Origin of the sequence: Pseudoalteromonas sp. APC 3691 (assembly GCF_030408135.1) — a bacterium.
Classification (GTDB): Bacteria; Pseudomonadota; Gammaproteobacteria; order Enterobacterales; family Alteromonadaceae; genus Pseudoalteromonas.
Genome location: NZ_JASDCB010000031.1, coordinates 1 through 47,519, shown reverse-complemented (window position 1 = coordinate 47,519; position 47,519 = coordinate 1). Strand labels below are relative to the sequence as shown.

33 protein-coding genes and 2 pseudogenes are annotated in these 47,519 nt (G+C 39.6%); 10 read left to right on the top strand and 25 right to left on the bottom strand.

Going from position 1 to position 47,519, the window contains the following annotated elements; translation table 11 throughout:
• Nucleotides 1-233: pseudogene (locus QL998_RS11595) on the top strand (IS4 family transposase); the annotation flags it as partial.
• Between the two features lie 44 nt (nucleotides 234-277).
• On the opposite strand, the gene QL998_RS11590 reads toward QL998_RS11595, so the two are convergent.
• Nucleotides 278-2,185 carry a beta-ketoacyl synthase gene (locus QL998_RS11590; RefSeq protein ID WP_182195531.1) on the bottom strand — a complete coding sequence of 636 codons (1,908 nt, stop codon included), beginning with the start codon at nucleotides 2,183-2,185 and terminating at the stop codon, nucleotides 278-280.
• Between the two features lie 125 nt (nucleotides 2,186-2,310).
• Between QL998_RS11590 and QL998_RS11585 the strand changes: the two genes are divergently transcribed.
• Nucleotides 2,311-3,321, top strand: coding sequence for a helix-turn-helix domain-containing protein (locus QL998_RS11585; RefSeq protein WP_101217300.1), 1,011 nt, complete (start codon nucleotides 2,311-2,313; stop codon nucleotides 3,319-3,321).
• 88 nt (nucleotides 3,322-3,409) lie between these two features.
• Entirely contained in the window at nucleotides 3,410-4,636 is a 1,227-nt protein-coding gene (locus QL998_RS11580) for an EAL domain-containing protein (RefSeq protein WP_290192723.1), read from the top strand.
• Between the two features lie 15 nt (nucleotides 4,637-4,651).
• Here the strand turns inward: QL998_RS11580 and QL998_RS11575 are convergent, their stop codons facing one another.
• Genes QL998_RS11575 through QL998_RS11565 form a run of 3 tightly spaced genes read right to left on the bottom strand, consistent with a single transcriptional unit; the run spans nucleotide 4,652 to nucleotide 7,684 of the window.
• Nucleotides 4,652-5,164 (bottom strand): MgtC/SapB family protein, encoded by a 513-nt coding sequence (locus tag QL998_RS11575; protein ID WP_024600291.1) that lies wholly within the window; start codon nucleotides 5,162-5,164, stop codon nucleotides 4,652-4,654.
• Nucleotides 5,165-5,172: 8 nt separating this feature from the next.
• Complete coding sequence (locus QL998_RS11570) at nucleotides 5,173-6,285, bottom strand: GNAT family N-acetyltransferase/peptidase C39 family protein (RefSeq protein WP_290192722.1); 1,113 nt, start codon at nucleotides 6,283-6,285, stop codon at nucleotides 5,173-5,175.
• A 4-nt stretch (nucleotides 6,286-6,289) separates the two neighbouring features.
• Nucleotides 6,290-7,684: a RimK family protein gene (locus QL998_RS11565; RefSeq protein ID WP_290192721.1), complete on the bottom strand. Its 1,395-nt coding sequence runs from the start codon at nucleotides 7,682-7,684 to the stop codon at nucleotides 6,290-6,292.
• A 303-nt stretch (nucleotides 7,685-7,987) separates the two neighbouring features.
• On the opposite strand from QL998_RS11565, the gene QL998_RS11560 reads away from it, so the two are divergent.
• Nucleotides 7,988-8,326 (top strand): zinc ribbon domain-containing protein YjdM, encoded by a 339-nt coding sequence (locus QL998_RS11560; RefSeq protein ID WP_290192720.1) that lies wholly within the window; start codon nucleotides 7,988-7,990, stop codon nucleotides 8,324-8,326.
• A gap of 273 nt (nucleotides 8,327-8,599) precedes the next feature.
• Here the strand turns inward: QL998_RS11560 and QL998_RS11555 are convergent, their stop codons facing one another.
• The 7 genes from QL998_RS11555 to QL998_RS11525 all read right to left on the bottom strand — a co-directional run bounded on the left by QL998_RS11555 (nucleotide 8,600) and on the right by QL998_RS11525 (nucleotide 13,892).
• Nucleotides 8,600-8,809: a zinc ribbon domain-containing protein gene (locus QL998_RS11555; RefSeq protein ID WP_024600295.1), complete on the bottom strand. Its 210-nt coding sequence runs from the start codon at nucleotides 8,807-8,809 to the stop codon at nucleotides 8,600-8,602.
• A 198-nt stretch (nucleotides 8,810-9,007) separates the two neighbouring features.
• A complete protein-coding gene (locus tag QL998_RS11550) occupies nucleotides 9,008-9,325 on the bottom strand; it encodes a type II toxin-antitoxin system RelE/ParE family toxin (protein WP_290192719.1) in 318 nt (105 codons plus the stop codon).
• Nucleotides 9,313-9,570, bottom strand: coding sequence for a type II toxin-antitoxin system Phd/YefM family antitoxin (locus tag QL998_RS11545; protein ID WP_010555056.1), 258 nt, complete (start codon nucleotides 9,568-9,570; stop codon nucleotides 9,313-9,315). Before QL998_RS11545 ends, QL998_RS11550 begins: the two co-directional genes overlap by 13 nt.
• 324 nt (nucleotides 9,571-9,894) lie before the next feature.
• Nucleotides 9,895-10,371, bottom strand: coding sequence for a GreA/GreB family elongation factor (locus QL998_RS11540; protein WP_007582643.1), 477 nt, complete (start codon nucleotides 10,369-10,371; stop codon nucleotides 9,895-9,897).
• 181 nt (nucleotides 10,372-10,552) lie between these two features.
• A complete protein-coding gene (gene secF / locus QL998_RS11535; protein WP_290192718.1) occupies nucleotides 10,553-11,488 on the bottom strand; it encodes a protein translocase subunit SecF in 936 nt (311 codons plus the stop codon).
• Complete coding sequence (gene secD, locus QL998_RS11530) at nucleotides 11,481-13,319, bottom strand: protein translocase subunit SecD (RefSeq protein WP_290192717.1); 1,839 nt, start codon at nucleotides 13,317-13,319, stop codon at nucleotides 11,481-11,483. Before secD ends, secF begins: the two co-directional genes overlap by 8 nt.
• 108 nt (nucleotides 13,320-13,427) lie before the next feature.
• A complete protein-coding gene (locus QL998_RS11525) occupies nucleotides 13,428-13,892 on the bottom strand; it encodes a hypothetical protein (protein ID WP_290192716.1) in 465 nt (154 codons plus the stop codon).
• A gap of 101 nt (nucleotides 13,893-13,993) precedes the next feature.
• Here QL998_RS11525 and QL998_RS11520 point away from each other — a divergent pair, with 101 nt between their 5' ends.
• The 4 genes from QL998_RS11520 (at nucleotide 13,994) to QL998_RS11505 (ending at nucleotide 20,440) form a co-directional block, all read left to right on the top strand.
• Nucleotides 13,994-15,772 carry an ABC transporter ATP-binding protein/permease gene (locus QL998_RS11520; protein WP_290192715.1) on the top strand — a complete coding sequence of 593 codons (1,779 nt, stop codon included), beginning with the start codon at nucleotides 13,994-13,996 and terminating at the stop codon, nucleotides 15,770-15,772.
• A 235-nt stretch (nucleotides 15,773-16,007) separates the two neighbouring features.
• Nucleotides 16,008-18,086: a M13 family metallopeptidase gene (locus QL998_RS11515; protein ID WP_290192714.1), complete on the top strand. Its 2,079-nt coding sequence runs from the start codon at nucleotides 16,008-16,010 to the stop codon at nucleotides 18,084-18,086.
• Between the two features lie 258 nt (nucleotides 18,087-18,344).
• The gene (locus QL998_RS11510; protein WP_165742957.1) at nucleotides 18,345-19,058 is read left to right on the top strand and encodes a YebC/PmpR family DNA-binding transcriptional regulator; all 714 of its coding nucleotides are present in this window, start codon (nucleotides 18,345-18,347) and stop codon (nucleotides 19,056-19,058) included.
• Nucleotides 19,059-19,135: 77 nt separating this feature from the next.
• Nucleotides 19,136-20,440, top strand: coding sequence for a leucine-rich repeat-containing protein kinase family protein (locus QL998_RS11505; RefSeq protein WP_033011265.1), 1,305 nt, complete (start codon nucleotides 19,136-19,138; stop codon nucleotides 20,438-20,440).
• A 79-nt stretch (nucleotides 20,441-20,519) separates the two neighbouring features.
• Here the strand turns inward: QL998_RS11505 and QL998_RS11500 are convergent, their stop codons facing one another.
• From QL998_RS11500 to glk, 6 genes are all read right to left on the bottom strand, one after another.
• Nucleotides 20,520-21,644, bottom strand: coding sequence for a sterol desaturase family protein (locus QL998_RS11500; protein ID WP_024597617.1), 1,125 nt, complete (start codon nucleotides 21,642-21,644; stop codon nucleotides 20,520-20,522).
• Between the two features lie 205 nt (nucleotides 21,645-21,849).
• On the bottom strand, nucleotides 21,850-22,854 hold the full coding sequence (gene gap / locus QL998_RS11495) for a type I glyceraldehyde-3-phosphate dehydrogenase (protein ID WP_002959757.1): 1,005 nt from the start codon (nucleotides 22,852-22,854) through the stop codon (nucleotides 21,850-21,852).
• A 9-nt stretch (nucleotides 22,855-22,863) separates the two neighbouring features.
• Nucleotides 22,864-23,484, bottom strand: a complete 621-nt coding sequence (gene eda, locus QL998_RS11490; protein ID WP_002959756.1) for a bifunctional 4-hydroxy-2-oxoglutarate aldolase/2-dehydro-3-deoxy-phosphogluconate aldolase — start codon at nucleotides 23,482-23,484, stop codon at nucleotides 22,864-22,866.
• 33 nt (nucleotides 23,485-23,517) lie between these two features.
• Nucleotides 23,518-25,368 (bottom strand): phosphogluconate dehydratase, encoded by a 1,851-nt coding sequence (gene edd, locus QL998_RS11485; protein WP_002959754.1) that lies wholly within the window; start codon nucleotides 25,366-25,368, stop codon nucleotides 23,518-23,520.
• 336 nt (nucleotides 25,369-25,704) lie between these two features.
• Entirely contained in the window at nucleotides 25,705-26,718 is a 1,014-nt protein-coding gene (locus tag QL998_RS11480) for a LacI family DNA-binding transcriptional regulator (RefSeq protein ID WP_002959752.1), read from the bottom strand.
• Between the two features lie 38 nt (nucleotides 26,719-26,756).
• Nucleotides 26,757-27,749, bottom strand: a complete 993-nt coding sequence (glk, locus tag QL998_RS11475) for a glucokinase (protein WP_002959751.1) — start codon at nucleotides 27,747-27,749, stop codon at nucleotides 26,757-26,759.
• A 290-nt stretch (nucleotides 27,750-28,039) separates the two neighbouring features.
• On the opposite strand from glk, the gene QL998_RS11470 reads away from it, so the two are divergent.
• Complete coding sequence (locus QL998_RS11470) at nucleotides 28,040-29,056, top strand: LacI family DNA-binding transcriptional regulator (protein ID WP_197098408.1); 1,017 nt, start codon at nucleotides 28,040-28,042, stop codon at nucleotides 29,054-29,056.
• Nucleotides 29,057-29,260: 204 nt separating this feature from the next.
• Here QL998_RS11470 and QL998_RS11465 read toward each other — a convergent pair whose 3' ends face one another.
• The 7 genes from QL998_RS11465 to QL998_RS11435 all read right to left on the bottom strand — a co-directional run bounded on the left by QL998_RS11465 (nucleotide 29,261) and on the right by QL998_RS11435 (nucleotide 44,863).
• The gene (locus tag QL998_RS11465) at nucleotides 29,261-32,188 is read right to left on the bottom strand and encodes a TonB-dependent receptor (RefSeq protein ID WP_290192713.1); all 2,928 of its coding nucleotides are present in this window, start codon (nucleotides 32,186-32,188) and stop codon (nucleotides 29,261-29,263) included.
• Between the two features lie 530 nt (nucleotides 32,189-32,718).
• Nucleotides 32,719-35,124 (bottom strand): glucan 1,4-alpha-glucosidase, encoded by a 2,406-nt coding sequence (locus QL998_RS11460; RefSeq protein WP_290192712.1) that lies wholly within the window; start codon nucleotides 35,122-35,124, stop codon nucleotides 32,719-32,721.
• 10 nt (nucleotides 35,125-35,134) lie between these two features.
• Nucleotides 35,135-36,640, bottom strand: coding sequence for an MFS transporter (locus QL998_RS11455; RefSeq protein ID WP_165742951.1), 1,506 nt, complete (start codon nucleotides 36,638-36,640; stop codon nucleotides 35,135-35,137).
• The gene (locus tag QL998_RS11450; protein ID WP_290192711.1) at nucleotides 36,633-38,492 is read right to left on the bottom strand and encodes an alpha-amylase family glycosyl hydrolase; all 1,860 of its coding nucleotides are present in this window, start codon (nucleotides 38,490-38,492) and stop codon (nucleotides 36,633-36,635) included. The genes QL998_RS11455 and QL998_RS11450 overlap by 8 nt, the downstream gene beginning before the upstream one ends.
• 90 nt (nucleotides 38,493-38,582) lie before the next feature.
• The gene (locus QL998_RS11445; RefSeq protein ID WP_290192710.1) at nucleotides 38,583-40,433 is read right to left on the bottom strand and encodes a glycoside hydrolase family 13 protein; all 1,851 of its coding nucleotides are present in this window, start codon (nucleotides 40,431-40,433) and stop codon (nucleotides 38,583-38,585) included.
• Nucleotides 40,434-40,435: 2 nt separating this feature from the next.
• The gene (locus QL998_RS11440; RefSeq protein WP_182197035.1) at nucleotides 40,436-41,926 is read right to left on the bottom strand and encodes a tryptophan halogenase family protein; all 1,491 of its coding nucleotides are present in this window, start codon (nucleotides 41,924-41,926) and stop codon (nucleotides 40,436-40,438) included.
• A gap of 132 nt (nucleotides 41,927-42,058) precedes the next feature.
• Nucleotides 42,059-44,863: a TonB-dependent receptor gene (locus QL998_RS11435; protein WP_165742947.1), complete on the bottom strand. Its 2,805-nt coding sequence runs from the start codon at nucleotides 44,861-44,863 to the stop codon at nucleotides 42,059-42,061.
• Nucleotides 44,864-45,525: 662 nt separating this feature from the next.
• Between QL998_RS11435 and QL998_RS11430 the strand changes: the two genes are divergently transcribed.
• The gene (locus QL998_RS11430; RefSeq protein ID WP_290192709.1) at nucleotides 45,526-47,148 is read left to right on the top strand and encodes an alpha-glucosidase family protein; all 1,623 of its coding nucleotides are present in this window, start codon (nucleotides 45,526-45,528) and stop codon (nucleotides 47,146-47,148) included.
• A gap of 274 nt (nucleotides 47,149-47,422) precedes the next feature.
• On the opposite strand, the pseudogene QL998_RS11425 reads toward QL998_RS11430, so the two are convergent.
• A pseudogene (locus QL998_RS11425) lies at nucleotides 47,423-47,519 on the bottom strand (IS5/IS1182 family transposase); the annotation flags it as partial.

Below are 47,519 nucleotides of genomic sequence, written 5' to 3'. Positions count from 1 at the left end.
TGTTATCTCCCAAAGCATGGAAGTTATTGTGGTTAAAGAGAATAAAAACACCATTGCCTGAAACTGCTCCAAATATGTCATGGGCGTATCAGGAACTGGCAAAGTTAGGAGGCTGGAAAGATACCAAGCGCACAGGGCGTGCATCTGTGAAAGTGTTATGGCAAGGATGGCTTAAGTTACAAGCCATCCTGGAAGGCTACGATTTAGCAAAATCTCTTGAGTCAGACTTGTGATCAAGAGACAGCTTAAAAAGCGCCTTGCTAACAAGTATGTGTGCTTAAAACATATCTTGATAGGAATTTGTTGTGCTAAACGTAATTGCTTTTTTAAAGCCCGGTAACTGAATACTTTGCTCGTCTATTACAATGTCGTTGTCGTCAATAAGTCCGTCGCCAAAGCGGTAAATAAGCTCATATTGGCCTAAATCAGCTTGAGCTTGATACATTTGTTGCGCGGCTTTAATTGCCATGTTTTTCTGCGCGTAACTACTCATAACTTCATCGCCATGGCGCTTAGCGAGCATTTGCATTGTTACTTTTGGTGAAAGTACGGTAGCTGTTGCATTATTACCGCCAAAGCCTTTTGAATTTATAAAAGCAATATCCATATCAGCGCATTCGTAATGGCTATTACGAATATCAAGATGATCGGTGTAAACATCATCAGCCACTTTATCAATTGTGGTAATACCCGGCATAATATTATGGCTAAATACACCTAAAGCTATCGCTAATTGGTCGCCACTTGCAGGAGCTATAGTATGACCAACATAGGCTTTTGGCGCTGTCACTTTCCAATTATCAATAGCGAACGTTTGTGCCACTTTGTGATATATCAGCGACTCTGTTACGCGGTTTAGTGGTGTACTTGAGCCATGCGCTAAAATAAAGCTACGTTCTTGCAAAGCTTCTTTGCCTAAAAGGCTCGTTGCTAAAGCAGCCGATTTAGCCATGGTAATATAGTTACCAGGACCAGGTGACGTGATTGATTTTTTTATGCCATCTGCATTTACAAATACATCCGGTACGCAGCCCATAATGTCAGCGCCTAGTTCAAGGGCTAAGGCATCGTCCATTAAAATAGCAACTTGTGCGCCTTCACCTAATGTAAAGCCGCAGTTGTCGCCAAATGGGCGGCTACTTTTGCGATAATCTGGTTCTTCATCACTTGATAAGTTATCTAAACGGCGCAAACCTTCAACATTTGCAAGTGCGCTCATGTTACCAAAGCCTTCAATCACTTCTGGTGTAATAGCACATTCAACACTTGCGACAACCGCAACACGTGTACGCCCTGCCTGTATGTCGTTAACCGCTGCACGTAAGTTGTATAAAAACGTAGCACAGGCGCCCGAAGTCGAAAACGTAGTCCCTACATTGCCCGTAACATACGCGTTAATAAAGTCGGTCGACATTGTATTTAAACCCAGTGCTAACTGCTTAGTGCTAACACGGTCGCCTTGTTGGCGCGCCTTTACTAAACCGCCTAAGCCTTTGTCGTCCATTTGGCCAATTACTGATGCTGAATAGGTACCAATTTTATCTGGCTCTACGCTATTCATAATATGCTGCCAATCAAGCCCTGTTGATTTAATAGCATCGGTAGCTGCAAAAATAGTAGCTTGCAAACCACGAGGCTGATAGCGGCTGTTATACATAACAGATGGATCAAACCCAGTCGGGAATTGCCCTGCAGATTTAATTGGATTATCACGTGTTGAGTCATGCTTAACATCTAAGTCGGCTGCAATAGTTACTTTTACTTTTTTGCCTTCAAGTTCTTCAACTTGCCAGCTAGCTGGAACAGGTGTAGGTAAGTCGCGAGCACGCGTTTCAAACACAATTGCGTTATCGCTTGATGCGTTTAGTGTCATTTTTTGCTGCCACGGTGTGGCATCTGCATCAAAGTGTTCTTTTTCAATTTTACGAATAAGCGTACCAGCAATAATTTGCTCACCAAAGCGTGCTTCTATGTCGCTTTGCTCAACATTATTACCTTGTGTATCTTGTAATTGGCCGTTTACAACGCTTACTAGATTCATCAGTGTGGCGAGGCCTAAGAATGTTTCACTGCGATCTTGAGCATTTAAACTATCTAACACGATACGGCGATAACCTTGATGAAAAGAAGTACGGCCAGCGGCGTTAATGCCACCCATGCCTACTATAACGGGTAATGCTGTCATAATTTACCTTTAAAAACGTGTTATTAGAAGAACAGGCAGTTTAAATGGATTATGCACTATGCATTGTGCTTTAATAGCCAAATATTCAGCACAAAAGGCCAAAATATACTGGTCGGAGCATTTATATGACTGAAAAAAACACTAATCCACCACTAAACATTGCTATAGCGGTATATCCGCATTTATTAGTTACCAGTTTAACGCTGCCTATTGAGATGTTAAGAGCCGGCGAGGCCTTTGCTAAAGGCCATCTTGATAAGCAAAGCTTTAGACCGCTTGCTATAAATTTAGTGGCTAAAAATGCTGAATTTATACCCACTCGCGCAGGCCTTGCGATAATTCCTGATTGCATAACAACTAACGCCCCCTACAGTGATTTAATTATAGTGCCCGGAATTTGGCGAAACCCGCGCCCTGTAGTGCGTACAAATCAAGGCGTAGTTGATTGGCTAAGCGAGAGCTTTAGCGCAGGCAGCCATATAATTGGTGTAGGCACTGGCAACTGCTTAGTAGCTGAGGCTGGCTTACTTGATGGGCACCCTGCTACAACCCATTGGCACTACGCCAATCAATTTAGCCACGACTACCCGTTAGTGCGTTTAAAACCCGACTTTTTTATAACCCAATCAGAACGCATGTACACCGTAGCAAGCCTTAATGCCCTTGCAGATGTGATCGTACATATTATTAGTCAGTACTATGGAAAAGCCGCCGCTCAACATGTAGAGCGAAACTTTTCGCACGAAATACGTAAACCCTATGAAGATCAACGCTACTTAGAAGGTGCAGTTGACCGTCATCCCGACGAGCTAATTGCGCAAATTCAGTTTTGGCTAAAAACCAATTTAGCCACCGAGTTAAACCTGCAAGAAGTCGCTGCCCAATTTAGCTTGAGCTACCGTACTTTTACCCGCCGTTTTAGAGCAGCCACTAATCAAAGCCCTATTGAGTATTGGCAACAATTACGCGTAGAAGGTGCGAAGGAGTTATTAGCATCATCAAATTTATCAATTCAAGAAGTGGCTTTAGAAGTGGGATATAACGACCAAGGGCATTTAACACGCGTGTTTAAAAAAGTATTAAGCCAAACACCCAGTGGTTACAGAAAAGTAGTTAGACGAAAGTTATTTGGATAACCAGCGACGGCACTCTAAATTGGCATTTTTTTATACATAAATTATACTCTTATCAATAATATAATTTATGCCATACCAAGGTAACTGCATGAAAGATAAACTTAGTAAGCACCTTTTTGATCCACAAAGCGATGCTTCTATTGAATCAAAGTTATTAAAGTTACTTTCACTCGTACGAAAACATTTGAGTATGGAAGTCGCGTTTATTTCAGAATTCACCAATACTGATCGCGTTTTTAAAGTGGTAGATAACCAAACTACAAATACCTGCGTATCCGTGGGTGATTCAGATCCAATTTGCGAAACTTACTGTAAAAAAATATCCGATAACGAGCTAGAACAAATAATCCCAAATACTCTTGAGCACCCTATAACCCGTAACATGCCAGTTACAGAAAAGCTAAATATTGGCTCTTATATAGGTGTACCTATTGTGTTATCTACAGGAAAAGTTTATGGCACTTTTTGCTGTTATAAAACCATATTAGATAATACCTTGAACGACAAAGATTTGTCATTTCTTAGGTTAATTTCTGAAATAGCTACAGAGTTAATCGAAAAAAATGTCCAATCTAACATTTTAAATAATGAGTCAAAATCGCTTATTGAAAATATTATAAAAACAAACGATATTACGATTTATTTTCAGCCCATATTTAATTTATCAACCAATCAACTTTCGGGTTATGAGTCTCTGTCACGCTTTTTTATTGAACCCTATAAAACACCTGACATTTGGTTTAAAGATGCTGAAAAGCTAGGTCTAGGAGAAGCATTAGAGATACTTGCTATACAAAATACATTACATTGCTTGGATAAATTTGATGAAAAAGCTTATATCACTATCAACACTTCACCTCAGCATATTTTATCAGGCTCAATAGACAAAGTATTACAAAGCATCGATTGTAATAGAATAATTTTAGAAGTGACTGAACATTCACCTATTTTAGACTACCAAGCGATGCGAACCGCACTTCAACCATTAAGAAACCGAGGTGTAAAACTCGCTATCGATGATGTAGGTGCTGGATTTTCATCTTTTCAGCATATTTTAGAATTAGAGGCAGATATCATTAAGTTAGACATAAGCCTTACTCAAAATATAAATACAGATCGTAGAAAATTTTTATTAGCTAAGGCACTATGCGGATTTGCCAAAGCAATTAATTGCTCAATAGTTGCAGAGGGAATAGAAAATCAAGAAGAATTAAGTACGCTGAGAAAGCTGGGCGTTGATAACGTGCAAGGTTACTTTATAGGCCGCCCTGCCCCGCTTGAAGACGCTATTCATTTTCAAACAGTCAGGCTTTAATAAAAAACGCCACTTTTAGTGGCGTTCTGAGTCGTTAAATTCTTTTCGATAATAGCGTTTTTGATAGTTTTTTACTTTAGTGTGTACGCCTTTGCTTAAGCTTTTAAATTTAGCCTCGAGTACGTCTACACCGTATAAAATACCGACCACCAGCACCGAGAGCTTTATTGCAGCGCCAAGGTTTTCGGTCGCTATCATAACGCCTATTGATGCAAGCACCCAGATGGTTGCAGCAGAGGTTACACCAACTACCGCACCATCTTTTGCGAGCATAACGCCAGCCCCTAAAAAGCCAATACCTGTAATTATTTGCCCAACTACACGAGAATGATCTATCACATCCCCTTGTAAATTAAACGCGGTCGATAAAAACAAATACGTACCCAAGGTTATTAACGCAGAGGTGCGAATACCTACAGGTTTGCCGCGCAATTGGCGCTCTATACCAATAATGGCACCGCAAAAAGCTGCAGTACCAATAGCTGCCCACGAATACGGGGCTACATCAATTAAATCTAAAAAAGTCACTGTTAACCTTATATTTTATTAGCTATAGCCACCGCCGTTCGTAAACGTTGGCTACCAAACGCTGACATTTTACTAAAATCACTTCGCGCAATAGGTACATATTGGCAATCTATTGCGAGCTGTTTATCACTACCCGGCTCACAAAACGGATCGTGAACATACACGCAGTGCTCATCAAGGTGCGTAACACACACCCAATGTGGCGATTTTTTACCATCAAAACTGTATGTACTAATTAATAACAGCACACTAAAGCCTTTACTTAACCACTGCTCAATATGCTCAAGCTCTACATCTTTATACGTAAGCGGTATATTTGCCTGTGCAATACCATCTACAAATTGTTGATGCACGGTGGCAAGTACCACTTTTTTGTTTTCGTTGCGTACGCCATCTAAAAACAAAGGCTCTGTGGTATTAACCATTACCTCGCTTTTAAAACCACGCTTATTAGCGGCAAGTGCCAAACCAAACGGATGACAACCACCATGACCCGATGTCATAAAAATGGTGGTACCTTCACGCCAAAGTGCTAACTCATGTGATTGGCTAAGCTCAGTTGTTGGCTCAAGTGCCCCCATTGCCATTAATAGTGCAGCAGGTCCGCATGTAAACTCGGTAGTTTGCTGATACCACGGCGTTAAACGCGCCACTTTTAACTCACTCGTTTGTCGAATGTTTTTTTGCATTCGTAGTGCATCACTGTGGTCATCGTAATAATCGCTATATTGGCCAAACACTCTGTAACCTAAACTTTTATAAAGCCCTATCGCACCTTCGTTATTTACAGCCACTTCTAAACGCAGGTAAATACGCCCGTGCTCACACGTTTCTTTTTCAAGGCTAGTAAGCAATGCCTTTGCAATCCCCTTACCTTGCATTGTGGGTTTTACAGCAAGCGAATACAAACGCCCTAAACGTGTGCCTTTATGGCACCACACTAGCCCATAGCCGCATATTTGCTCGCCATTTTCTGCAACGAGTAAAATACCATGCTTAGCACTTAGCCAGCGCTTTAAACTGCGCGGGCTCAATTTATCGTTATTAAAGCAAGCATTTTCAACGTCAATCAGTGCATTTAAATCACTGCTAAGCGCTTTTCGAATAACAAGGTTGCTCATGTTATTACCCACGGCCTCGTGCTTCTAAGCGTTGTTTAAATTCATCCATAATGATCATGTATAGCTCGTCACCCAAATAGCCGTCTTCTACTTTGTGATCAATACTTGGGTTGTCGTTTACTTCAAGCACGTATGCTTTGCCTTGATGCTCTTTAACATCAACGCCATATAAACCCCTACCCACTGTTTTACATGCTTTTAATGCGGCATCTAACACCGCTTTTGGTAGCTCAAAGGTTGGCAATGTTTCAAAGCCACCAGAGAAAAACCGTTTAGCATCGTGGTTATAAATTTGCCAATGGTTACGCGCCATTAAATAACGACATGCATAAATTGCACGACCATTTAACACACCCACTCGCCAATCGTATTCGGTATACATGTATTCTTGTGCAAGCACTAATGCGCTAAATTCAAACAGCTCTGTAAGCTTAGCTTCAAGCTCATCACGGTTTGATACTTTATAAACACCTTTTGAGAAAGACCCTTCAGGCATTTTTAAAACAAGCGGATACGTAAACGCTTCTTCTAATTGCTCAAGCGTTTCACTTGCTTGATCTGCCACTACAACCGTTTTTAAACTTGGCACTTTTTGATAATTAAACGCATCGTGTAAATACACTTTATTACAACAACGTAAAATAGACTCAGCATCGTCAATAACCACTAAACCCAGGCTTTGCGCTTTGCTTGCAAGGCGGTACGTTGGATGGTCAATCGCTGTAGTTTGGCGAATAAATAACGCATCAAACTGGGCTATGTTATCAATTTCGTCAAAGCTTAATGCTTGTGCATTAATGCCGTGTTTAGCGGCGGCTTTAATAAAACGTGCAATAGCGTCTTTATCACTCGGTGGTACTTTTTCGTTATGATCAACAAGTATTGCCATGTCCCATCTAAAACGACGTTGCACTGAGCCAATACGCCACTGCGTTTTAGTAAAGTTATCTAGCTTGGCTACAAATTCGCTGTACTGCTGCTCGCTTAAAGACGACATCGAGCCTTGTTGCAATAAGCCCTGTTCATCAACAAATAAAATAGGCGTTGGGTATTGCTTAAATACCGACTTAGCCGCTTTTGATTGTAAATCGTTCTGGGCATTACCAAAGTAAAGTGTGCCATCTATTTGGCCCACATTTAACATAGGGGCTTGACCACTACGCAATGCGTTTATGGTTTTTACACTTGGCAAAACTTGGTGCTTGCGCGCCTCAGCAAGTAACGAGCAATAGTAACCTTTGCTCAAGTATTGGCTTGAGTCGCACAGATTAATAATGCGTGTTTTTGGTTCATTTTGTTTTGGGTAATCACGTAAGTAGGTATTAAACGTAATTACATTTTCGAACGATTGAGCAAGCGTTTGCTCGTTGTTATCAACCACAATTAAGGTTTTAAACACGACTTTTCCTAGTTAAGTCAAAATATAAAAAGCATGCTTAGTAAAATACTAAGCATTATAAATAGAAACACCCATCGTACTAAGTGGGCATTGCGCGAATCACTTAATATGATGGGTGCTTTAACAGGTACCTACTGTACGAGTTAGCGCTTAAATTGCTTAAGCGACATGTGCTTTATATGCCCTTTTTTAAAAACGCACAAACGAGATATTTTTAGCGTGAAGATGAAAAATATTGATTAACTATATTTTCCAACTAATGCCGATTAAAATACGCAAAACAATACCTTAAGAGAGTTAAAAATGTCGCTGCCTGCTTGCCCAAAATGCCAATGTGAATATGTTTACGAGGACCAACAACTGCTTGTTTGCCCCGAGTGCGCCCATGAGTGGAACCCAAATAATATAAACGATGAAGCCGCCATTTTAGTTAAAGATGCCAACGGCACATTACTTAATGATGGCGATAAAGTGACTGTAGCCAAAGATTTAAAAATTAAAGGCAGCTCGCAAGTAATTAAAATTGGCACCAAAGCGGTAGTTAGAAGAGTGCTTGATAAAAAAGATCACGAACTTGATTGTAAAGTAGATGGTATTGGCGAAATGATGGTAACAGCGAAGTTTGTGAAAAAAGCTACCTAAAATTGGATATTTAAAATATAGGATGTTAGATGAAAAATCATAAAAATAAATTCATCCAAGCCTTATGCTCTGTCATTGAAGCTTATTATTAGTGCGTGTAATTGATTTTGTTTAACTGCTATTAGTTATTGCATATCTAAAGGTCCACCATACATTTAATAAGGCAAATTATCGCTTAGGTATGTTTAAGCATTTAACCTCCTCACCTTAATGAGGAGGTATCTCATGAACTGATCAGTTTACATTTCAGTTAAGGTGCTTTTTAAGCTTTGATTACCCAGTAAAGAAATCAAATACGTTACCAAGTGTTGATGATGAACCTTTATAAAATTCAGTAAAACTACATCGACTGCATGTCACAGCGGTGTACTTTTTATTTTGAACATCAAAAATTCTTGACCAAAAGCCACCCGAAACTCTTATTTCACCGGTATCAAATTCGTTATTATTACACTTAGGGCAAGACCAATTGTTATGTCTCATCTTTCAACCTCCATATTATTTATGTACGGTATATTAGACACTTAACGAACACGTGTAGCAATTTTTTTAATAAACAAACCATAATTTAGTTTTTATATTGGTTAAGTTGGAATTTTGATAAATGTTTGAATGGCTTTTTAATAATTGCTTTTTATAATAATTAGTATGGGGGTCATACTAATTTCACTCAGGGATTACCTACTTGTTAGCTGTATATTGAGTTAGCAACAAAAATTTTCGTAAGTCCCGCTCTTGTCTCATTACGTGCAAAATATATACTTTATCGTTATCTTTTTTGTAAAATATACGACAAGGATTCACGACCAGTTCAAGATAATTTAGGTTAGATAACTCAATTGGTTTTTTACCTGATTCAGGAAAGAGTTCGAGACGTTCAACTTTTTCAAATATTTTGGAAACCAATTTTTTCGCTGACTGCAAATTGCTTAATGCGATATATTCAGCAATATCGTTAAGATCATCCAAAGCTGGATTAGTCCAAATTATTTCAGCCATTTATTCATTTTATCTTTAGCTTCAACATTCGACATGGTTTCACCACGACTTATTGCCTGCTCTCCTTTTGCAAGAGACTCAAGAATTTGCATACGCTTTTGCATAAATTCATAATCATCAACATCTACTAAGTATGCAGATGGTTGCCCATGTTCAGTTATCAACACAGGTTCTTTAGAGGAATGAAGTTCAGATAATATCTTCGTTGCTTGACGCTTCAATGTTGTTACTAGTTCTACTCTCATAATAATCCCCAAACAAGTGTATCATTATAGTAGCACCGAGTGGCCAACTTGGGAAATACAACTAACGAGGCTGTAAAGCACTAAAATCAATTAAAAAGGGAGCACCTAACGTCAACCCTGCTCATTTTAAAACTATTAGGTACTTCTCATTATATGCCTTTGTACAAATTGAAATACACACCACGTTACGCTATAAAAGCATAGCTGTAGGTTGGATAAATGGCGAAGCCATACCATACGACAATTAATTTATGAATAAAAATAAGCGTTTATTGTGTCGATATGGCTCTGCCAGTAAACGTTTCTCTCTTAAAAACCAAAGCTTTATAAAATCTCTACCACCACATATTCGTGGGCTTTACCTGCAATTGTTAACGTAATTTCATCATCAATCTGTTTATTTAGTAACTGCTTACCCATTGGTGCGCCGGGTGTTACAACAGCAATTGCATGTTGTTTAACATTTACGGTTAAACCACCTGCTGCAGGGCCTAAATAAAACCATTTTTGCGCTGCGTTATCATCTTCTAAACATACCAGCGAACCGATAGCTATTTTGTCGGTTGGTTTTTCATTAAAGGCAGGTTCGAACAATTCTATGCTTTTATAGCAATCGTTTACGCGCTGGGCTTGGCCTTGTGCTAAATAAGCGGCTTCGAGCCCTAGGGTATCGTATTTATTTTCGGCTATGTTTTCTTCATGTGTGGCGGTGTCGTGCGCAGTTTTTGCCGCTACTTTTGCTGTTGTAAGCTGCGCTTCTAGCGCAAAGCGAAGATGTTCGATAACGTGGGTTTTATTCATGGGGATTAGTACAATACAGGCTGTAAAAATAAGGCAGCTAGTTTAACATTTTTGCTAGGCTTAAAACCATTGTTTTAAACCCCGCAAGTTTGGTGGGAATACTAGCGGGGCTTAAATTAGCATTAAACAAGCAAATTGCGGTTGGTTGGTACAGCTCTTTGCTTATGCTTTAGTAAAAACCTTATGGCATATCTAATAATGTTTGCGTGTGGGCATCTACTTTAACTTCGTAGTTTTTAGCGCTTAAGCCCAATAGCTCCGGCAAGGTTGCCGCTATACAAATAGACGAGAACGTACCCACTACAATGCCGGTAAATAAAGCAATAGCAAAGCCTTGCAGTGGTGCGCCTGCAAGTAACCAAACGCTCGCAACCGTTGCAAGTGTGGTACCCGACGTTATTAAGGTGCGCGTTAGTGTACTTTTAATCGCATTATTAATAATAGTCGCTGGGCTAAGTACATTGTTTGATTGAACACTTAAAAGCTCGCGTACTCTATCCCCTACTATTATTGAGTCGTTAAGTGAGTAACCAATAATAGCCAGTAAACTTGCCAGTACGGTTAGGTTAAATTCAATTTGTAATAGTGAAAATAACCCAAGTACGAGTATTAAATCGTGCACTAGCGCTACTACAGAGCCGAGTGCTAATCGCCATTCAAAGCGCACTGCTAGGTAAATCATTACTGCAACCATTGCAGCAAACATGGCTAAGCAGCCTTGATCAAATAACTCATCGCCCACTTGTGAGCCAATATAGGCCGACGATAAAACCTGTGCGTTTATATCATCATTTTGTGTAACGGCGCTTTGCCAATCAAGGTTATTAGCTGTTTTTGATGCACTTGGCGCTTCTCTTAATTGAAAATGGCTATTACCTTGCGCGGTTAGCTCAAACTCACCATTGTGATTTTTAGCAATAAACGATTGAAGCTCTTTTAGTTCAACGCTTTGGCTGGTTGTAAACTCTGTTAAATAGCCACCAGTAAAGTCTAGGCCAAAATTTAAACCTTTTTGCGCAAGCGTAACTACGGATAGCAGCACTAACATGGTGCTTAAAAGCATGCCCATAAAGCGTAAACGTGTGCCCGCCTCGTCTTTCAAAAAAGTGTTAAGCATGTACTTTTACTCCTGCATTTTTACCCATTTTTAAATACAACGTTTGGCTTAATATTTTTGATACGTACACACCTGTAAATACAGACGTTAAAAGCCCCAGTGCGAGTGTAATGGCAAAACCTTTAACGGGCCCGTAGCCTATGCCGTATAAAATAAGTGCGGTGATCATGGTGGTTATATTGGCGTCAAATATTGTATTTGCGGCTTGTTTATAACCCTCTTGAATAGCTTGATATGGTGCACGGCCTTGGCGACGTTCTTCTTTAATGCGTTCAAATATTATAACGTTAGTGTCTACCGCCATACCTATGGTTAGCACCAAACCTGCAATACCCGGCAGCGTTAACACAACCCCTGGTAATAATGACATTAAGCCCACCAGCGACGTTAAATTTAATATAAGCGCCACGTTTGCAATAAGGCCTAAACGGCGATACCAAAGCGCCATAAATGCAAGGGTAATACCCATACCTAACATAAGCGCGGCTAAGCCATTACTAATATTTTCGCTGCCGAGGCTTGGCCCTATTGTTTGTTCGTGCACAATTGTAACGGGTGCTGTAAGCGAGCCTGCGCGTAGTAATAATGCCAGATCGGCTGCCGCTTGTTGGCTTTTCATATTGGTAATACTAAAACGCGAACTTAAATGCTGAGCAATATTGGCTACGTTAATAACGTCGCTTTTTTTAACTACTTCGCCTTTAGCGTTTTGAGAATACTCAGAGTAAACCGTTGCCATTGGCTTCCCAATATTGGCTTTTGAAAACGCCGACATTGCATCCCCGCCTTGACCGTCTAAGCTTAGTTGTACCAGTGGTTTACCCCAATCGTCGCGGCCTATATTGGCGTTATCAATATGGTCCCCTGTAAAAATTGGCACAGGATCGAGCTTTATCGTTCCGCCCGATTGCATATTAAATGTTTGCCCGCCTATTTCTTTTAATTGATAAAAACCAAGCGATGCGGTTGCACCAATAATACGCTTAGCTTCGGTTGGATCTTGCACGCCTGGTAGTTCTATACGAATACGGTGCTTACCTTGTCGCTGTGTTACGGCTTCGGTAATACCTAATTCTTCAATACGTGAACGAAGGGTTGTAAGTGTTTGCCCCATTACCTCTTTATCAAAGCTGCTGCGGCCTTGCTCTGAATAACTAAATTTGGCAGTTTTAACGCTGCCGTTATTGCTTGTTACCACGGCTAAATTAGCAAATCGGCTTTGTAGCTCTTCAATAACGGGGGTTAACTTGTCGGTTGCATTAGGCAGTGCGTTTATTTCAAACCCATGCTGAGTTTGCTGCGCTTTAACGCCATGTGCTTTTTGCTTAATAATGATTGATTTAGCTTGTTGATACGCACTGACTAATTGCTCGTCAACGGCTTTATCTAAATCTACGTCTAGTACAAATAGCACACCGCCATTTAAATCAAGACCTAGCTTTATTGGTGATAAACCAAAATTTTGTAACCATGTTGGGCTGGTTGCATGCTCAACAATTTTAACTTGCGTGTTTGTATATTGCGCTTTTATAGCCGCTTGCGCCTGAGCGCTTTTAGTTGGCTCGTTTAAAAGTACATTAATAGTTGATTGCTTATCTAAACCCTGCTCAACCTCAAGCCCTTGGTTATTTAAAAAAGTAACTAGCGTTTTAGTGCTCGGTAAAGATTGCGTTTCGCTGTGCGGAGCAGCACTTATGTGCAACCACGATTTATTTGGATATAGGTTTGGTAATGCGCTGATAGCTAATAAAACCAGTACTATTAGCATGGCTATATAGCTTAATTTGAACTTAGCCGTAGACGGCTTTTTATCTTTTTTAAAACTTAACATGTTGAATCCTTATTGCCAGCAAAGCTAGCAACGTACTTTTTAAAAGCACAATTAATCTGCAGGCTAAAACTTTAAAAGTTAAAACCTAATAAAATTAAATAAGGAAAATTAAGCGTGGTAGGTAGTTACAGCTCTGTAGAGTAAGTTAACGTCTTTCCAGCCACTCAAGCGCGACTTTTTACTATTAGTTACAAGCGTATACCAAGGCTGTATAGGATTAACGGCTCTTGGTCGTAAGAATATATGCCTAACAAGATTTTGAGCAAAAAATTCAAAAACCACATCGTATTCTGGTTCACTTTGAACAGTGTGCAAAAACAATGATGAATTATTGGCAGTTAACCTTGGTTGGTGCGCGTCAAAATCGGTTTGATGCGTTTTTTTATGCTGCGTAATATCTACAGACTTACTAATAGGCTGTATTTTAGTTAAATCGCCAATATCAGTAAGCGAAACCTGCGTACTAATATTGATATTTAAATTTTGTGAGGCGCCCATAGCATTGCTCTGCACACTAAAAAGTGCAGCAACAAGTAGCAAAAAGGCAGTTAATAACACTCTAAATTTAAACATTCACGTTTTAAAACTAAAATAAGGGATGCGTAGTATATAAGGGCAAGCATTTAAAATACAATGCTTATTAATTAAGTATTTAGTTTTAACAGAGATCACTAATGCGCCCCAGACAAAGCAGTGAAAAACGACCAGACGCCATGAACCTACGCCAAAGTGTAAAAACGCTTTGGCCCTACCTTACAAAATTTAAAGGCCGTGTTTTTATTGCACTTATGGCGCTTATAGGCGCAAAAAGTGCCACGCTTTTAATGCCTTGGGCGCTTAAAGAAATAATAGACTCTGTAGATAAGTCGATTAACCCACTGATAGTTATTCCCGCTTTATTGTTATTGATGTACGGTGCACTGCGTTTTGCTAGCGTATTTTTAGGTGAAATAAGAGATGCTGTATTTTCGCGCGTAACCGAGCACGCCATGCGCGATATTGGTTTAAAAGTATTTAAGCATTTGCACTCGCTTGAACTGGCTTTTCATTTAGATAGGCAAACCGGTGGCATTAGCCGCGATATAGAGCGCGGTACTAGCGGTTTAAGCTTTTTAATGCGTTTTTTAATGTTTAACATTGTGCCTACTTTGTTTGAAATACTGACCGTTGCGATTATTTTTGGCACGTTGTTTTCTGTTTGGTTTGCGCTTATTACATTACTGGCAGTCGTTATTTATATTACCTTTACTGTGGTGGTTACCCAGTGGAGAAACCGCTTTATTAGAGAAGCAAATGCTGCCGACAATCAAAGTAATACCCGCGCCATAGACAGCCTACTTAATTATGAAACTGTAAAGTATTTTAATAATGAGCAGTTTGAAGCAAAAACGTACGACACCTTTTTAGCAAACTGGGAAAAAGCCCGTTTAAAAAATAGAATGTCGTTGCTCGCACTCAACTCAGGCCAAGCACTTATTATTGCCTGTGCTATTACCGCGTTAATGTGGTTGGGCTCAACAGAAGTAGTTTCAGGTACACTCTCTATTGGTGAACTTGTGATGATTAACGCATATATGATTCAGCTATTTTTACCGCTTAACTTTTTAGGCTTTGTGTACCGCGAAATAAGACGCGCGCTAACCGACCTTGAAAACATGCTTGGGCTACTTAACAAAAATCCACAAATAACCGATGCACTTAATGCAAAAGAGCTAAATGTTAGCCAAGGTGAAATAACATTTAACAATGTAAGTTTTAGTTACGATGCGCATCGCCCTATTCTTAATAGTCTTAACTTTTGTGTTAAAGCTGGCAGCAAAGTAGCCATTGTTGGTGCCAGTGGTGCAGGTAAAAGTTCATTAGCGCGACTGCTTTATCGTTTTTATGATGTAAGCGCTGGTGAAATTAGTATTGATAATCAAGCAATAAACTCAGTAACACTTAATAGTTTACGAAAAGCCATTGCAATAGTGCCGCAAGACACCGTGCTGTTTAACACTACTATTCGTGAGAATATCGCTTACGGCAGACCATCAGCAAGTGATGCAGAAATTGATGAAGCCATTGCTATGGCGCATTTAAAAGACTTTATAGCAACACTTGATAAAGGCGATAAAACACTGGTTGGCGAGCGCGGTTTAAAAGTATCAGGCGGCGAAAAACAGCGTATTGCCATTGCACGCGCTATTTTGAAAAAGTCTCCTATTTTAATTTTTGATGAAGCAACTTCTGCACTCGATTCTCATTCTGAGCAAGCAATACTCGCAGCAATGCGTGAAGTTGCCAGTAACCATACGAGTATTGTTATTGCTCATCGCCTTTCTACTATTACCGATGCAGACACCATTATTGTGCTCAAAGCCGGACAAATTATTGAGCAAGGTAAGCACGATGAGTTACTTACACTCGCCGGAGAATATGCCCGTATGTGGGAGCTTCAGCATAAAAAATAAATAGTGTGTAACCCCTCTTAGCTCGGATACTTTCAAGTATTCGAGCTAAATAAAGCTTTTATAGCACCTATTAGCCTTTCTCTTTTATTCTATATTAGTTTTATCGAGCACTGTGGTGATTCACCTCAAAAGGTTTGTTTGTATGATTAATATCAATAACAATCGATAAGTTAAATATTCGTAACAATAAATGATTCACTCCTATTTGAATCAAAAAGCTCCTCAGGGGAACATAATGAAAAAGAGTTTAATTGCCGCAGCATTAGCTGCCACATTTATTACCGGTTGTTCAGAGCCGCAAACAACAAAAACAGACGAGCAACAACCTAAAATAGTCACTGCAGCAGTGACAAAAAAAGCAGAGTTAGGTAGTTTTGGTGTTGATTTAACAGCCCGTAACGAAGCCGTTAAACCAGGCGATGATTTTTTTATGTATGCCAGTGGCACGTGGTATGACAACTACGTAATGCCTGCAGATAAAACCCGCTACGGTGCATTTTCAGGATTAGCTGAGCGCAGTGAAGACGATGTTAAAGCTATTATTGAAGAAATAGCCGCACGTAAAGATTTAAACGCAGAAGAAAAACTCGTTGCTGATTTTTACAATGCGTATATGGATACCGAAACACTTAATAAACTAGGTGTAGCGCCTATTAAGCCATTGTTAAGTGAAATTAGTGATATAGCGTCAACTGACGATTTAGCTGAAATGTTTGGTAAGTCTTGGTTAACCGGTAATAAAGCCCCTTTTGGCGGCGGCATGTGGTTTAACCGATTAGACCCTAACAAATATGAAATGTCCCTCGGTGCTGGTGGTTTAGGCTTACCCGATCGCTCTTACTACCTTGAAGACGCTGAGCGCTTTGTTAAAACCCGTACAGCTTATGTTGCTCACATTGCTGATATGCTTGAGTTTGCAGGAGTCGAAAATACCACTGAGCGCGCTCAAGCTATTTTAGACCTTGAAACCAAAATTGCACAAGGTCACTGGCCACGTGAAAAGCGTCGTAATCGCGATTTAACCCTAAACCAAGTTGAGCGTACCGATTTAAGCACTGCTTACCCTGGCTTTAACTGGGATTTATACTTTGAGCAAACAGGTTATAAAGTACCTCAGTTAAATGTCTCTCAGCCTGAGCCAATAAAAGCGATGATTGAGCTAATCAATCAAGAAGATATTGCAGTATGGAAAGACTATCTAACGTATCACGCTATTAGTGGTAACGCAGGTTTACTATCAGAGGAAGTATTTAATACTAACTTTACTTTTTTTGGTAAAGAACTAAACGGACAGCAAGAGCCTCGTCCTCGTTGGAAACGTGCAATAAGTCAAATGTCGGGCACAAATTCGCTTGGTTTTGCAATTGGTAAAATATACGTAGCACGTTACTTCCCTGAGTCATCAAAACAGCAAATGTCTGAACTGGTTGAAAACCTTCGTACAGCCCTTGGTGAACGTATTGATAATCTCCAGTGGATGGGTGATGCAACTAAAGTAAATGCGCGCGCTAAGCTTGCTGCCTTTGTACCAAAAATTGGTTACCCCGATGTATGGCAGTCTTATGATGGTTTGAGCATTACTAAAAACGATTTAATCGGTAATGTGAAAAACATGCGTGAGTTTTTCCACGCAGAAAGTGTTGAAAAAGAGCTACAAAAAACAGACCGTAACCGCTGGGGCATGACGCCACAACGCGTAAACGCTTACTACAATAGCTCGTTTAATGAAATTGTCTTCCCGGCTGCGATACTACAACCGCCGTTTTTCGATCCAAATGCCGATCCGGCAGTAAACTATGGCGGTATTGGCGCTGTAATTGGTCACGAAATGGGTCATGGATTTGACGATCAAGGTTCAAAATCAGACGAAAACGGTGTGCAACGTAATTGGTGGACTGATGCAGATCGTGCTGCATTTGACAAAAAAGCCGATCAATTGGCTGCGCAGTACAGTAAGTACGAGCCAATTGAAGGTAATTTTGTTAATGGTCGAAATAGCCTTGGCGAAAACATTGGTGATGTAGGTGGTTTATCAATGGCTTACCACGCTTACAAACTCAGTTTAAATGGTAAAGAAGCACCTGTTATTGACGGTGTTACTGGCGATCAACGCTTCTTCCTTGCGTGGGCACAAGTATGGAAAGAAAAACGTACTGAGCAAAGCATGCTTAACCAACTTCGTGGTGGCACACATGCCCCAGGTCGCTTTAGAGCACAAGCGCCGCGTAACCACGATGCATGGTACAAAGCGTTTGATGTAAAACCAGGCGATGCGTTATACCTTCCTGAAGATGAGCGTGTACGTATTTGGTAAGTAACACTTACTTTTTATAACTTAGTAAGGCAACCTGTTATACAGGTTGCTTTTTTATTGAATTAAATTTACACATAATAGATATAATTCCAACGTCTAGAACCCTCGATGATCCGATTAATAAAATACAGTTTACATGGCTTTTAAACGTTACCGATTTAATCTGTTTTAATACTTACTAGCCCTTGAATGCATTTACCTTTAGAATACGCATTATAATTTTATTCTATTATTTACATATATTAAGGCGAAACGCAGATGGGAAGAGCTTACCAAAACAAAAAAGATTCAATGGCTAAGACTGCGGGTGCTAAAACTAAAGTTTATTCTAAGTACGGCAAAGAAATTTATATTTGTGCAAAAAACGGCGGTGTAGATCCAGATGGTAACTTATCATTGCGTCGTTTAATTGAACGCGCTAAAAAAGACCAAGTACCAGCACACGTTATTGACCGCGCAATAGACAAAGCAAAAGGCGGCGGCGGTGAAGACTACGCAGCAACACGTTACGAAGGTTACGGCCCTGGTAACTGTATGATTATTGTTGACTGTTTAACAGACAACAACAAGCGTACCTTTGCTGATGTCCGTGTTTGTTTTACCAAAGCAAATGCTAAAATTGGCGCTCAAAACTCTGTTTCACATTTATTTGATCACCTTGCTATTTTTGTATTTGACGGTGATGACGACGAAGCAGTACTTGAAGCTCTTATGATGGCTGATGTTGATGTAACTGACGTAGAAGTAGATGACGGTAAAGTTACTGTTTTTGCTCCTCATACAGAGTACAACAATACACGTACAGCGCTTGAAGAAATGGGCATTACTGAATTTGACGAAGACCTAATTAGCTTTGTGCCACAAATTGAAACGCCAATTGAAGGCGAAGACGTTGAAGTTATGGAACGCTTTTTAGCAATGTTAGAAGATTGCGACGACGTACAAAACGTTTACCATAACGCGCAATTCTAAAGAGCGATTTAGTAAGTTAGAACGACTTTAAGCCAACAGCTATGTTGGCTTTTTCATTTTTAGAACATGGTATTAATATGAACTCCCTTAAAGAGCTTAAAAGTGGCAAACTTGTTGGTGCTACTCGCCTGCAATTGGTAGAAGAGCTAACGACATTTCCTGAAGAAATCTTTAGCTTAGCTGACACGCTTGAAGTTCTCGATTTATCAAATAATAACTTATCAACACTACCTGATGAATTTGCCTGTTTAACAAACCTGAAGCGTGTGTTTTTATCGTTTAATCAGTTTAAGCATATTCCTAAAGTGCTCGCTAAATGCCCTGCTTTAATTATGGTCGCGTTTAAAGGTAACCAAATTTCTGAATTTGCATTAAACAGCCTGCCAAAAAATATTGAGTGGCTAATACTCACCGATAATACGTTAAGCGAATTGCCTGAAGATTTTGGTAATTATACCCAGCTTAAAAAGCTTGCGCTTGCAGGCAATCAACTTAAGCAACTGCCAAGTAGCATGGCGCAGTGTAAAAACCTTGAGCTTGTTAGGCTCTCTGCTAATAACTTAACACACGTAGACGACTGGCTGTTTGAATTGCCTAAACTTACTTGGCTTGCGTTTGCCGGTAACGATTTTAATAAAGCTCAGTGCCTTACAAAAAGCTGCTTAGAAAATAAGTCTCTTAACGATTACACACTTAGTCATGTTATTGGCCAAGGTGCATCGGGCGTTATTCATTTAGCACAAGCTATTGAAAGTGCTGTAGCGATTAAATTATTTAAAGGCGCAATTACCAGCGACGGCTACCCGCTTGATGAAGTAAATTGCTGCTTACAAGCAGGCGATCACGCTAATTTAATTAAAGTACTTGCCTACATTGAGCAAAGTGATCAGCTAGGTTTAGTAATGGAGCTAATAGATAAAAGCTTTGCTAATTTAGGCCTGCCTCCAAGCCTTGAAACCTGTACGCGTGATACCTTTAATGATGATTGCCATTACTCAACTCACGCTATTTTAAAAATTGCACAGCAAATGGTAAGTACCTTACATCACTTGCATATTTGTAAAGTAAGCCATGGCGACGTGTATGCGCATAACACCATGATAAACAAAGATGCTGATGTATTATTTGGTGATTTTGGTGCAGCCACAAACTTAGCCATGTTAAGTGATTATCAACAAAAGCAAATCGAGTTAATTGAAGTACGTGCATTAGGGTGTTTAATTGAAGACTTATTAGGCACGGTAACTGGCGATGATAAACAAAGTGAGCTCTTTGTTAAAATGTCCAATATGGCAAAATGTGCCATGCAACCTACATTAAATCAAAGACCTACATTAAATCAAAGACCTACATTTACTGAGTTATTAGCAGAGCTAAAATAAATTTAATATTAATAATATAAGCGAGCAAAATGTAACATCTTACTCGCTTTTATTTTATGTTTATTCGGATTTTCCGTACTTATTTAGTGCGCTTAAACGGGTAAACCTGTTGTTTAAGCATACCTACGGGCATGTAATCCCCGACTACACCATACGCTTGTGGCCACTCTTTTTGGCCTTTAACAGCAGTACCAAACACATAATCTAAAAACGAAAAATGTGCAGCGTAATTTCGGTCAATCGCGGCTTTATCTGACGCATGATGCCAATGGTGAAACTGCGGTGTAACCATAAAATATTTTAGCCAACCAAATTTCACACGCACATTTGCATGGTTAAACACAGCCTGCAAACCCACAATTATTACGTACAAACTAATTATTTGCTGTGAAAAACCAAGTACAAATATAGGCGTGAGCACTAAGCTGCGCGTTACGAGTATTTCAAGAATATGCTGGCGAGAGCCCGCTAACCAATCCATTTCTTTAGCACTGTGATGTACGCCATGAAAGCGCCATAATAAAGGGACTTCGTGATAGGCACGATGCACCCAATACTGCATTAAATCAGCCACGAGTATTATTAAAAACAACTGCACTATAAAGGGTGTTTGCTCTATATAACCTTGTACTGTAGATGATACAGCCCAGCCAAAGCCATAATGCACAAAGTGGTTAGTAACGAGTAATACAAAACCAATAATTAAATGATTTACAAAAAAGTGGTTTAAATCGCCTCGCCATTCGCTACGTAATATTTTTTGATCTTTACGATGAGGTAATAACTTTTCAATCACAATAAATATAAGTGTTGAGCCGAGTAAATCTAAAATAAACCAATCAAGCCCTATATAAGGTGTATCAGAAGCAAATTCGTTTACTTCAACGTTTGGTCCGCCAAACATAATAGCGAGTAAAATAAAAAACCACGCTGTAGCCCCTAAACGCTTATTGGTATTACGTACAAAGTTAAGTAATCCTAAACTGCCCGAGACCAATAATGATGCAAACATAAGCTGACGTAAAAAGTCGACGCTGTAGCTTTTTCTCAGCTCTGGTGTGGTTAAATATTCAGGAAAGTGAAACGCTAATACGCCTAAGCAACTCAGTATTGCTAAAAAGCAGGCTATGTAGCCACTTATGTTGCCCTCACCTATCTGAAGATGATTTGTGCGAAATACTTTTCGCGATAGAGCTCTGATCATTTTTATTATTCCTTGCGTCGTTGAGTTGATTAAATACAACGAAATTCCATTGATTTACACACCCACATATTAACAAAATTTAGGGTATAAAAAATACAAATAGTTCCCTTCTAATTTTGAATTGCAAATATACAGATAAACTAAACGCAAAAAAGCCACGCAATGCGTGGCTTGGTTGGATAAAGCTAAACTTTTACAAGGTCAATTATAAGTACTGACCTAATGCTTTAACTTGGTCTAACATGCGGTTTGAGAAACCCCACTCATTGTCGTACCAAGCCATTACTTTAACTAGTTTGCCATTGGCTTTAGTTTGCGTTGCATCAAAGATAGACGACGCTGGGTTATGGTTAAAGTCGATAGAAACAAGCGGAAGCTCGTTATATTCTAAAATACTCTTCATTGAACCCGTTGATGCTTCTTTCATGATTGCATTGATTTCTTCTGCAGTCGTATCACGCTTAGTGATAAACGTAAAATCAACTAAAGAAACATTGATTGTAGGTACACGTACCGACATACCATCTAATTTACCAGCAAGTTCTGGTAATACTAAACCAACAGCTGCCGCAGCACCTGTTTTAGTTGGGATCATAGATTGAGTTGCACTACGCGCACGGTATAAATCTGGGTGGTAAACGTCAGATAAGTTTTGATCGTTGGTGTAAGCGTGAATAGTCGTCATGCTACCTTGCTCAATACCTACTGTGTCGTTAATTGCTTTTGCAATTGGCGCTAAACAGTTAGTAGTACAAGAAGCGTTAGAAATGATATTGCTGTCAGCATTAATTACGTCGCTGTTTACACCATGCACTACTGTTGCATCTAAACCAGTACCAGGAGCAGATACGATTACTTTTTTAGCGCCTGCAGTAATGTGCTTAGCGGCGTCATCACGTTTAGTGAAAAAACCAGTACATTCTAAAACGATATCTACGTTTAGCTCTTTCCACGGTAAGTTTGCAGGGTCACGTTCTTGCGTTAACGTAATTACGTCATCCCCAATTAGCATAGTGTTGTTTTCAAGTGTTACTTTTTTTGAAAATTGACCATGAACAGAGTCATATTGCGTTAAATGTGCATTTACGTTAGCTGGTGCTAAATCGTTAATTGCTACAATTTTAATTTCGCTGTTTTGAGCTGACTCATAAAGTGCACGTAAAACATTTCTACCGATACGGCCGTACCCGTTAATTGCTACATTAATCATTTTAGACTCCTATTTAAGTTCACTTGCTTGGCGAGCAAGCGCTTCAATTGCTTGCCAGTCTTTATTTTCAATTAGTTGTTTATCTAGCATCCACGTACCACCAACACAAATAACGTTGTTAAGCGCTAAATAATTAGGAGCAGTTGCTAGGCTAATGCCGCCAGTTGGGCAAAAAGTAATATGTGGTAATGGGCCACCGATTGATTTAAGCATAGCTGTTCCGCCTGCAGCTTCTGCTGGGAAGAATTTTAAATACTTAAAACCATGCGACGCAAGTTGCATAACTTCACTTGCAGTTGCAGCGCCTGGTAAAAATGGTATATCTGATGTTTTAGCTAAAGCAATAAGCTCATCGCTCACACCTGGACTCACCATAAAATCTGCACCAGCAGCAACCGAAAGATCAAAACTTGCCTTATCTACTACCGTACCAGTACCTACATAGGCTTCAGGTACTTCTGCTTTCATTAGCTTTACAGCTTCTGCAGCAATGGGTGTACGTAGTGTTATTTCTAAGGCTTTTAAGCCACCGTTGTATAAAGCTCTTGCAAGTGGTGCTGCATCTTCTAATTTTTCGATTACAACCACTGGCACTACGGGTGCCGATGCTAAGATTTTTTCAATACTCATTACTTGTTCCTCATTACCCAGTATGGCTAATATTTATTCAAGTCCAAAAGCACTCGCGCCTAAATCGGCACTGCTTACGATATTTCTAAATCCAGTAAATAATTCACGACCTGTACCAAATGTTGCACTTGGCAGGCTAAGCTCTGCTTCACGCTTAGCAAGTTCTTCGTCGCTAACGTGTACTTTTAATATTCCGTTTGGCGCATCAAGCGTCACTAAATCGCCTTCTCGGATTTTAGCAATAATGCCGCCTTCTACTGCCTCTGGTGCTAAGTGAATAGCAGCAGGTACTTTACCTGATGCACCCGACATACGACCGTCAGTAACAATGGCTACTTTAAAGCCTTCATCTTGAAGCGTTGCCATTACTGGCGTTAACTTGTGTAGCTCTGGCATACCTTTCGCTTTAGGGCCTTGCTCTTTTAGCACGGCAATAAAGTCTTGGTTTAATTCGCCACGAGTGTATGCATCTTGCAGAGCACTTTGTGAACTAAATACTTTTGCAGGAGCAGTAACGGTTTGATGTTCTTCAGCAACAGCTGACACTTTGATAACAGCTTTACCTAAGTTGCCAGTTAGAAGTTGCAGACCACCTTGCTTACTAAATGGGTTACTCACTGGGCGAAGTACTTCTTCATCGTGCGAGTTTGCTGGGCAATCTACCCATTTAACTTTAGTTGGGCCAGTTGAGTCGCTCATGATCAAGCTATCGTCTTTATCCAAACGAGGCTCTGTCATGTATGGTGCTAAACCATCGCCAAGCATTGTTTTAACGTCTGTATGTAAGTAACCAGCGCTTGCTAGTTCTCGCATTAAGAAACCCATACCGCCTGCTGCTTGAAAGTGGTTTACATCAGCTGAGCCGTTAGGGTAAATACGTGTAAGAAGTGGTACAACTTCTGATAAGTCAGACATATCTTTCCACGTAACCTGAATGCCGGCAGCTTTTGCTATCGCAACAATATGGATTGCATGGTTAGTAGAACCACCTGTAGAAAGCAGACCCACTAAACCATTTATAATCGTTTTTTCGCTGATCACATCGGCTAAACACGGGCTTTCTTTATCATCCGTAAGCTGCTTAAGCATTGTCTCTACAGCATTACCTGTAAGGCCATCGCGAAGCTCAGTGTAAGGATTAATAAACGAGCTACCTGGAAGGTGTAAGCCCATTATTTCCATCAACATTTGGTTTGAATTGGCAGTACCGTAGAACGTACACGTACCAGCGCTGTGATAAGACGCACTTTCAGCTTCAAGTAAGTCTTCGCGGCTCACTAAACCTTGTGCAAACTTTTGGCGAATACGTGCTTTTTCTTTATTCGGAATACCTGATTGCATTGGACCTGCTGGTAAAAAGAACACAGGTAAATGACCAAACGACAATGCACCAATTAATAAACCTGGAACAATTTTGTCACAAACGCCTAAACAAAAAACGCCATCAAACACATCGTGCGAAAGAGAAATTGCTGTAGACATAGCAATTACATCGCGAGAAAAAAGTGAAAGTTCCATACCGTCACGCCCTTGCGTAACACCATCACACATTGCAGGAACGCCACCAGCAACTTGAGCTGTAGCATCGTATTTTGTTGCAATGTCTTTAATTAAATCTGGGTAGTCTTTGTATGGCACATGAGCCGATAACATGTCGTTGTATGAGTTGATAATAGCAAGATTTGGTTGCTCATCAGCCTTTAAGCGCGCTTTGTCATCACTGCTACATGCAGCCATAACATGGGCTATATTTCCGCAACCTAAACCGGCACGAACTCTTGTTTGTTTTTTTGCGTGCGAAATGCGATCTAAATAATCTTGACGGGTATTTTTACTGCGTTCGATAACGCGCTGGGTAACTTCTTGAATACGAGGATGTAACATAATTTAACTCATCTCTATTAGTTAGAGGATAAAGGCTCAGTAGCAACTACAGACTCCACGTAAATAACTGTACTGAGCATCTTTGATTTACCCGTTCAAAGGTACGCTACCAGGGAGCCTCTCACAACAACCCTGACACCGGTGTCACTGTATTAACGCATAGCAATGACACCGGTGTCAACCCCGGGTAACAAAAATAGTTTAATATTTTAACATGACCGAATAATGACCTAATTGATTTTTAGCCACAAAGCATGTTTTAGCAAGTTCAGAGTAAAAAAAAGCCCGAATAAGCGTCACTCATATTCGGGCTACTGTGAAAGTGTTTTAAACTCACTATTTTATTGCTGAGGTAGACTCGCGTGTAATCAAGCGCGACTCAAGCGTTACCTGATACGGCTGCTCTTGTGGCTGAGCTATGTGTGAAATAAGTTGCGTTACGGCTTGTTTAGTCATCTCTTCAACGGGCTGTGCAATCGTTGTTAACCCGGGCCAAATATGACGTGCAATGGGCGCATTATCAAACCCAGCTATTGAAATGTCATCAGGCACTTTTAATTGGCGCTGAGTTGCTAATTTAAGTACGGCAGCCGCCATGTAATCGTTTGATGCAAATACAGCTGTTGGCCTAGGGGATAAATCTAATATGCTGCGTGCACTATCTACACCTGAGTGATAACTAAAGTTACCCTCCTCGACTAAGCGCTCATCAAATTCTATACCATGGCTTGCAAGTGAACGCCTGTAACCTTTAAAACGTTGTTGCGTGGCACTGTGATCCGGGTGCCCTTTAATAAAGGCTATAGATTTATGACCGAGGTTAATTAAATGCTCGGTAATCTCAAATGCGCCTTGCTCGTCGTTACTACGCACTGAAATTGAATCATCTTGTAGTAAAGCTGAAGCAACTCTTGCATAAGGAATTTTTTTAGATTTTAAAAAAGAAGCAAGCTCAGCAAAATCACCAAAAGGAGGTGTTAGCACAATGCCATCTAATCGAGAAGTTTGTAGTAATTGCTCAATATTATTTATAAGTGCTTCACCACGAAACTCACAAGGGTGTATCAATAAATTATAGTTGTTTTCTTTACACGCTTCTAAGGCGCCCGTTTGCACTCGGGTAATATAACTTTTACTTGGGTTATCGTATAAACAGCCAATAATAAAGCTACGATTTTGAGCAAGACCTCGTGCAATTGGATTTGGGGTGTAATCAAGCTCTTTAAATACCGCAAGCACCTTTTCTCGGGTGGCGGCACTTACATTAGGCTCATTGTTTAACACGCGTGAGACGGTTTTTTTAGAAACCCCTGCATGGCTTGCTACACTATTTATGGTTACTTTTTTCATCTGTCCATTATCCAAATACAACCTGTAAGACCAAAGCCCTATTTGCTATTGTGTAAACACGCAGCAGCGCCAATAAGCGGTATGTTGTCTTGTGTTACGAGTGTTACAGGGATTTGTCCTGCGTACTGCGACATAATACCCTTTTGCGAAAATCGTTCAACAAAACGACTCTCAAGAAGTCTCGCTTGCATACGAGGTAGTATTCCACCGCCAATAAATAATCCACCTAACGCGCCATAAACAACCGCTAAATCACCGGCAACACTGCCAATCCAATCACAAAACTGGTTTAAGGTTGCATCACACACATCACATTCACCACTATTTGCAAGGCTGCTAATTTGTGCGGCATCTAAATTTTTAGCTGTTACACCCTTAACCGCAGACATTGCTTTGTATAAATGCGTTATGCCAGGACCTGAAAAAACTGTTTCGATAGAAACATGGGGATGATCTTTACGTAACTCATTTAATAATAAAGTATCGAGTTCATTAACAGGTGCAAGTGATATATGCCCCCCTTCTGAACTTAGCACTGCGGTAGATTGAGACGTTCTAACTAAGCACGCGGCACCAAAACCAGTACCTGGACCTATAACACCAATGTTTGCGTTATCATCAGCTTGACCTGATTTAACAATGACATTTTGTTTAGGATCTAAGTAAGGGGCAGCGTAAGCAAAGGCAGCAAAATCATTAATGACTTCAAGTTGTTGTAAATCAAAATGAGTTTTAAATTCACTGACGCTAAAATGCCAACCTAAATTGGTTAAATGCACTTGCCCGGCTTTTATTGGCCCTGCAACGGCTAAACATGCGCGTTTGGGTGCAATATGTGGGACTGTTTGTAAATATTGCTCGAGCGCACTTTCAAGAGAACCAAAATTGGCACTAGGAAAAATATTAATGTGCTCTATTATAAATTGGTTAGTCTGTTCATTAAAAGCAGTTATTAAAGCAAAGCGGGCATTAGTGCCGCCGACATCAGCAACTAAGATGGGATCAAATTGGGCAGAAGCGTTTGGGCTCATAGTATTATCTCTTTTGTTAAGCGACTCATGCTTATTATTTTACAATGGTGTACCATTGTTATTTATACTTTGAGCTATCACCTCAAAGTAGCTATCACAGTAAAAAATGCTGCCTATAAAGATATAGACAGCGAATACGTTTTGACAACAAAATGATAAAACACTGACATTATGACACCGGTGTCAGGAATTTATCAATAAAAATATACGTTAATTCACAAAAAGCTTGAAATTATTCATCAATAAACGAAAATGACACAATTATTTATCAATTTAATTAAGTTGTAACAATGAAAGGTAAAGCTACCTCATTTGATATTGCCCACTATGCAGGGGTATCTCAATCGACTGTATCTCGCGCTTTACGTAACAGCCACCTTGTTAATGAAGAAACACGCAAGCGTGTTTTCGATATAGCGAAAAAGCTTAATTATAAAGTTGATAAAAATGCGAGTAACCTTCGCACTCAACAAAGTAGTACGCTTGCATTATTGTTGTTTGAAGATCCCACTTCTGACGAGTCCCAAATAAATCCTTTCTTTTTAGCCATGCTTGGCAGTATTACCCGTGCTTGCGCTACAGAAGGTTACGATTTATTAGTTTCATTTCAATCGGCCAGTGCTGATTGGCAAGCAGACTACGAAGACAGCCACAGAGCCGATGGCATTATTTTACTCGGGTATGGCGATTACATTGATTACCAACCAAAATTTAACACCTTACTTGAACAAAATACTAAGTTTGTTTGCTGGGGTGCAACGGTAGATAACCGTCCCGATTTAACTGTTTGTTGTGATAACTACGGTGGCGGTAAGCTCGCCGCTGAGCACTTTATTGCGCATAGCAGAACTGATTGCGCTTTTATTGGTGATGCATCTGATCACAGTCCTGAATTTTTTAGTCGATTTCAGGGTTTTAAGGATGAGCTATTGGCTAACAACGTTAAAATAAATGAGCGTAAAATGGCTAATGCTATCTCTACTGAAGAATCTGGCTATCACGCCACACGCTCACTAATTGCTAATAATATTAAATTTAACGCCTTATTTGCTGCAAGTGACTTAATTGCTATAGGGGCTATACGCGCACTTAAAGAAGCAAATATCAACGTGCCGAAAGATGTTGCGGTTGTCGGCTTTGATAACATAGCCATTGCAAGTTATGTAAACCCACCCCTAACTACAATAGAGCAAAACACCACTATTGCTGGGCAAATGTTAGTAGAGAACCTATTAAAACTGATACGTGGTGAAGAAGTTCAAAGCACCCTGTTGCCTCCTATTCTCATTCCTAGAAGTTCAAGCTGAGCCGGGCTGATAAAATAAAGTAGAATTTATAAACGGTTTTAATTGGAAGTTACAACGACACTAATTTATTCAGTATATTTTTATCTATTCATTTCACTTTTCTTTCTGATCTATTCATATCTCATAAAAATTCAAAATTTAGATATAAAAAAAGCCTCTAACGAGGCTTTTATTAAACAACTTTTAACTCATACTAACAAGTTATTAAAAATCGTAAGACGCTGATAATTGAATTCTACGAGGAGACTGGTAAGACTGAGCTAAACCAAATGTAGCATTTCCATCGCCAGCAGCTATTTCTGCAGCTTCGTCGTAACGAGTTTCAGTAGCAGCATCAAATACGTTAAATACATCCATAGCTAAACGAACTTTCTGATCGTTAAAGCGAAGGTTATAAGTAAAGTTAAGATCTAAACGTGCTGTCCATGGTGTAGTACCCATGCTGCCACGAGGGAAACGTTTGTCACCTACATAGTAAGTATCACCATATTGGTATTGATCAGGATCTGGAGTATAACCTTGACCTAAAGCAGTCCAAGGACGTCCAGATGCGATATTAACATTAGCACCAATTAAGAAGTCTTCTGTAACAGCAAAAGCACCATAAATTTTAATGTTATGACGACGATCTGCAGGTAGATTACCATTAGCACCATCCATTAAATAAGGGTAATCCCAATCTTGCGTAAGACCTGCATCATCCTGACCATTATCAGATTTAACAAAACCTTCTGTATTACCATAGTTGTGAGACCATGTGTATAGCGCTTTTAAAGACCAAACCTGATCCCATGTTTTCTCTAATGTTAAATCAACTGATGCATATTTACGCTTAGCATCCGGGTAACCTAACTCTTCTGCACTAAAGCTATATTCTTCAGTGGTGCCGTCACCATCAAGATCGAAATTGAAAGTAGCGCCATTACCAGGGTTAAATAAGAACCAGTTTTCACCTAAATATTCACCATTTTCATCATTAAAGATATAAGAACCATCATCAATTTGATTACCTAAAACACGGTAAGTTGCCTTGATACCCCATGACCAATCATCATTAATTGCTGCTTGATAACCAATCATATACTCATCGTTATACATTGGTTCAAGATCTTTATCAGATAAGGTATTTGATGGTTTCGCAGTACCGTCACCACCATTAGAAATAGCAGGATCACCTAGCTGAGTACCTAAACCTACAGGAGTACCGTCAGCATTTAACCCTTCAAAAGCGTACCAAGTTTGGATATACGTTTCTGCACCCGCTAAACGAATATTTGTATTAGCTGCTACCGGTAGGTAATAACGACCAGCAGTGAAGAATAACTTACTATCGCCATCTCCATTAATATCCCAAGAACCACCTATACGAGGGGCAATTTGGTTATCAATAGAAACAAACTCTTCGCCATCTGCATTGTAGTTAGTAAAGCTATCATTACGGAGGCCTAATGTTAATGTTAAATCTTCAGTAACTGACCATTGATCTTCAATATAAATAGCCCAGTTTTCTACTTCAAACGAACCGCCATTTTTATAATCGCGTACACGTGTTGTCTTCATTTCTTCAGGTAAGACATAACCATTAGCCAGCCTTGCGCCTTCTTCATATGTACGATAATAGTAGTAAACGCCACCAGAGTTTTGTGTTGTTGAATCAGCTGTATTAGTTTCAGAATCATAGCCAAATCTTAACGTATGCTCATCGTTTAGGTAGTAATCAAAGTCAACTCGCAATTGCTCACGTTTATCTTCATTTTCACCAACAGTAAAGTTTACATAACATGTAGTATCCTCACCTAAATCGGCATCATAACCTGTAGGACAATCATCGAAGTCTGAGTAATCAGTTTCTGAAAACTTAACTTGGCCAAACATTGCTGACATACTTAGATCATCTGTAAGGTTACCAGTATAGCGAACTGCAAAACTTTCTCCGCCTCGCTTATGATAAGCTGTACCACCATCTACAGTATAATTACCATTTCCTTGAGGATCTGAAATGGTTTTTTCTGAATAAGTTCGTTTATCACTAAAGCCCCAAAGCATTAGTTGATGATCTTCGTTAATATTCCAATCAAAACGAGCTAGGTAATATGGGTCATCATCTTTTTCAACTGTTAAATCTGTTTGAGATGCATTACCGTATTCGTAGTCATTATCTCTTGCAGTGTAAATACCATAGAAGAATAATGTGTCTTCAACTATCGCACCTGAAGCATAAATACTTGTTTCAAATGAATTGTCGTAGTCGTCTTGGTTATTAACATATAAATCACCAATACAATGGCCATCCGCGTCTTCACAGCGATCATTTTGCTTGTAAAGTGAATCAGGAGCTTGCTCACTTAACGAGTCAGATGAATAAATCGTTTCAACACCAAAGTGAAAATCATTAGAACCAGATTTAGTAACTGATGAGATTAATCCACCGGTAGTACGCCCGAACTCTGCAGAATAACCACCCGTTTTAACTTGGAAGCTATCGTACGCGGTAAATGGGATTGTTGCACCGCCAAGACCATTTCGGAAATTAGTCATATTTAGACCATTCACGTAATAAGCATTTTCAGCTACAGAAGCACCACCAAATGAAGCTTGGTCGCCAAAACGACTGTCCCCTTCAGTTGCGCCTGGCGCAAGCAATGCAACTGAAGTTACAGAGCGAGATATAGGTAAAAGTTCTAGTTCTTCAGAGCTAATATTGAGTGAAGATTCTGATGCAGAAACATCTATCGCACGAATAGAACCACCGACAACTGCAATTCTTTCGATATTACCTGTAGTTAGTGGAATTTCAATAAGAGCTGTTTTACCAACTCCTATTACTACATCTTTAACTTGAGCTTGGTCAAAACCAGCTTGTGAAACTACTATATTATACTTGCCTACCGGTACCTGTTTTAGATCGAACTCGCCGTTAGAATCTGCAATAAGCGTTTTTGAATAACCTTTAGTGTCATCTGTTATTGTTATTGTTGCACCCGCTAGCGAAACACCTGACTGAGCCGTTAAGCTACCTTTTATAGCGCCGTTAACGTTATCTGCCATTGCAGGCATTGCCGCACTCAACGTCATTGCAACTGCTGCAGCAGTAAATGAGCGTTTAAATGTCTTAGAAAAATTGTGGTTCATCTTGATTTATCCCTAGATAATTAAATTATTATTTTTTATGTATTTCATCAAATACTTTATATAACGGTTACTTATTTAAAGTATTTAATCCCCCTTGATCTATAAGGGGAAATAAATTTATAACACAACAAAAACAAACTTGCAAACAACTTGCAAACAAAATGCGACGGAAATTAACAGAAAAACCGTCAACAAAAACAATAAATTAACAGAAAAACAAAGGTAAAACCCAAAAATAGAATAGTAAACATATTATTCACAAACCCCAATATGCATACTTATCTACGTGACTAATAAACAGCATCAAAAAACACAGACTAGGATCAGCAAAAAAGGACTCTAAATCTAAAGAAGAAACAGAAATCACACAAATAAGTTATGACTTTCTAGAACATATAATAGAGATTAGTTAGCATAAATATTCAAAGCAGATTTATCTCAGCCCATATTATTGCAAAAAACAAAATTAATTTTAATTAAAAAAAAGCTTCAAATAGAAGCTTTTTTCATATTTCGTAATTTTATAAAACCTAATTAAGAGACTCGGCAACTACAGGATAATAATCCCAAACTTGTTTATCACTGAGTGAGCGTACAAGCTTGATATATTCTGCGTGTGTCCAAGCTAGAGGTGTTGCTGAGTTTGTACCCTCGCCTAACTCATAACCTGCTTTATTTACGCCTACGCCATCCCATACTTGCTCCGGTAGCATCATGCCGCTATTGGCAAACTGCTCTAATCCTTTAACATAGCTGTTTTTGATCTCGCTTTGTTTTTTATCATCAAGCGCATTATTTGCATTTGCAGCTGCTATTTCATAATGCCCGCGCTCACCTGTAAAAAATGGCCATACCCGACCACGTTGGCCTGGCGTGTTACTCCCGCTTTCGGCGTAGTTAGTACCTGTGGTTTCATCTTCGCCGTAACCGTCGTTACCATAACGGCGATAGCCTGCAAATGTGCCGCTACCATCGGTAAAGTTAAAGCTGTATTTCACTTGTAAGTTATCTTCAAGCGTTTCGTCGTCATACTCAGGCAGGGTTTTAACTATACTTGAATCGTTGGCACCTCTTACTCCATAGCGGACTAATTCTAAAAAACCACCGTCTAAAATCTGCTTTTTGTTAAAACCTTCACGGCCATTGTTGGCGTTAATTTTAGTATTAGAGTTAGCGTCGGTGTCTTGACCTATACGAATAAAATACTCGCCATCGGTGCTATCACCTTTTAAATTACCTTCGGTGGTAAACATTTGCGATTCTATATTACTGTTGTACTTTTTAGCCGTTGCTAAATAGCGATCTGCATTTTGAGTATCACCACTGAGTGTTGCTATGTCACTGGCTGTTATAAGACCAGCAACAACGGCAGCCGTTGTAGAAGGAGAATAACCACTTTGCTCTTCCCAGCGCTCTTGCTGTGTTGCAGGTGGAGTGATTTGCATGTCGTTCCATAAAATTTTAGCTCTTCCGCCATCAACTAAAAAGTCAGCTGCCGGTTTTAGCATGCGTGCGTACCAATCTTTAAGTTCGTTATCACTTAGTACGTTTGCTTGATGTAACTTCCACGCGAGCATAATTGGCATAGCCGTTTGATCTAGCTGTACCCCTACCCATTCAAGTTCACCGTCAACATGTGTTTTTTGTAAAAACCAGCCTGTATCGCCTTTATTACCTGGTGTTTTTCTGTTTACTTGTACTTTTTCAAGGTATTCGAAGGCCGTTTTTGCAGTGGCTGTATCGCCTAAGGCCATAAACGCCATAGCTACTTGATAAAAGTCACGAACCCATACCGCTTTGTAACCTGTAGAACCCTCTTTGGCTGAAACAGTTTCACCCCAAGGATTAGAAAGCGAGGCAATGAGCGCACCCGCATTGGTTTTGTCCTCTTGCGCTTTTAGCACCATTGCACTGGTATAAAGTAGCTTACCGTCATCGGCTGTTTGATTAACCATGGCGTTTAATGGCTCAAGGCTTTGTAAATAATCTTCCCAGCCTAGCGCTTCACCTTTACCGTTGTAGGCATCAAGCACATTTTGATAACCTTTAGATAAGCTCTGTGCACCTTGTTGATGGCTTTGCTGCTGGGTTTTACCAAAGCTTAGTGCTAAATCAAATGTGGTATTACTATCGATATTACCAAGCTCTGCCAGCAGAGTGACGTTACCTGCCTTATCGCCAGTGTTTGAATATTGTTTGCTTAGTGTGTGTTGTTTTTTAAGTGAGGTGATGCCATCGCTCACACCTGTAAAGCCTACACTTTGCATTTTGAATGGCGTAGATGATTGCAACGTTAAAAAGTTATCGTCTTCCCAGGCAACTAAGCCTTGCTCAGTGGTTTTTGCAAAATCACCTAAGCCGTTGTTGTTTATATAAGGGTTAACAGCAACATACGCTCTCACGCCTTTAAGTGATGTATTAAAAATACTGCGTACAAACAATGTTTGTCCGCCTGGATCGGTGAATATGTGTTTTTCGAGGGTAAAACGCCCTTGCTTATCTGTGCTTGTTACTTTGTAAGCAAGCGATAGTGGTCTACCTTTATCGTCTTTATGTAAGTAATCAATTGTAACGTCTAAGTCGTCAGCTTCAGTGACTGTAAAGTCTTTACCGGTTACTACAAACTGCATATCTTTGATTTGTGCTTGGTGAATGAGTCCAAACATAGTTTCGGTGATCATACCTTTAGCAATTGAAAACCATACTTTTGATACTTCACCTGTCGCAGCGTTGTTATTATACTGGCCGTTTTGGTATTGCTCAAAAGAAGTACCAATTCCGGTTTTACCCGCGTAAGCCCAAAATGGTTCAGCACCTGGTGCGCCAGGAGCGGCTGAAACTGTAGCGTCAATATTTTCGTTATTCGTATTTTGTGCACCACAGGCTGTTAAACCCAAAGTTAAAAGAGCGGTGGTAATAAGGTTATATTTTTTCATTGTGTGACCCTTAGTTTGAATTTTTAACGCGCATTACAGCAATTGCAGCAACAACGAATGATGCAGCACCAATTAATAATGCGTAAATAGGCTGATTAGAAAATACGTGGCGTAAAATAAGCCCTAAAATACTAGCGGCAAGCAATTGCGGTATAACAATAAAGAAGTTAAAAATACCCATATACACGCCCATTTTGTTACTCGGTAGTGCATTACTTAACATTGCATAAGGAAGCGATAAAATAGACGCCCACGCAAACCCCACCCCAATCATAGGTATAAGTAACATCTTAGGGTCTTGAATAAACATAAAGCTGCCAAGGCCCAATGCGCCTAGTAATAAGTTAAAGCAATGCGCGCCTTTTAAGCCCATCTTTTTAACTAAGAATGGAATACACATAGCGGCAATAGCCGCAAAGCCATTGTAAGCTGCAAATAAAATACCGACCCAATCAGCCCCATCGTTAAAGGCTTTACTTGTTGCATCACTGCTGCCGTAATGAAAGCTTGTTACTGCGGCTGTGGTGTATATCCACATAGCAAACAACGTAAACCAGCTAAAAAACTGCACCCAAGCAAGCTGCTTCATTGCCTCTGGCATGGTAAATACATCTTGTACTACTTGGTAAAAACCGCCTTGTATTTTGTTAGCAGCCTTTAATGCGCTTGCTATCCACTGCACAATACCAAACGCTAGTAAGCCACCAGCAAGTAGGTATAACTCTTTTTCAAGCGATAAACCCATTACTAATGCAAGGGTTGCTAAACCTAGCACCACAAAAATAATGGCACCTTTATTGAAGTTGATATCTACTAATGCGGTGTTAGTCGGCTTGGCAGTGTGGTTTTCAAAAGCAGCTAATTGCTCAGGGCTATATTCTTTGGTTCGCATAACTGTCCAAAGAACTGCGACTAGCAATACGACCCCACCCCAATAAAATGAATATTTAACAGATTCAGGGATTTGCCCTGGCGCAGCGGTATTACTTACGTCAAACCAATTGGTCATCATCCATGGTAGCGCTGAGGCTAATACCGCACCAATACCAATAAAAAAGCTTTGCAAGCCATAGCCCGTAGCACGTTGTTTTTCTGGCAGGTTATCGCCTACAAGTGCTCTAAAAGGTTCCATAGTGACATTGATTGAGGCATCCATAATCCATAACATACCTGCAGCAATCCAAAGAGTTGGTGAATGCGGCATGATAAAGAGTGAGATAGTAGTAAGTACCGCCCCTATGAAAAAGAATGGACGACGACGACCAAAACGCCCCCATGTTTTATCACTCCAATAACCAATTATTGGTTGCACTATTAAGCCCGTTAGCGGTGCTGCAACCCATAAAATTGGAATATCATCAACTTGTGCGCCTAGGGTTTGAAAAATACGGCTCACATTGCCGTTTTGTAGTGCAAAACCAAATTGAATACCTAAAAAGCCAAAGCACATATTCCATATTTGCCAAAAACTTAGATTTGGTTTGTTGCTGTCATAATTATTATTTTGATTATTCATGATTAGCCTTATTAGTTAAAACTGCGCTACTAAATGCATCTAGCGAAAGCATAAGCTTTGTAACTTCTTTGTCAGTGATGATCTTTACCGTATTTTGTTCAAGTAAGTCGTGTAGCGGTTTATTTCGCTCAAAGGTATTTGCTTGCTCTGGTGTTAAATTAATTAATACCGTTTGTGGCTCCTCACTAAAATTACTAAAAACATAAATAGATTGCTGTCCCAGCGAGCGTACAAAACCAACAACGCGTTCGCTATTGCTAAGTGAAAGCTCTGACATGGTTCCACCTACAACAGCGGGCAAACTATTGAGAACCATTATTGATTTATAATAATCACGAAGTGATGCTTGCTCGCTCGATAAGTTAGCGCCGTCGAATTTGCCGTTGTTCATCCATGCTTGATGCGCTGGTACACCAATGTAATCAAAAATGCTGGTGCGAGTAGATGTGCCAATACCTGCGTTTTCAGATCCGTCCTCCCCCACATCTTGGGCAAAATATAATAAAGTAGGTGCGCGACTCATTAAGCTAGAAACGACCATTGCTGGTTTCCCCCAGCGTGCATCACCTGCAAAATCAGGACTAGCAATGCGTTGTTCGTCGTGATTTTCTAAAAAGTGCAGCATGTGCGCTTCAATATCAGCCACTTGGCTTTGGGCTGCAAAAATAGTATTAGCCGCTTGCTTACCCTGCATAATGGCTTTTAATGTGTCGTAAAAGCCGACTTTGTCATACAAGTAATCCATTTTTCCTTGCTGAATATACGCTCTGTACATTTGTGGGTTGTAAACTTCAGCCAATAAAAACGCATCGGGCTTTTGCATTTTTATTGATGAATTTAAAAAGCTCCAAAATTCAACCGGTACCATTTCGGCCATATCGTACCTAAAGCCATCTACGCCTTTGTCGAGCCAGTACAAAGTGATGTCTCTAAATTTATACCAACTATTAGGAAGCTCTTTATTTTGCCAAAACGCATAATGAGCGCGATAATCTTGGTTTTCTAGCTCTTTAGGTAATACAGGAAAGTCATAGCTGCCATCAGGCTTAACGCCATAATTCACTCTTACGGTTTCGTACCAATCGTTAATATCTGGCTTGGGTGCACGCGCACCATTACCCGTCCATTTTGCTGGGGTTTCATCAAAAAAACCGTCAGCTAAAGGGTGAGCATTACCCCCTAAAGCGGTATAGCTTTGTGATGTTGGAACCTGAAAAGACTGACCTGGTACATAATAAAAGTTATTATTTTTATCATACGCTTTGGTTGTATCATCTTGCTCACCAAAGTCTTTTACTCCCTTGGGTTTTGCTACTGATTTATAATTACGAGCCACATGGTTAGGTACAATATCTATAACCACTTTCATGCCATGCTTATGAGTGCGTTCAATCAGGTCACTAAACTCACCCATTCTATTGGTCACATTTATGGCTAAATCTGGGTTTACGTCGTAGTAATCTTTTATTGCATAAGGTGAACCTGCACGGCCTTTAACTACATCAGGGTCGTCTTGCGTAATTCCATACTCGGTATAATCGCCCACTAGCGCATGATGTAAAACACCGGTATACCAAATATGGGTCGTCCCCAATTCTTTAATACCTTTAAGTGCAGCATCGTTAAAGTCGGAAAATTTACCTACGCCATTTTGCTCTTTCGTACCCCAAGGCACATTCGCGGTCTGTGTGTTGCCAAATAAGCGTGTAAATACTTGGTATACAACAGGCTTTGTTAACTCATTTTGCGTCTGTTTAGGCGCTTGCTGTTGTTCGGTTTCATTATTGTCTGAGCACGCACTTGTTATAAGTGCGCTACATAGTAATGCAGGTACATAAACTGATTTTTTCATTGTGTGTCTTTTTGTCAGTAGTGTTATAGCTTTATACTAAAGATATCTGCAGCAACCATACAGTTGCTGCATACGTATTCACTTAAACATTCACGGCGTATTAATCACTAATACCGTAGCAGTCATTGGCTCTAAGTTAATACTGTTAGTTAGTTTAAAAGTGTGTTGTGTGAATAATGCCTGCACATTGGCATTTTTTGGTATAACTTCTTGCATGTAATCAAGATTATGCTTTTGTGTTACTTTGTTTTTATTCATAAAAACTAATACTGTTTGCGTATCACTAACGCGAGCATAACTATAAACACCATTGTTCGGACTGAAATGAACGAGCTTACCCTTTGCAAGCGCCGGGCTTTGCTTTCTAAAGTTAAGTAGCGTGCTTATAGTTTCGTGCATATCGCGCTGATTTTTACTTAACCCGACTCCAGTAAACGCATTAGCGTTTTGATTTTTGAACCCACCTGGAAAATCAATGCGTATATCACCATGATCTTTACTCGGCGTATTATCCAATAATATTTCGGTTCCATAATATATTTGAGCAATGCCGCGCGTTGTTAAAAACAAAGTCATCGCCATTTTAGTTTTAGCTAAGTCTTGCCCAAATTCCGTATATAAACGGCTCATATCGTGGTTATCAGCAAACACCATAATGTTATTGGTGTCTGGGTATAAAAAATCGTTAGCTAATGACTGATATACTTTAACCCAGCCTGTGCTCCAACTTTCATCTTCATTTAAAGCTCGAATTACCGCCTCTTGCAACGAAAAGTCCATCACACTGGGTAAGCTTGACACATACCCATCTTGATTTACTTTACCGCGCTGCCAATACGACGCTATTGCAGGGTTTGAAGTCCACTCTTCGCCAACAATATTAAAGTGTGGGTATTCATCCATAATGGCCTTGGTCCAATCACTTAAAAATGCTTTGTCTGAGTAAGAGTAAGTATCAACTCGAATACCGCTTAAATCTGCGTATTCAATCCACCAAATTGCATTTTGAATTAAATACTCATTTAATAATGGTTGGCGCTGGTTTAAATCGGGCATGCTAGCGACAAACCAACCATCGCTAAACTGGCGTTTATCGTAGTTACTTGCGTGTGGATCTTGAATTGTTTGGCGCGCATGGCTTGTGGCATTTTTACCATTTTCAAACTGCCCATTAAAGTTAATCCAATCTTGAGTTGGTTTATCCTTCATCCACGGGTGCTCAGCACCAAAGTGATTAAGCACCATATCCATAACAAGCCCAATGCCCTGCTCTTTAGCCTTTATTGATAACGTTTTGTATAAATTATTTGATCCCATTCGCGGATCAACGTTGTAAAAGTCTGTAATCGCGTAACCATGATAAGAGTAATCTGGCATGTTGTTTTCAAGCACTGGAGTAAGCCAAAGCTGTGTTACACCTAAATTATTTAAATACGGTAATGCGTTAATAACACCTTGAATATCCCCTCCATGTCGCCCGCCTTTAAAACCTGGATTTACAGCTTCTAGCATGCTTTTAACGGTGTCATTTGTGGAGTCGCCATTTACAAAGCGATCTGGGTTAATTAAATATAAAGCATCTGCACTTGTGAAACCTTGGCGTTGCGCGCTATTTTTATCTCGGGTAAATAAAGGAAACTCAAAGCTATGCGCTGTATTAGTGCTGTTAAACTTGAGCGTTCCTGCTTTGGCGTTATCGCTAATATTTAAATGTAGAAAAGCATAATTAGGGTTGTCAGTGCGTGTTACGTTATTAAGTTCAACCCCTTTATACTGATCTAATTTAAATTCTTCGTTAGCTATATTTTGCTCATGCACGAGTACTGTAATGTTATTTTTATTCATGCCTACCCACCAATTGGCAGGCTCTACATTAAGTGCATAACTAAAGCTTGGTAAGCTACATGCGCTTACTAGTAAAAGTGTGTTTAAAAATCGCATTGTTATACCTTTTTAATGCTAGCTAAAAAATTCTGGTGAGTTGGTAGCTGCGCAACTGTTGAGTTTATCAATGTTTTTAAAGTAGAGAATAAATCGCTCAGTTGATCATCACTTAGCGAATCAACAATACTGTTATAGTCATCAGGGATAAGCCCTTGCCCTATCATGACTTGCTGCCAAGCAACCTCAGCGAATAGCTCATCGTCTTCCCGCACTACTTTGCCTGTGTGTTTAAATAAACTCAGTTTATGGGTAAGGGAATTTGGTATATCCATTTGCATGCATTGACGCCAAAACGGGGAGTCTTCTCGCTCGGTGAGTTTATAATGCAAAATAATAAAATCACGTATGTGCTCTAATTCAATAACGCTTTGTTTATTAAACTCCGTTACTAACGCATCACTAATACCGTTGTGTGGAAATAGCTTAATTAAACGCGTAACCGCAGTTTGAATTAAATGAATACTGGTTGACTCTAGCGGCTCTAAAAAACCACTTGAGAGGCCAACCGACACCACATTTTTATGCCATTGCTTTAAACGCCGACCTGTTTTGAATTTTATAATACGGGGCTCTGTAATTGGCTCAGCGGGTAAGCTTTTTAGCCGTAACTGCTTAGCATCATCATCTGACAAGTATCTACTGCAATAAACAAGGCCATTACCAATACGATTTTGCAGTGGTATTTGCCATTGCCAACCAGCACTATGTGCAATAGATCGCGTGTAGGGCTTAAGCTCATGAGTACTTTTTGTTTGTACGGCTACTGCACTATCGCATGGTAAGTAATGAGACCAATCAATAAAACCTGTATTTAGTGTTTGTTCAATTAATAGTGCACGCAGCCCGGTGCAATCTATAAATAAATCCCCACTAATTTGACTGTCGTTATCAAGTGTTAGGCTTTTAACATTGCCTGTATCGCATTGTTCAACATGGCTTATTTTTGCATCTATGTGTTTAACACCGCGCGATATAGCCAACTTTTTTAAGTATTCAGCGTAAAGCGTCGCATCAAAATGATATGCGTAACTCAGCCCAGGTAGTTGGGTATTAGGAATTGTATTGAGGGGTGCAAATTTATGCTGTTTAGCCACTTGGTAATTGAGTGAAAAATCCCATAAGTCGTCTTCGCAACCCGTAATTTGACCTTTTAACCAAAAGTTATAAAAATCGCAAAAGGGAAAATCTTTACCTAACGAGCCAAACGCATGCATGTAGCTATGCCCTGGCGTTTTCCAGTTTTCGAACTCTATACCTAATTTTATTGAAGCATTAGTGGCATTAATAAAATCTTGCTCGTTTATACCCAGCGCGTTATTAAGTTGAATAATGGGCGGTATCGTTGCTTCACCCACTCCTACCGTACCAATAGCTGATGATTCTATTAGTGTGATATTAATTACTTTACCTAACACTTTATTAAGCAGTGCTGCTGTTATCCACCCTGCGGTACCACCGCCTGCAATTACGACATGTTTTATTGGTTTCATATTATTGCCCACGCTTTAATACAGCGCTCAATAAACTTAATTAAGCGAATTGGTATTAATCAGTGTTTGATAAACTAGCTATAAAAAAGCCCTTGTAAAACAAATCACAAGGGCTTCTACACACAACTTTTATTATAGCTTGTAACTAAAGCCTAACAAGTAAGTACGACCGTAATCTTGGTAGTCACGTACTTGTAGAGCATTATCGCCAGAAAGTGACGTAAACGGTTCTTCAGTTAAGTTTTGTACTTGAAACTGAACAGATAAACCTTCAAGGCTTTCAATGCCGGCCTCAGAGAAGTCATAACCTGCTTGAACATCCCAAATAGTTTCACCTAAAATATCAACTTGTTCAGTGTTAAAACCTAAACCATATACATCACCTTTAAAGGCACTGCGTTTGCGCATACTGGTACGTAATTGCATACCATGCATTTCGTAGTAAACTGTTAAGCTTTGAATTTTATCCGAAAGACCTGGTAGCTCGTAATCGTTACCGTTTTGATCTTCAATATCAGACTCAATACCAGTATGGCTGGCAATTAAACCAAAACCTTCAAGAGATGGATGGAATATTTTAAATGGTAACGCTAGTGAAAGCTCGTAACCATATAAATCGCCACCGCCGCCATTTATTTTACCGCTGCCTGTACCTGATGATGTTGCAGGAACTTCACCTGTTGAAGGGTCAGCTACACCTGACATATCAATTGCATACGTGCCGTCAAAAATCCACTGAGTTAAATCTTTATAGAAAAACGCTGCAGAGAAGTAACCCTCATCACTAAAGTAATTCTCGTAAGTAAAATCGTAGCCTGTTGCTTCTTTAGGCTCTAGACTAGGATTACCACCCGATACAGACCAATAGTTTCCATTTTCATCTGGTGTTTGATTATATGATGCATTAACTGATGAATTCATTTCATCTAAGCGTGCACGAGAAATTGTTTTAGCAGCACCAAAACGTATCGTTTGTTGCTCATCAATCGCAAGTGATAAGTTTAAGCTTGGTAGTACATGTGAATAATCGTGACTAATATCTGTAGGAGTTACAAATATATTACCATCGTCATCCATATTAAAAGCGTTACTTTGTGAAGACTGATCGGTATTAACGTAACGTACCCCCACATTACCTGTTAATGCTAAGCCATTTATTTCTGCATTAATATTAGCTTGCACAAACGCTGAGGTAATTTCTTCTTTTACTGTCCACGATTTAGTTAAGTGACTTGTATCAGCTAAACTTTGGTCTACTAAAGCATAATAACCATCATTCACTAACCCATTAACATCGTAGGCAATCATGTCACCCATTCCAATAAAGCCTAGGTCAACACTTCCCATCCGGTATTGCTCTGGAACAGTTAGCATGCCTGGGTTAGCAAGCGAAAATCCTGATAATGTCATATAAAAGCCTTGCGAATCTTTTGTTTTTTCGCGCTCTTTATAAGACATACCAAATTCAATTGAGCTGAAGTATTCGTTTTCTAATACTTTAGATGCCGCCAGCTTTAATGTAGATAGTTCATCTTCAATGGTTGGTGCATTAATGAAACCATCTTGTGCCTGATCTTTATAACCAGAAATATCATTTCCATCTGCATCAATTAAGCCATACTTATTATTCAACGCCTTGTTTGAGCCCCAAGAAAGAGGTCCACCTAACTGAATTAAGCTGTAATCACTGTAATCTAAATCGTGAGTAAACGTAGCACCAGTATTACCACCATCAAAAGTATAACCTAGGTTATCTGCAACACCACGCGTATCACCGCGACCTGTGCCCGAATAACTTTCAAGGCTCCAAATTTTACGGTCTACTTGCGAGTAACTTGCATCAAACTCAACTGACCATGAATCGTCAATATCGTATTTAGTATTAAAACCAAATGCGGTTAATTCTGCTTCACGTTCTTCGTAATCGTTACGCACAATTACGCGCTGGCCATTTGTTACCGCACTGGTAACAAAGCCGCTTGCGCCATCTACAACTACGCTTGCAGGGTCAATTGAGCCTTGGCCCCATGCAAATGGAACTTCAATACCACGTAAGATTTTTTCATCTGTAAAATCTACATACAATGCATCAAACGTCATGTTTAATTTATCTGTGGGCGCCGCTTCTAAAACAAGCATTGCTGAGTCACGTTCAAGTGTAGATGAACGTACAAATGGTTTAGCACCACCTAAAATTGAATATGTTTGGCCATCTACTTCTCTTTCTGGGTAACCCCACGAGTTCCAACGTTTTTCTTGGTTTGGTGAACTCATGGTGTTTAGTGCAAATGCAACACCAATGGTATCGTCTGCAAATTGGTCAATGTATGAAATAGTGCCTCGGTAACCGTCGTCGTTGCCGTCAGGGTTTAATTTACCAAAGCTGGTTTGCTCATACTGCCCATTTACTTGCACAACACGTTCGCCTTTACTTAGTGGACGAACTGTTTGCATATTAATAACACCAGCAATACCCTCAGCATCAATACTTGCATTTGGCGTTTTATAAACAGTTACACCGCTCATTATTTCTGATGGGTAAAGGTCAAACTCTACACCACGGTTATCACCAATCGATACTTGTTCACGACCATTAAACGTTGTGCCACTTTCATTCTCGCCAAAACCACGAATAGAGACACGACTTGCTCGGCCGTCTAAGCGCTGAGCTGTTAAACCGGGTAAACGCGCAATCGATTCAGCAATTGAAGAATCTGGCAATTTGCCAATATCTTCAGCCGATATAGATTCGACAACCTGTGTAGAGAAGCGTTTTGTGTTAATAGACTCAACCACACTGCCACGAAAGCCTTTAACTTCGATAACTTCTACATCATCTTTTTTTATTGTATCTTCTTGAGCAGCCTGTGTAGCAAAGCTCGATAAGCCTGCAGCTGTTAATGCCAAAGTTAATATACTTGGTTTGAACATAGACATAATGTTTTCCCGTTACCCATATTGTGATACCCGCGTTCAATGTTTAAGTGATAGTTAAACAAGGCGAGCTAATTTTGTTGTCAGGATGAATATTAACGCCAGATTTATTTTATTAACAACTTTATGCATACGTATTCAACAATTTCAATGTAGCCTAACATTAACACATATTACACACGTTTATTTTTAACCAATTGATTTTATTAGTAATAAAGTAGATAAAAAACACAAGACAAACATCAATAGTCAAATCAATTCTATTGAAACTTAATGGCACTTTTACTTAAATGTAAACAAGGTGAAGTTAATTATCACTGTCAAATAACGTTTAAATTATTCCACATTTACCAAGCGTTAAATTGGTCAGACCATTTAATATAGATCCTGGGATATATTTCCCTTACAGTACAATCTGTTAGATTCAATTTAACTAATAAATCAATGACTGACGTAATTGGTAAACAATAGATACGCAAAATGAACGCTACTAAAGCCACTCTAACCACTTATTTTTAATAAATTTATTGCATTATTTTTAGTGCATACGTATGCAGACTTTTTACAGGATTAAAGGCTTCACGTATGCTTTTTGCAAATAACGTGATTAATCGTAATCACAATAAAGAATAGTCTAAATAATGTGTGGAATGACGGAGAAAAGCATGACCCAAAAGCAGTGGTATAAAGGTGCGGTGATTTATCAAGTTTATCCGCGTAGCTTTCAAGATAGCAACAACGATGGTATTGGTGATTTAAAAGGGATTATTAATCGTATTGATTACATTAAAAGCTTAGGCGTTGATGCAATTTGGATTTCACCTTTTTTCAAATCGCCAATGAAAGACTTTGGCTACGATATTAGTGACTACCGTGACATTGACCCGCTTTTTGGTGATTTAAACGATTTTGATGAACTTATTAGCCAAGCCCATGATCGCAATATTAAAATTATAATTGACCAAGTACTAAGCCATACATCAGATCAACACCAATGGTTTACAGATAGCCGCGAAAATCAAAATAACGATAAAGCGGATTGGTATGTTTGGGCTGAAGCCAAAGATGACGGCACAGCACCTAATAATTGGCTGTCTATTTTTGGTGGTGGTGCTTGGCAGTGGGAGCCTCGTCGCGGGCAATACTACCTACATAATTTTTTAACCGAACAACCGGATCTTAACTTTCATAACCCAGATGTTCGAAAAGCTGTGCTTGATAATGTTGAGTTTTGGCTTAAAAAAGGCGTTGATGGGTTTAGGCTTGATGCAATTAATTTTTGCTATCACGACGCGCAATTACGTGATAATCCGGCTAAACCAAAAGATAAGCGCCAGGGTCGTGGTTTTAGTGAAGATAATCCGTATGCATTTCAGTACCATTACTACAATAATACTCAGCCTGAAAATATTGAGTTTATGCAAGATATTCGCACATTACTTAATAAATACCCAGGTACTGTATCGCTTGGCGAAATCTCATCAGAAGATTCATTAGCTACAATGGCGCAGTACACCCAAGGTGGCGACAAACTGCACATGGGTTATAGCTTTGAGCTATTAACAAATGATTACTCAAGTGAATATATTAGAACTACGGTTCAAACTCTAGAACAACGTATGACTGAAGGCTGGCCATGCTGGGCATTTAGTAATCATGATGTAGAGCGCGTAGCGAGCCGCTGGAGCGAAAATGGCGAAGTAAACCCTCAACAATGTAAAATGCTAACCGCCCTATTAGCTTCTCTTCGCGGCAGCGTGTGTATGTATCAAGGTGAAGAGCTAGGTCTGGGTGAAGCAAGTGTGGCATTTGAAGATTTACAAGACCCATACGGCATTACATTTTGGCCTAATTTTAAAGGGCGTGATGGCTGTAGAACACCAATGCCTTGGGATCTAGCTGATTCATCTCATGCAGGTTTTAGTGAAGTAAAACCTTGGCTACCCGTTGATAATGCACATAAGCAGCAATCAGTAGCTATACAAACAGATGATAACAACTCAATTTTAAATGCCTACCGTGAGTTTATGGCATGGCGAAAAAGCCAAACAGTTTTACTTGAAGGTGATATTGAATTTATAGAAACGCCAGAGCCTGTGCTTGCTTTTTATAGAACGCTTGGAAAGCAAAGAATGCTTTGTATGTTCAATCTCAGCGCTAAGCAAACAAGTATTGATATGCCAACATCAATCGTTAAAGAATACACCGAGCTTAGCCACCACAGCGCAAAGTTAGACCGAGGCACCACAATACTTGAGCCTTACGCATGTTTTTACGCTCAGTGTTAATGACTCAAAAGTTACGTTTAGTGTATACGTAAGCGCGTTACACACGAAAAAGCCCAAGCTATTCACTTGGGCTTTTTTGTATTTAATGCATTCTAGTGACTTTTAGTTTCAACATTTAGACATTCAGTTAAAGCAAATAATACGGCTGATATTACAAACTTAAAATATCCTCATAGCAGAAATATACAATGGCGCTTATCCATTTCATTTTTGAACCTAAAAAATCACTTTTCCTAAAACAATCTAGGGGCTGTTGATCTTTGTAGTACATATATCAATCAGCCCACATTGGTAGCCACATCATAGTAAATGCTAAAGCGAGCATTGAATGATAATTTCGTTCAAGCTTTTCATACCGCGTGGCTATCCCT

Bases quoted from the DNA above. Each gene is read 5' to 3' on its own strand.
- QL998_RS11465 (WP_290192713.1), bottom strand. From the start codon at position 32,188: ATGAACCACAATTTTTCTAAGACATTTAAACGCTCATTTACTGCTGCA.
- QL998_RS11505 (WP_033011265.1), top strand. From the start codon at position 19,136: ATGAACTCCCTTAAAGAGCTTAAAAGTGGCAAACTTGTTGGTGCTACT.
- QL998_RS11520 (WP_290192715.1), top strand. From the start codon at position 13,994: ATGCGCCCCAGACAAAGCAGTGAAAAACGACCAGACGCCATGAACCTA.
- QL998_RS11590 (WP_182195531.1), bottom strand. From the start codon at position 2,185: ATGACAGCATTACCCGTTATAGTAGGCATGGGTGGCATTAACGCCGCT.
- glk (WP_002959751.1), bottom strand. From the start codon at position 27,749: ATGAGCCCAAACGCTTCTGCCCAATTTGATCCCATCTTAGTTGCTGAT.
- QL998_RS11525 (WP_290192716.1), bottom strand. From the start codon at position 13,892: ATGTTTAAATTTAGAGTGTTATTAACTGCCTTTTTGCTACTTGTTGCT.
- QL998_RS11445 (WP_290192710.1), bottom strand. From the start codon at position 40,433: ATGCGATTTTTAAACACACTTTTACTAGTAAGCGCATGTAGCTTACCA.
- QL998_RS11545 (WP_010555056.1), bottom strand. From the start codon at position 9,570: ATGAGAGTAGAACTAGTAACAACATTGAAGCGTCAAGCAACGAAGATA.
- QL998_RS11560 (WP_290192720.1), top strand. From the start codon at position 7,988: ATGTCGCTGCCTGCTTGCCCAAAATGCCAATGTGAATATGTTTACGAG.
- QL998_RS11460 (WP_290192712.1), bottom strand. From the start codon at position 35,124: ATGAAAAAATATAACCTTATTACCACCGCTCTTTTAACTTTGGGTTTA.
- QL998_RS11580 (WP_290192723.1), top strand. From the start codon at position 3,410: ATGAAAGATAAACTTAGTAAGCACCTTTTTGATCCACAAAGCGATGCT.
- eda (WP_002959756.1), bottom strand. From the start codon at position 23,484: ATGAGTATTGAAAAAATCTTAGCATCGGCACCCGTAGTGCCAGTGGTT.
- QL998_RS11470 (WP_197098408.1), top strand. From the start codon at position 28,040: ATGAAAGGTAAAGCTACCTCATTTGATATTGCCCACTATGCAGGGGTA.
- QL998_RS11455 (WP_165742951.1), bottom strand. From the start codon at position 36,640: ATGAATAATCAAAATAATAATTATGACAGCAACAAACCAAATCTAAGT.
- QL998_RS11440 (WP_182197035.1), bottom strand. From the start codon at position 41,926: ATGAAACCAATAAAACATGTCGTAATTGCAGGCGGTGGTACCGCAGGG.
- QL998_RS11540 (WP_007582643.1), bottom strand. From the start codon at position 10,371: ATGAATAAAACCCACGTTATCGAACATCTTCGCTTTGCGCTAGAAGCG.
- QL998_RS11430 (WP_290192709.1), top strand. From the start codon at position 45,526: ATGACCCAAAAGCAGTGGTATAAAGGTGCGGTGATTTATCAAGTTTAT.
- QL998_RS11550 (WP_290192719.1), bottom strand. From the start codon at position 9,325: ATGGCTGAAATAATTTGGACTAATCCAGCTTTGGATGATCTTAACGAT.
- QL998_RS11435 (WP_165742947.1), bottom strand. From the start codon at position 44,863: ATGTCTATGTTCAAACCAAGTATATTAACTTTGGCATTAACAGCTGCA.
- secD (WP_290192717.1), bottom strand. From the start codon at position 13,319: ATGTTAAGTTTTAAAAAAGATAAAAAGCCGTCTACGGCTAAGTTCAAA.
- QL998_RS11480 (WP_002959752.1), bottom strand. From the start codon at position 26,718: ATGAAAAAAGTAACCATAAATAGTGTAGCAAGCCATGCAGGGGTTTCT.
- secF (WP_290192718.1), bottom strand. From the start codon at position 11,488: ATGCTTAACACTTTTTTGAAAGACGAGGCGGGCACACGTTTACGCTTT.
- gap (WP_002959757.1), bottom strand. From the start codon at position 22,854: ATGATTAATGTAGCAATTAACGGGTACGGCCGTATCGGTAGAAATGTT.
- QL998_RS11510 (WP_165742957.1), top strand. From the start codon at position 18,345: ATGGGAAGAGCTTACCAAAACAAAAAAGATTCAATGGCTAAGACTGCG.
- QL998_RS11555 (WP_024600295.1), bottom strand. From the start codon at position 8,809: ATGAGACATAACAATTGGTCTTGCCCTAAGTGTAATAATAACGAATTT.
- QL998_RS11585 (WP_101217300.1), top strand. From the start codon at position 2,311: ATGACTGAAAAAAACACTAATCCACCACTAAACATTGCTATAGCGGTA.
- QL998_RS11450 (WP_290192711.1), bottom strand. From the start codon at position 38,492: ATGAAAAAATCAGTTTATGTACCTGCATTACTATGTAGCGCACTTATA.
- QL998_RS11570 (WP_290192722.1), bottom strand. From the start codon at position 6,285: ATGAGCAACCTTGTTATTCGAAAAGCGCTTAGCAGTGATTTAAATGCA.
- edd (WP_002959754.1), bottom strand. From the start codon at position 25,368: ATGTTACATCCTCGTATTCAAGAAGTTACCCAGCGCGTTATCGAACGC.
- QL998_RS11500 (WP_024597617.1), bottom strand. From the start codon at position 21,644: ATGATCAGAGCTCTATCGCGAAAAGTATTTCGCACAAATCATCTTCAG.
- QL998_RS11515 (WP_290192714.1), top strand. From the start codon at position 16,008: ATGAAAAAGAGTTTAATTGCCGCAGCATTAGCTGCCACATTTATTACC.